The organism is Dyadobacter sediminis (assembly GCF_005860765.1).
Lineage (GTDB): Bacteria > Bacteroidota > Bacteroidia > Cytophagales > Spirosomataceae > Dyadobacter > Dyadobacter sediminis.
Window position 1 is genome coordinate 288,358 of the sequence record NZ_VCEI01000011.1, and the last position, 57,671, is coordinate 346,028.

At 45.3% G+C, this 57,671-nt stretch carries 47 protein-coding genes, 1 other RNA gene and 2 pseudogenes (2 of these 50 only partly in view); 25 read left to right on the forward strand and 25 right to left on the reverse strand.

Going from position 1 to position 57,671, the window contains the following annotated elements; genetic code table 11:
• The 3 genes from FEM55_RS02205 to FEM55_RS02215 form a co-directional block, all read right to left on the reverse strand.
• Nucleotides 1-773, reverse strand: the 5' portion of a protein-coding gene (locus FEM55_RS02205; protein ID WP_138279679.1) for an SMP-30/gluconolactonase/LRE family protein. 238 nt of this gene lie to the left of the window's left edge; the window shows 773 of its 1,011 coding nt (coding positions 1-773); its start codon is at nucleotides 771-773; its stop codon lies beyond the left edge, outside the window.
• Between the two features lie 73 nt (nucleotides 774-846).
• Nucleotides 847-2,364 (reverse strand): alpha-amylase family glycosyl hydrolase, encoded by a 1,518-nt coding sequence (locus FEM55_RS02210; RefSeq protein ID WP_138279680.1) that lies wholly within the window; start codon nucleotides 2,362-2,364, stop codon nucleotides 847-849.
• 36 nt (nucleotides 2,365-2,400) lie between these two features.
• Nucleotides 2,401-2,976, reverse strand: a complete 576-nt coding sequence (locus FEM55_RS02215; RefSeq protein ID WP_138279681.1) for a Maf family nucleotide pyrophosphatase — start codon at nucleotides 2,974-2,976, stop codon at nucleotides 2,401-2,403.
• 175 nt (nucleotides 2,977-3,151) lie between these two features.
• On the opposite strand from FEM55_RS02215, the gene FEM55_RS02220 reads away from it, so the two are divergent.
• A complete protein-coding gene (locus FEM55_RS02220; protein ID WP_138280612.1) occupies nucleotides 3,152-3,613 on the forward strand; it encodes a MarR family winged helix-turn-helix transcriptional regulator in 462 nt (153 codons plus the stop codon).
• A 49-nt stretch (nucleotides 3,614-3,662) separates the two neighbouring features.
• Nucleotides 3,663-4,274, forward strand: a complete 612-nt coding sequence (locus FEM55_RS02225) for a YceI family protein (protein WP_138279682.1) — start codon at nucleotides 3,663-3,665, stop codon at nucleotides 4,272-4,274.
• Between the two features lie 83 nt (nucleotides 4,275-4,357).
• On the opposite strand, the gene FEM55_RS02230 is transcribed toward FEM55_RS02225, so the two are convergent.
• On the reverse strand, nucleotides 4,358-4,807 hold the full coding sequence (locus tag FEM55_RS02230; RefSeq protein WP_138279683.1) for a type I restriction enzyme HsdR N-terminal domain-containing protein: 450 nt from the start codon (nucleotides 4,805-4,807) through the stop codon (nucleotides 4,358-4,360).
• Nucleotides 4,808-4,857: 50 nt separating this feature from the next.
• Here FEM55_RS02230 and FEM55_RS02235 point away from each other — a divergent pair, with 50 nt between their 5' ends.
• From FEM55_RS02235 to FEM55_RS02250, 4 genes are all read left to right on the forward strand, one after another.
• Nucleotides 4,858-5,631 carry an AMP nucleosidase gene (locus tag FEM55_RS02235; protein WP_138280613.1) on the forward strand — a complete coding sequence of 258 codons (774 nt, stop codon included), beginning with the start codon at nucleotides 4,858-4,860 and terminating at the stop codon, nucleotides 5,629-5,631.
• 8 nt (nucleotides 5,632-5,639) lie between these two features.
• A complete protein-coding gene (locus FEM55_RS02240; protein WP_138279684.1) occupies nucleotides 5,640-6,011 on the forward strand; it encodes a globin domain-containing protein in 372 nt (123 codons plus the stop codon).
• Nucleotides 6,012-6,124: 113 nt separating this feature from the next.
• A complete protein-coding gene (locus FEM55_RS02245) occupies nucleotides 6,125-7,561 on the forward strand; it encodes a CCA tRNA nucleotidyltransferase (RefSeq protein WP_138279685.1) in 1,437 nt (478 codons plus the stop codon).
• Between the two features lie 72 nt (nucleotides 7,562-7,633).
• A complete protein-coding gene (locus FEM55_RS02250; RefSeq protein ID WP_138279686.1) occupies nucleotides 7,634-7,837 on the forward strand; it encodes a hypothetical protein in 204 nt (67 codons plus the stop codon).
• Here FEM55_RS02250 and FEM55_RS02255 read toward each other — a convergent pair.
• Nucleotides 7,834-9,114 carry a DUF2851 family protein gene (locus tag FEM55_RS02255; protein ID WP_138279687.1) on the reverse strand — a complete coding sequence of 427 codons (1,281 nt, stop codon included), beginning with the start codon at nucleotides 9,112-9,114 and terminating at the stop codon, nucleotides 7,834-7,836. The two genes, FEM55_RS02250 and FEM55_RS02255, sit on opposite strands and share 4 nt — an antisense overlap.
• Nucleotides 9,115-9,248: 134 nt before the next feature.
• Between FEM55_RS02255 and mtgA the strand changes: the two genes are divergently transcribed.
• The gene (gene mtgA / locus FEM55_RS02260) at nucleotides 9,249-9,935 is read left to right on the forward strand and encodes a monofunctional biosynthetic peptidoglycan transglycosylase (protein WP_138279688.1); all 687 of its coding nucleotides are present in this window, start codon (nucleotides 9,249-9,251) and stop codon (nucleotides 9,933-9,935) included.
• Nucleotides 9,936-9,988: 53 nt separating this feature from the next.
• On the opposite strand, the gene FEM55_RS02265 is transcribed toward mtgA, so the two are convergent.
• Both FEM55_RS02265 and FEM55_RS02270 read right to left on the reverse strand, forming a co-directional pair.
• Nucleotides 9,989-10,666, reverse strand: coding sequence for a DUF4369 domain-containing protein (locus FEM55_RS02265; protein ID WP_138279689.1), 678 nt, complete (start codon nucleotides 10,664-10,666; stop codon nucleotides 9,989-9,991).
• Nucleotides 10,667-10,734: 68 nt separating this feature from the next.
• Nucleotides 10,735-11,577, reverse strand: coding sequence for an endonuclease/exonuclease/phosphatase family protein (locus FEM55_RS02270; protein ID WP_138279690.1), 843 nt, complete (start codon nucleotides 11,575-11,577; stop codon nucleotides 10,735-10,737).
• 359 nt (nucleotides 11,578-11,936) lie between these two features.
• On the opposite strand from FEM55_RS02270, the gene FEM55_RS02275 reads away from it, so the two are divergent.
• From FEM55_RS02275 to FEM55_RS02290, 4 genes are all read left to right on the forward strand, one after another.
• Nucleotides 11,937-12,641 carry an NUDIX hydrolase gene (locus FEM55_RS02275; protein ID WP_138279691.1) on the forward strand — a complete coding sequence of 235 codons (705 nt, stop codon included), beginning with the start codon at nucleotides 11,937-11,939 and terminating at the stop codon, nucleotides 12,639-12,641.
• A 271-nt stretch (nucleotides 12,642-12,912) separates the two neighbouring features.
• Complete coding sequence (locus FEM55_RS02280; protein ID WP_138279692.1) at nucleotides 12,913-14,607, forward strand: ribulokinase; 1,695 nt, start codon at nucleotides 12,913-12,915, stop codon at nucleotides 14,605-14,607.
• Nucleotides 14,608-14,619: 12 nt separating this feature from the next.
• The gene (gene araA, locus FEM55_RS02285; protein WP_138279693.1) at nucleotides 14,620-16,110 is read left to right on the forward strand and encodes an L-arabinose isomerase; all 1,491 of its coding nucleotides are present in this window, start codon (nucleotides 14,620-14,622) and stop codon (nucleotides 16,108-16,110) included.
• An 11-nt stretch (nucleotides 16,111-16,121) separates the two neighbouring features.
• Complete coding sequence (locus FEM55_RS02290; RefSeq protein WP_138279694.1) at nucleotides 16,122-16,826, forward strand: L-ribulose-5-phosphate 4-epimerase; 705 nt, start codon at nucleotides 16,122-16,124, stop codon at nucleotides 16,824-16,826.
• On the opposite strand, the gene FEM55_RS24825 is transcribed toward FEM55_RS02290, so the two are convergent.
• The 6 genes from FEM55_RS24825 to FEM55_RS02320 all read right to left on the reverse strand — a co-directional run bounded on the left by FEM55_RS24825 (nucleotide 16,827) and on the right by FEM55_RS02320 (nucleotide 24,254).
• On the reverse strand, nucleotides 16,827-16,976 hold the full coding sequence (locus tag FEM55_RS24825; RefSeq protein WP_171036436.1) for a hypothetical protein: 150 nt from the start codon (nucleotides 16,974-16,976) through the stop codon (nucleotides 16,827-16,829).
• Nucleotides 16,977-17,608: 632 nt separating this feature from the next.
• A complete protein-coding gene (locus FEM55_RS02300; protein WP_138279696.1) occupies nucleotides 17,609-18,001 on the reverse strand; it encodes a response regulator in 393 nt (130 codons plus the stop codon).
• A complete protein-coding gene (locus FEM55_RS02305; RefSeq protein ID WP_138279697.1) occupies nucleotides 17,998-19,098 on the reverse strand; it encodes a sensor histidine kinase in 1,101 nt (366 codons plus the stop codon). Before FEM55_RS02305 ends, FEM55_RS02300 begins: the two co-directional genes overlap by 4 nt.
• Nucleotides 19,088-21,232, reverse strand: coding sequence for a sensor histidine kinase (locus FEM55_RS02310; RefSeq protein ID WP_229209056.1), 2,145 nt, complete (start codon nucleotides 21,230-21,232; stop codon nucleotides 19,088-19,090). The genes FEM55_RS02305 and FEM55_RS02310 overlap by 11 nt, the downstream gene beginning before the upstream one ends.
• 26 nt (nucleotides 21,233-21,258) lie before the next feature.
• On the reverse strand, nucleotides 21,259-21,960 hold the full coding sequence (locus tag FEM55_RS02315; RefSeq protein ID WP_138279699.1) for a hypothetical protein: 702 nt from the start codon (nucleotides 21,958-21,960) through the stop codon (nucleotides 21,259-21,261).
• Nucleotides 21,960-24,254, reverse strand: coding sequence for an Rv1355c family protein (locus tag FEM55_RS02320; RefSeq protein WP_138279700.1), 2,295 nt, complete (start codon nucleotides 24,252-24,254; stop codon nucleotides 21,960-21,962). Before FEM55_RS02320 ends, FEM55_RS02315 begins: the two co-directional genes overlap by 1 nt.
• A 383-nt stretch (nucleotides 24,255-24,637) precedes the next feature.
• Between FEM55_RS02320 and FEM55_RS02325 the strand changes: the two genes are divergently transcribed.
• A complete protein-coding gene (locus FEM55_RS02325; protein ID WP_138279701.1) occupies nucleotides 24,638-25,105 on the forward strand; it encodes a response regulator in 468 nt (155 codons plus the stop codon).
• A 21-nt stretch (nucleotides 25,106-25,126) separates the two neighbouring features.
• On the opposite strand, the gene FEM55_RS24830 is transcribed toward FEM55_RS02325, so the two are convergent.
• The gene (locus tag FEM55_RS24830; RefSeq protein ID WP_171036437.1) at nucleotides 25,127-25,297 is read right to left on the reverse strand and encodes a hypothetical protein; all 171 of its coding nucleotides are present in this window, start codon (nucleotides 25,295-25,297) and stop codon (nucleotides 25,127-25,129) included.
• A 183-nt stretch (nucleotides 25,298-25,480) separates the two neighbouring features.
• Between FEM55_RS24830 and FEM55_RS24835 the strand changes: the two genes are divergently transcribed.
• From FEM55_RS24835 to FEM55_RS02340, 4 genes are all read left to right on the forward strand, one after another.
• Complete coding sequence (locus FEM55_RS24835) at nucleotides 25,481-25,657, forward strand: hypothetical protein (RefSeq protein WP_171036438.1); 177 nt, start codon at nucleotides 25,481-25,483, stop codon at nucleotides 25,655-25,657.
• Nucleotides 25,658-25,863: 206 nt separating this feature from the next.
• Nucleotides 25,864-26,292: an SRPBCC family protein gene (locus FEM55_RS02330; RefSeq protein ID WP_138279702.1), complete on the forward strand. Its 429-nt coding sequence runs from the start codon at nucleotides 25,864-25,866 to the stop codon at nucleotides 26,290-26,292.
• Between the two features lie 42 nt (nucleotides 26,293-26,334).
• Nucleotides 26,335-26,646: a MerR family transcriptional regulator gene (locus tag FEM55_RS02335; RefSeq protein WP_138279703.1), complete on the forward strand. Its 312-nt coding sequence runs from the start codon at nucleotides 26,335-26,337 to the stop codon at nucleotides 26,644-26,646.
• 43 nt (nucleotides 26,647-26,689) lie between these two features.
• Nucleotides 26,690-27,916: a M20/M25/M40 family metallo-hydrolase gene (locus FEM55_RS02340; protein ID WP_138279704.1), complete on the forward strand. Its 1,227-nt coding sequence runs from the start codon at nucleotides 26,690-26,692 to the stop codon at nucleotides 27,914-27,916.
• Between the two features lie 6 nt (nucleotides 27,917-27,922).
• Here the strand turns inward: FEM55_RS02340 and FEM55_RS02345 are convergent, their stop codons facing one another.
• Nucleotides 27,923-28,432, reverse strand: coding sequence for a metallophosphoesterase family protein (locus FEM55_RS02345; protein ID WP_138279705.1), 510 nt, complete (start codon nucleotides 28,430-28,432; stop codon nucleotides 27,923-27,925).
• 272 nt (nucleotides 28,433-28,704) lie between these two features.
• Between FEM55_RS02345 and FEM55_RS02350 the strand changes: the two genes are divergently transcribed.
• From FEM55_RS02350 to FEM55_RS02370, 5 genes are all read left to right on the forward strand, one after another.
• The gene (locus tag FEM55_RS02350) at nucleotides 28,705-31,506 is read left to right on the forward strand and encodes a TonB-dependent receptor domain-containing protein (protein WP_308420183.1); all 2,802 of its coding nucleotides are present in this window, start codon (nucleotides 28,705-28,707) and stop codon (nucleotides 31,504-31,506) included.
• Between the two features lie 19 nt (nucleotides 31,507-31,525).
• The gene (locus FEM55_RS02355; RefSeq protein ID WP_138279706.1) at nucleotides 31,526-32,275 is read left to right on the forward strand and encodes a GLPGLI family protein; all 750 of its coding nucleotides are present in this window, start codon (nucleotides 31,526-31,528) and stop codon (nucleotides 32,273-32,275) included.
• A gap of 184 nt (nucleotides 32,276-32,459) precedes the next feature.
• Nucleotides 32,460-33,347, forward strand: coding sequence for an OmpA family protein (locus FEM55_RS02360; RefSeq protein ID WP_138279707.1), 888 nt, complete (start codon nucleotides 32,460-32,462; stop codon nucleotides 33,345-33,347).
• 93 nt (nucleotides 33,348-33,440) lie between these two features.
• Nucleotides 33,441-34,394 carry a threonine ammonia-lyase gene (locus tag FEM55_RS02365; protein WP_138279708.1) on the forward strand — a complete coding sequence of 318 codons (954 nt, stop codon included), beginning with the start codon at nucleotides 33,441-33,443 and terminating at the stop codon, nucleotides 34,392-34,394.
• Nucleotides 34,395-34,536: 142 nt separating this feature from the next.
• On the forward strand, nucleotides 34,537-35,013 hold the full coding sequence (locus tag FEM55_RS02370) for a hypothetical protein (protein ID WP_138279709.1): 477 nt from the start codon (nucleotides 34,537-34,539) through the stop codon (nucleotides 35,011-35,013).
• Nucleotides 35,014-35,142: 129 nt separating this feature from the next.
• Here FEM55_RS02370 and FEM55_RS24840 read toward each other — a convergent pair whose 3' ends face one another.
• The 5 genes from FEM55_RS24840 to lpxK all read right to left on the reverse strand — a co-directional run bounded on the left by FEM55_RS24840 (nucleotide 35,143) and on the right by lpxK (nucleotide 41,957).
• A complete protein-coding gene (locus FEM55_RS24840; protein ID WP_171036439.1) occupies nucleotides 35,143-35,286 on the reverse strand; it encodes a hypothetical protein in 144 nt (47 codons plus the stop codon).
• A gap of 79 nt (nucleotides 35,287-35,365) precedes the next feature.
• Nucleotides 35,366-38,272 carry a PD-(D/E)XK nuclease family protein gene (locus FEM55_RS02375; protein ID WP_138279710.1) on the reverse strand — a complete coding sequence of 969 codons (2,907 nt, stop codon included), beginning with the start codon at nucleotides 38,270-38,272 and terminating at the stop codon, nucleotides 35,366-35,368.
• Between the two features lie 18 nt (nucleotides 38,273-38,290).
• Nucleotides 38,291-38,890, reverse strand: coding sequence for a MiaE family protein (locus tag FEM55_RS02380; protein WP_138279711.1), 600 nt, complete (start codon nucleotides 38,888-38,890; stop codon nucleotides 38,291-38,293).
• Between the two features lie 18 nt (nucleotides 38,891-38,908).
• Nucleotides 38,909-40,894, reverse strand: a complete 1,986-nt coding sequence (locus FEM55_RS02385; protein WP_138279712.1) for a putative porin — start codon at nucleotides 40,892-40,894, stop codon at nucleotides 38,909-38,911.
• Nucleotides 40,895-40,904: 10 nt separating this feature from the next.
• Entirely contained in the window at nucleotides 40,905-41,957 is a 1,053-nt protein-coding gene (lpxK, locus tag FEM55_RS02390; protein ID WP_138279713.1) for a tetraacyldisaccharide 4'-kinase, read from the reverse strand.
• Nucleotides 41,958-42,025: 68 nt separating this feature from the next.
• Here lpxK and FEM55_RS02395 point away from each other — a divergent pair, with 68 nt between their 5' ends.
• Nucleotides 42,026-43,111, forward strand: coding sequence for an o-succinylbenzoate synthase (locus FEM55_RS02395; RefSeq protein ID WP_138279714.1), 1,086 nt, complete (start codon nucleotides 42,026-42,028; stop codon nucleotides 43,109-43,111).
• A 36-nt stretch (nucleotides 43,112-43,147) separates the two neighbouring features.
• Here FEM55_RS02395 and hemF read toward each other — a convergent pair whose 3' ends face one another.
• Nucleotides 43,148-44,068, reverse strand: coding sequence for an oxygen-dependent coproporphyrinogen oxidase (gene hemF / locus FEM55_RS02400; protein WP_138279715.1), 921 nt, complete (start codon nucleotides 44,066-44,068; stop codon nucleotides 43,148-43,150).
• Between the two features lie 500 nt (nucleotides 44,069-44,568).
• Here hemF and ssrA point away from each other — a divergent pair.
• Nucleotides 44,569-44,940, forward strand: a transfer-messenger RNA (tmRNA) gene (ssrA, locus tag FEM55_RS02405).
• 251 nt (nucleotides 44,941-45,191) lie between these two features.
• A pseudogene (locus FEM55_RS25495) lies at nucleotides 45,192-45,302 on the forward strand (hypothetical protein); the annotation flags it as partial.
• Nucleotides 45,303-45,380: 78 nt separating this feature from the next.
• On the opposite strand, the pseudogene FEM55_RS02410 reads toward FEM55_RS25495, so the two are convergent.
• Both FEM55_RS02410 and FEM55_RS02415 read right to left on the reverse strand, forming a co-directional pair.
• Nucleotides 45,381-46,290 (reverse strand): annotated as a pseudogene (locus tag FEM55_RS02410) (integrase core domain-containing protein).
• 237 nt (nucleotides 46,291-46,527) lie between these two features.
• A complete protein-coding gene (locus tag FEM55_RS02415; protein WP_138279716.1) occupies nucleotides 46,528-49,077 on the reverse strand; it encodes a TonB-dependent receptor in 2,550 nt (849 codons plus the stop codon).
• Nucleotides 49,078-49,528: 451 nt separating this feature from the next.
• Here FEM55_RS02415 and FEM55_RS02420 point away from each other — a divergent pair, with 451 nt between their 5' ends.
• A complete protein-coding gene (locus tag FEM55_RS02420) occupies nucleotides 49,529-52,777 on the forward strand; it encodes a CBM96 family carbohydrate-binding protein (RefSeq protein ID WP_138279717.1) in 3,249 nt (1,082 codons plus the stop codon).
• 125 nt (nucleotides 52,778-52,902) lie between these two features.
• On the opposite strand, the gene FEM55_RS02425 is transcribed toward FEM55_RS02420, so the two are convergent.
• Together FEM55_RS02425 and FEM55_RS02430 are read right to left on the reverse strand one after the other, a co-directional pair.
• Entirely contained in the window at nucleotides 52,903-53,643 is a 741-nt protein-coding gene (locus tag FEM55_RS02425; protein WP_138279718.1) for a hypothetical protein, read from the reverse strand.
• A gap of 394 nt (nucleotides 53,644-54,037) precedes the next feature.
• A protein-coding gene (locus FEM55_RS02430; RefSeq protein ID WP_138279719.1) for an ELWxxDGT repeat protein crosses the window boundary here: on the reverse strand, nucleotides 54,038-57,671 show its 3' portion. 221 nt of this gene lie beyond the right edge of the window; only the last 3,634 of its 3,855 coding nucleotides appear in the window; its start codon lies beyond the right edge, outside the window; the stop codon is at nucleotides 54,038-54,040.

Sequence of the window (57,671 nt, forward strand, 5' to 3'; positions counted from 1 at the left end):
CTCAAAGATGTGGCGTCATACAGAATTTTCCCTTTGCCCGCATTCCCTTTTTCATCAACCGGATACGCCATCCATATTGCTTTTTCCGGGTCGGACTGTGCGATATACAACGTTTTGCCATCGGGCGAAAATGCAATGCCGTTTGGCCTGCTCAGATCGGAAATCTGCTGCGTAATATTTCCGTCGGGATCCATGCGGTAAACACCAAACTGCGGAATTTCACGCGTAGGATCGTCCTGTTTTTTATTCATGCCATAAGGCGGATCGGTGAAGTAAAAACTGCCATTGGCATGTTGTACAATATCGTTCGGACTGTTGAATCTCTTACCCTGAAAATGATCAGCAAGCGTCACTTTTCCGCCTGCGTTCAGCGGCATGGCCGAAATTCTGCGGTCACCGTGTTCGCAGGAAACAAGACGCCCTTTGTTATCAATGATCAGACCGTTGCTGCCGGGTTCATCGCTGTAATAGCCGCGTCCGGTATAGCCTGAAGGTTCAAGAAAAACGGAAAGTCCCTTTTTTTCATCCCATTTGAATACCTTGTTTTCGGGTACGTCCGAAAAAAGCAGAAAACTGCTGTCTTTCACCCAGACCGGCCCTTCGCACCATTGAAAACCCGAGGCAATTACTTCCACGTTCGAATCTTTCGGAAGCAGTTTTTTAAATGCCGGATCTTCATAAATAATCTTGCCCATAGTCGGATAGGATTTCTGGGCAGAAACCGAAAACACAAGCGTGAAAGTAAGGCAGATTAAAGAAATTGCTGATTTCATCGGTTTGTAAAGGTTAAGAAGGAATTTTTGATTAAAGCCGCAAAGACTCTATAACTTACTGCCGACAGCCGTACTATCCTTGTGTTTTCGGAAACAAGGAAAGAACCAGACTTGAAAAAGGAGCCAGCTGCATGGTGCTGAGCTTTCCGGAATGAACAGGATCCGTTGAAAACACCACATTCAGAAAAGCCGCTTTTTCATTGGGAAGCATGAGTTTTTTAGCCGAACTGCACAAGTTATGAATAATCAGAAGTGACTTGTCAGCATGCGGGCGGAAATACGCCAGCAGCTGATCATCGTGCAGGCATACGCGATGCAGGTTTGGAGCCAGGATCTGGGCGAGTGCAGGTTCCGTTTTCCGCAGTCGGATCAGTTCACGATAATGGCTGAAAACCGATTCGGGATCAACGGACTGGACGGAAAGCGGAGCCACGGTGCGGGAAGTTGTAAATGTGGCATCAATCCATTTTGTGTTTTCATTTTCTGCATCATCGTCGGTCCACAGAAAAGGCTCGCGGATATACGGGTCCGGCTTGGTGCCCAGCATCCCGATTTCTTCCCCATAATAAATGTAAGGCTGCCCGGGCAGCGTAAGCAGGATACTGGCTGCCAGTTTTATCTTGTTTTTATTGTTGCCGACAACGCTGCCGATACGGTCCTGATCGTGATTGGTCAGCATAATGGCATCGATGAACAGTGGATTGTATTTGGCAAAAAGTGCATAGCTTTCCAGAAGTTGTTCGATCAGCAGCTCGTCCCTTTCCTGAATTACGATCCGCTGCAGCATAAAACTCAAATCGAAATGAAAAGTAGCGTCCAGATATTTATAGTAAGGAGCAACTTCTTCATTTTCAGCCCAGACCTCGGCTACGGTAAAAGCATCGGCCTTCGCGTTCCGAACGATGCCGGAGAAAAATTTCCAGAAATCAAGAGTCTGTTCCTTTTCCCATTCCGGATAAATATGCCGCGCTGCATCCAGCCTGAAACCGTCCACACCGATTTCCATCAGCCAGAAGCGTACAATTTTTTCGATTTCGCAGCGCAGTTGTTCCGAATGATAATTGAGATCAGGCATGCCTTTAAAGAACAACCCATAATACTTTTCAGGGTCCTGCGGATTTTCATGCCATGGATAAACAACCTGCGAATCGTCCGATGTTTCCCTTTCGGAAATGCCGAGTGCTTCAATTTGCGCGGGCGTCATCCACCAGTAAAACGGGCGAAAGGCATTTTCCGGACTTTTGCGTGCTTCTGTAAACCAGGGATGCAATGTACTGGTATGGTTTACGATCAAATCGAGGTAAATGTGCATGCCTCTTGCATGGGCTTCGGCGAGCAGCCTCCTGAAATCGTCCATGGTACCAAATTCCGGCTCAATGCCGTAGTAATCAACGACGTCGTACTTGTGGTAAGTCGGCGATGGGTGAATCGGTGTAAGCCACAGGGCTTCAATGCCCAGTCCGGCCAGATAATCCAGTTTGGAAGTAATCCCGTTCAGGTCGCCGATGCCATCGCCGTTGGAATCGCAAAAGGAACGAACAAAGATTTCATAACAGATCCTGGGGATGTATTTGGAATGATCTGCATTCATGAGTAGTGTGGGAATATGTATAAGCGTACAAGTGTGCTACTGGAAATAAGGTTTCAGCAACCGGTAAACAACATGGACCGGAAGCCCCATAATCGTGTAAAAAGAACCTTCAATCTTTTCAATACCCGTCATACCGATCCATTCCTGAATGCCATATGCGCCGGCTTTGTCAAACGGCTTGTAATTTTCAATATAATAACTTATTTCGGAATCGTCCAGCTTTCTGAAATAAACCTTTGCAGCATCCGATACTGTCTGAATCTCACCATCCGTAAGCATACTGATTGCCGTCACTACGGTATGACTTCTGCCGGAGAGCAGCCGGAGCATCCGCCCGGCGTCAACTGCATCGGAAGGTTTTCCAAGGATCTGATTGTCAGCAATTACAACGGTATCTGCCGTAAGTACAATGGATTCAGACCGTAACCCCCGGAACATTTTCGATTTTTCATGCGAAATATGGGCTGCCACTTCTGCTGCAGGCAAATCTGCCGGAAAACATTCATCGGTCGGCAGTACTTCTACTGAAAAGTGAAAACCGGCGTCTGCAAGCAACTGTTTCCTTCGCGGTGAATTCGAGGCAAGAACAAGCGGTTTTTGTAAAGCAATCATGATGGCAAAGGAAGTCGGGATAGTTAAGAGTCGAAATTTAAAGGCAAACCACTTCTGCAAACAAGGATTTTACGGATCATTCAACATTTTTTTGGCATTACCGGAACTATTAACAAATAAATAGATGTTTATACATTAAATGTATCTACATATTTAATACATTTGACAAATGATTATGTCCATTGAAACCGATATAAAGCAAAAAAAATTTCGGAGCCCGTACCAACGGCTGGCGCTGAACCTTGTTTATACAAGCAACTGGCTGGGATACAAGCAGCTTGAAATTTTTAAGGATTACGATATTACGTCGCAGCAATATAATGTGCTCCGAATTCTGCGTGGCCAGAAATCCGTTCCGATCAAAGTAAGTGAAATAACCGAACGGATGCTGGATAAAAATTCCAATACTTCCAGGCTCGTGGACAAACTGCTTGTTAAAAACCTTGCAGAACGAAAATCCTGCCCGAATGACCGTCGTGCGGTGGATGTGGTGATTACGAAAGAAGGCCTGGATCTGCTGGAAAAACTCGATCCGTTTGTGGAAGAATGGGAAAACCGGTTCAGCATCATTTCCCCGGATGATGCCGAGCGCTTCAGTGCATTGCTGGACAAGCTCAGAGAATCAGACAATCAGTAAACTCAATTATACAATTAATAATCAAGTCCATTTAAAAATGAAAAGTACAATGAAATCAGTTAAGTTTTTCGTAGCCTCTTTAGCAGTTGCATTGTTTGTATCCGGTTCTGTTTCAGCGGAAGACAACGGCAAAAAAGTAACCAATCTGAAAGTAAATCCTTCCAAAAGCGAACTGACGTGGACTGGTAAAAAAGTAACCGGCGAACATACGGGTACAATTGCCCTGAAAGATGGAACCATCGTGCTGGACGGCGCCAAACTGACCGGCGGAAAGTTCACGGCGGATCTGACAAGCATAACATGTACGGACCTTACAGATAAGGAATACAATGGTAAATTGATTGGTCACCTGAAATCGGACGATTTTTTCTCGGTTGAAAAACACCCGACTGCAACATTTGTAGTAACGAAGGCGACTCCGAAAGCAACGGGCGTTTACGACGTAACGGGCGATCTGACGATCAAGGGAATTACCAAACCGGTTTCTTTCCCGGTCACTGTTAAGAATACGCCTTCAGGTGCGGAAGCAACAGGCAAACTGGTTGTGGACCGTTCCAAATATGACATTAAATACAATTCCAAGTCGTTTTTTGAAAACCTTGGTGACAAAATGATCCATGATGATTTTACAATTGACGTAAAGCTGGTTGCGTCCAAATAACATGCATTTATTTGAAACGGCTGACCGGATCAGTTTTGGTTAAAGTCAATGCCTGCCTGTTTTTCAGGCAGGCATTCTTGTTTTCAGGGGTTGTGTTCGCGGTAGCGGGGAAAATCGTCCAAGTAATGAATTTCTCCGTTTACTATATGGAAACAATAATGATTTAGTCCGTTTGTAACGGCAAGAAAGCGGGGCTTCAGCGTAAAATTGTACCGGCCGATCTGCGCAAGAACGGTTTCATTGATCGGAACAAACGGAGCTTTGCATTCCACGAGCAGAAAAGGAAGGGAGTCGCCCGACAAGATGACAATATCCGTGCGTTTGGCAAGAGCGTTATACTTCAGTCCGGTTTCTACGGCAAAAAGCGATTTCGGGTAACCGTAATGTGTGATCAGTAAATGAATAAAATGCTGCCTTACCCATTCTTCCGGTGTAAGCGAAACGAATTTCCGGCGTATGATATCGAAAATAGATGGTTTCCCGTTAACCTGCTTAACTTTGTAAGCAAAGGAGGGAAGATTTAAAGGTTCCATACGCGAAGATACGCATCCCGGCAAAGGCCGCCAATTAACAAGAACGAATGATGACTACCAAAGAGCAAATTGTAGAAAACTGGCTTCCGCGTTATACTGGAACAGCTGTGGAAGATTTTGGAAGTTATATCCTGCTGACCAATTTTGTCAACTATGTAACGATGTTTGCAGAAAAGTTCGGCGTGGAGGTGAAAGGGCAGGGCAGAGCGATGCAAACGGCTACTGCAAAGGATATTACGATTATCAACTTCGGAATGGGCAGCCCGATGGCGGCTACGGTTATGGATCTTTTATCTGCCATCAACCCGAAAGCGGTATTGTTTCTGGGTAAATGCGGCGGCTTGAAAAAGACGCAGGTTGGTGACCTGATTCTACCCATTGCAGCTATCCGCGGCGAAGGAACCAGCGACGACTATATGCCGGCAGAAATTCCTGCATTGCCTTCATTCCGTCTTCAGAGCACGGTTTCCGCCAGCATTGCCAAGCATAAAATGGATTACTGGACCGGAACGGTTTACACCACCAACAGAAGAATCTGGGAACATGACGACAGTTTCAAGGAATATCTGAGAGAAATCCGCGCAATGGCCATTGATATGGAAACGGCAACTATTTTTATTGTCGGTTTTGCAAATTCCATTCCGCATGGCGCCTTGCTGCTGGTTTCTGACAATCCGCTGGTTCCGGAAGGTGTGAAAACGGAAGAAAGCGACAAGAAAGTAACGACAAACTATGTCAAGATGCATCTGGAAATTGGTATTGAGGCATTGACTGAACTGGCCCGCTCGGGCGCGTCGGTCAAACACCTGCGGTTTGAAAACTGATTGGAAAAATGAATGAACTTACCTTATATGAACGCATCGGGGGCGATGCAGCCTTGCGGCAACTGACGGATAAATTTTATGATCTGGTTTTTGCCCATGAACTTATTTCCAGGCTTTTCAGGAGCGATAAGGAACTGATCAAGGAAAAACAGCGCCTGTTTCTGACGCAGTTTCTGGGCGGACCGCAGCTTTACTCCGATGTTTACGGACATCCGATGATGCGCGCGCGTCATATGCCGCACACCATAACCGAAGACGATGCAGTTGCGTGGCTGCAATGCATGTCGGAGGCCGTCGGACAATTGCCGATCAGCAATGAACTGAAAGACGAATTGTTTGACCGCTTTCCGAGAACCGCTTTTTTTATGGTCAACACCTGAACGGCCAATTCGAACATAAAAATACAGATCAGCAGTCCACATTCATAGTTCAAAACAAGCAAGATTTTAGAGTACGGGATTTCCGGACAGCGAGAATTATTTACCTTTGCCGCATGAATTTCAAAGAGCAGTTAACCCGATTTCCGATCCTTGAAACCGTTGCCAAAGCTGCGGCTGAACTTGGCGTGGAAGCATATATCATCGGCGGATTTGTACGGGACCTTATACTTAGCCGTGCCAGCAAGGACATTGACGTTGTGTCGGTCGGAAACGGAATCGAGCTTGCGGAGCGGGTCGCAGCCCGGCTTGGACCGGATGTTTTTGTGAGTATCTACAAAAATTTCGGAACGGCGCAAATCAGGCAGTGCGATCTGGAAATTGAGTTTGTGGGCGCAAGAAAAGAATCTTACCGCACCGATTCCCGCAAGCCAGCAGTGGAAGACGGAACGCTGAGCGACGATCAGAACCGGCGTGATTTTACGATCAATGCCATGGGCATCAGTCTGAATAAAGACACATTCGGTGAACTTGTCGATCCGTTTGAAGGCGTCCGTGATCTGAAACGCAAGATCATCCGTACACCGCTGGAACCGGAAATTACATTTTCCGACGATCCGTTGCGAATGATGCGCGCGATCCGTTTTGCAAGCCAGCTTAACTTCGACATTGAACCGGATACATTCGACGCCATTATCAAAATGAAGGAACGGATCGGTATTGTTTCTGCGGAACGCATATCGGACGAGCTGAACAAGATCATTCTTTCGCCAACACCTTCGTACGGTTTCAAACTGCTTTATCATGCCGGGATTCTGGCCATTATGTTTCCTGAAATGATTGAGTTGCTGGGCGTGGAAACGATTGACGGGAAAGGGCATAAAGACAATTTTTACCATACGCTGCAGGTGCTTGACAATGTAGCACAGCATACGGACGATCTCTGGCTTCGCTGGGCCGCTATTCTGCATGATATTGCCAAGCCCGCTACCAAAAAGTTTGATAAAAAAGTGGGCTGGTCATTTCACAATCACGAAGAAGTAGGTGCAAGAATGGTACCGGTCATTTTCCGGCGCATGAAACTGCCTTTGAACGAAAAAATGCGGTTTGTCAAAAAACTCGTTCGCCTGCATCTGCGCCCGATTGTGTTGTCAAAGGAAGAAATTACCGATTCGGCCATGCGGCGTCTGCTTGTGGAAGCGGGCGAAGACATCGAAGCTTTGATGAAACTGTGCCGGGCCGATATTACTTCCAAGAATCCCGATAAGGTCAAACGTTTTCTGCACAATTTTGATCTGGTCGAACAAAAACTGAAAGATCTGGAAGAGCGTGACAAACTGCGTAATTTCCAGCCGGTAATAACCGGCGAAATCATCATGGAAACATTCGGACTGAAGCCTGCCAAGGAAGTAGGCATCATCAAGGAAATCGTACGCGAAGCCATACTGGAAGGCATCATTCCGAATGAATATGAACCCGCATTTGCTTACATGGTGCATGAAGGCGAGAAACTGGGCCTTTCCGTACAATCCACAGGTACGACTTTTGAATAGTCTGGCAACAACATAACAGCTGTACCAAACCGATCATCCAGCAGATAAAAAATACTCCTCAAATTGAATTAAATGGAAAATAATACCCAATTCAAACGCTTTTTCGGCTCACTTCTTACCTTACTCGGCATTTCCGTATTGCTGTTTGCATGCGTGGCCTTTTTATCGGACAAACCCGTACTCGGACTTACCGTTTCCAAATGGGAATCCGTCGTTCCGTTTCTGGTAGGCACCGTATTTCTGCTGACTGGCGTTAACCTCGTAAGCAGAAGTTAAACACCGCGTACCAGTGCCGCCCCGACTGAACACGCCAGGCATTTGCGGTTTGTACAATAATGATTGTACCATTCGACCAGCGCCTGTGAGTCGGCGGCGGAAGTCACGCACATTCCGACTTTGTTCCATTCACGCGTTATGCGATTGTTTTCAGCAGGCATTTCAGTCAGAAGGTGCACGATCCTTTCCATCAGTTCCGGTTTTTGCCGTTGCCGGGAATAGGCGGCAAGCAGCGGAACAGCGGCATTCATGATCAGTAAATTAATCGCATCTTTTCCCATAAACGGCACTTTGGAAGCCGCTTTTTTATCAAATATATAGTGCTCCCGCCAGTATGCGGATTGTTCAAGCCGAAACACGGATTGCAATTCGGTATACGTTTTTGCTGAAATCAGTTGCGAAAACAAACTGCCTTTTCTTGTAAATAACTGCGCAAACTGAGCCAGTCGTACGGTCGGAAATCCAGCAGGCCGCAGCTTTGCGAACTTCCATTCATGAGGAGGCATTATTTTATCCGACAGATTGTATTTGGCGCTTAAAAACCGGAATTCTGTCTTTAATTCTTTTACATACTGATTTTCGGAATTTTCAGGAAGCAACCCCGCGCATCCGAAAAGCAACGCTTCGGTGTGCAGAATATCCATGTTTGATTTCCGGATAATTTTACAGGTTATTTTTTTAATCAAACCTGAAAAAGCGGCATCATTGAGCTTGAAGCCAAAATGCCGGGCAATCCATTGGTAAGCTGTTTCTTCCCAGTCTTGCCGGTTTTCTGCAAGCAATTCATAAACCTCTTCGGACTTTTTATGTAGCCGTTCTGCCAGAACACTGTCGAGCATGGCCGTTTTGATAATGGCACTTACATCCGGAAACAGGCTTGCGCATGGAATCGGATCGGCATCCTGCTGAAGACGCATGTATCTTTCCAGAACAGATGGTCGGACAAGACCATTCAGTTTTAAAGTAGGAAGCAAAGTGCCATCCTGACGGATAACAGGCTCGTCATTTTCCCAGACTACATGCAGCACAACACTTTCGTAAGCCGCATTTTTTTCATGAGAATGCTTGTACCAGTCCGACGAACGCACATGAATCTCAATATTCCCGATCCACTGGATACCGTCAATCAGGACGCATGCTTCTGAAAAATCCGGTCCCGCATTCCTGTTTTTATTACCGGTACGAATAACAGAAAGCCGCATCTTTTCATCCGTTTCAAGACCTGCCGAATGGAAATATTGGAATCGCCATATAAAACTCAGGATATCTTCATTCATAAATTTAGAAAATGTAATTTGTAGAAATATTTACCAACAATGCTCTTTGTTTTCTTTGTCTAAACCTGATTAGTTTCTGTTATTTGTACGCAGGTTTTATCGTTTGGTTTCTGAATTAGAAGTAAAAAAGTTTTATGCTCTTCCGTTTGCAATTTATTGCGCTTAGAATTCTCATTCTTTTTTTTGGTATTTCAATTGTTTGGGTATTGATTCTTAAATTCTTGCCGGTATGGATTACACCGTATATGTTGTCCTGTAAATTCAATGCGTTCAAAGAGGATGAAGACACGGAAATTCATCAGGACTGGGAACCGTACGAAAACATTTCCAAAGAAGTTGCGCTGGCAGTTGTAGCGTCGGAAGACCAGAATTTTCCAAAACACTGGGGCTTTGATTTTGACCAGATCTATAACGCCGTTACCGAAAAAAGAAAACGGGCACGCGGAGCCAGTACGATATCGCAGCAAGTAGCAAAAAATGTATTTTTATGGCACGGAAGAAGCCTGATCAGAAAAGGACTTGAAGCATATTTTACGATTCTGATCGAAGTTATCTGGGATAAGGAACGCATTCTGGAAGTATACCTGAATGTGGCTGAAATGGGTAAAATGACTTTCGGAGTGGAAGCAGCTTCATTGCGTTACTATAAAAAATCAGCTAAGAAATTGTCCAGATATGAAGCGGCAAGAATCGCTGCGGTTTTACCAAATCCAATCCGTTTTTCTATTAAAAATCCGTCCTCTTACGTGAACAAACGAACAGGACAGATTGTACGGCAAATGCGGGCACTCGGCGGACAAAAATACATTGCAGATCTGTAATGATCAGCAGTTATAAACCCGTTTACAATTTGGCTTATAAAATTGATGTTCAATTATTTACTTCCTGCAAAGGCCTTGTTTCTCTGTTTAAGATAGCGGTAAGTACGGTGATGGAAAAGCGAGCTGTCCAGCTTTCCAAAAACTTCATTATTCCGTAATGCATACCAGTTTGTTTTCAGTAAATACAGGCTAACATAGGAGCGGGGATGCTCCTGAATAAACAGCAGGGTTTTTATATTTAAATTCTCTTTTTCAATTTCCTGTAGATTTCTCCAGTAATTGATACTGTCCGGCAAATTACTTTTGCGTGCAAGCGATTCCATTTTTACAAAATCATTCACTTTTTGTTCGGAAGGAAGCAGGATGTTTTTATGAAAATATTCCCATTCCATATTGCTTTCGGAGCCGGAAGTAACGGATCTGGAAATATCGTTGGTATCCAGCAGAATACGCATTCCCGATTCAAAGAAAAAAGACAAAGATCCTTTCATTCCGGAAACCTGCAATTGATATAAATCAGGCAGCAAATTCGGGTCCATTTGCAGGTTTATGCTATCGGCGCTGAGCTTAATGGAATGCACAACGGCTGCAAAACCTTTTTCACGGGTAAGGATGATTGCCTTTCTGCCTTTCATTACCGTTGCACCATCGATTTTAATACGGACATGCTGTGCAAATGCCGGCGGGAAAATTAACAGAAAAACAAAAATAATCTTTAAATTCTTGATCATTCCGGACAGGTTCAGCGCAGCTTTTCTAACGATTCAAATGGCAGAGATGTAATTATGAATTCAGGATCTTATTTAATTACTGCTTTTATCAGAACCGGTTGATGGTCGGACGGATAACGCTGTTCTTTGGCATCGGTCAGAACGCCGTATTTAAGCACTTCAATATTTTTACTTACGAATATGTAATCGATTCTTTTATCCATCAAGGCATCAAATTTAAAGCTGTTGAATGTGCCTTCGGGACCATAGGGAGCCTGTTTGGTTACATCGTGCGAATCGTTCAAAATGGTTTTTATGGAATTGATTTGTTCCGTTTCCGGAGTTGAGTTAAAATCGCCGGTCAGAATGACAGTTGACTTTCCTGCAATTTCATTGATTTTCTTTACCATCAAAATGCCTGATTGTTTGCGCGCTTCAACGCCCTGGTGGTCAAAATGAACATTAAAGAAGAAAAATTCCTTTTTGGAAATAACATCCTGGAATTTTCCCCACGAACAAATCCGGTTACAGCAGGTTGCATCCCAGCCTTTGCCCGGTTTTTCCGGCGTTTCGCTCAGCCAGAAATCGCCGGATTTCAGCAGTCTGAACCGGTCTTTTTTATAAAATATAGCGGAATGTTCGCCGCCTTCCCTGCCGTCATCGCGGCCTTTTCCGATGTATGTAAAATCAGTCATTTCAGCTACATCTTTCAACTGTCCGACCAATGCTTCCTGCACACCGAAAATCTCGAATTCATGGAACCGGATGAGCCCTTTGACATTTTCTTTCCGGTTTGGCCAGGCATTTACGCCGTCATTTGGTGTATTGTAGCGCAAATTGTAAGATGCAATGTTCATGGAAACCGGTTTTTGCGCGTAGGAAATCCGGCTCAGGATCAGCAGTAATGAGAAGCAAAGGACGATTTTTTTCATTGTAAAAAGTTTATTGAAAACAGATTGTTGTTCGGGAGCTTAAATATCGGCAATTAGTTCTGAAATGGAAGCATTCAGGAGAGGCCGGTGCATGCAGTATTTTGCACGTGTGGGATTTTTTTGTGAAAGCCTCGTCTACACCCCGAATGCAACTAATTTAGAAAATCCAGATAGAATTTTAGGTACATACATGAATTTATTGAGATTATTTATTACTTATGCTGCTACTTGCCAAGTAGTCTGATTGCTTTTTTTACTTTCTTGGTATGAAAATATGTTACCTTAAGGAAATCCTGCGTCAAAGTAATAATTGAGGTTACATTTGCAAAATCAGACTGCACTGCTTTAACGCTGTTTACATGACTATTTACCCGCAAGCATCGCGTATACTTGTTGCTATTGACTGCATTATCTTCGGTTTTGACGGAAAGGACATCAAATTATTGCTGGTCAAGCGGAACTTTGAGCCGGAAAGCGGAAAATGGTCATTAATGGGCGGTTTCCTCAAGCTGGATGAAGATCTCACGGATGGTGCGTCAAGGATTTTATATAATCTGACGGGATTAAAGAATATTTATATCGAACAGCTTGAAACATTCGGGAAAGTGGGCAGGGATTCCGCGGAGCGCACTGTTTCCGTTGTATTTTTTGCCCTGATCCGGATTGATTACCATGATACGGATGCAGTCCGCAATCACAATGCTTACTGGATTTCACTGGAAAACCGGCCCAAACTTATTTTTGATCATGAAGAAATGGTCTGCAGGGCTATTGAACATCTCAAATACAAGGCCGCCTTGCATCCGATCGGGTTTGAACTTTTACCGGATCTCTTTACAATTCCGCAGCTTCAGAAACTGTATGAAGCCATTTACAACATTCCGATTGACCGCAGAAATTTTAGCCGGAAGCTGCTTTCTACCGGTTTGCTGATTGATACCGGCTTCAAAAACAGTAACAGCGCAACGAAAAAAGCTACTTTGTACAAGCTGGATTCCCTGAAATACAAAGAAAAATTCCATTCTTTCTGGAATTTTATGCCGGATTCCATGAAACAGGTATAAGGGTAAAGAACATTTTAATGGTCTGTAAAGACAGGGAAGTATGTCATAAAGTGTGCAGTACGGAACAGAAATGATGCTGTCAAAACTGGTTTCTTAAATTGTGTCAAATAAACACTTTAAACCTATTTATTTATATTTGATAAGTAATTCTTAAAATTTTTATGATCCCGGAAACAATTTCAAATGACGGATCAGTGACATGGACTTTTAATAAAATTTATTTTCAACAGCCACATATACAAATTTGCATTGACCTTATTCCTCACCTTATATGACCGAAGACTACGTAATTGGAATTGATTTTGGTACGGATTCCGTACGGGCACTGATTGTTAATGCACGCACCGGCGCACACGCCGGAACAGCCGTTCAGGAGTATGCAAGATGGAGACAGGGCAAATACTGCGATGCTTCCGTATCGCAGTTCCGCCAGCATCCGTTCGATTATCTGGAAGGACTGGAACAGGCCGTGTTGCATGCGCTGGAAAAATCGCCGGCCGGCGTCCGTGAAAACATCCGCGGTATTTCTGTTGATACCACCGGTTCTACGCCTGTGGCCGTTGACCGGAACGGCACGCCTCTGGCCATGCTGGCCGGAATGGAAGAAAATCCGAATGGCATGTTTGTGCTTTGGAAAGACCATACCGCCAATGCCGAGGCAGAAGAAATCAATTTGCTGGCGCATAACTGGCCGGTGGATTATACAAAATTCGTAGGCGGCATTTACTCATCGGAATGGTTCTGGGCCAAAATGCTGCACATTCTCAGAGTTGATCCGGAAGTACGGGAAAAAGCGTTCTCGTGGATGGAGCATTGCGACTGGATTTCGGCGGAACTGACCGGCGAAACAGATCCTTTGAAACTGAAAAGATCCCGTTGTGCGGCAGGGCACAAAGCATTATGGCACCAGGAATTTGACGGCTTGCCTTCCAATGAATTTTTTAAAGAACTGGATCCGTTGCTCGACGGAGTACGTGAAAGGCTTTTTACAAATACCGAAACATCTGATAAAAAACTGGGTGTCATTTCTGCAAAATGGGCTGAAAAGCTGGGCATTCCGGACGATGTAGTCATTGGAGTAGGGGCTTTTGACGCCCACATGGGCGCGGTCGGCGCTTCCATTGAACCATATTCTTTGTGTAAAGTAATCGGAACTTCTACTTGTGACATGCTGATTGCGCCCCGTGAAGAAGCCGGACACTTGCTGATCAAAGGCATTTGCGGGCAGGTGGACGGGTCCATTGTGCCGGGTATGCTGGGTATGGAAGCCGGCCAATCGGCATTCGGCGATATCTATGCGTGGTTTGCAAAGCTTATTGTGGAGCCGGTCAGGAATTTACTTGGAGACCATGAAGCCAATGAATTATCAAAGAAACTCATTCCATATCTGGCGGAGCAAGCTTCCGAACTTCCTGTAACTGAAAAAGATCTTGTCGCCGTGGACTGGATGAACGGCCGTCGGACCCCTGATGCCAAGCATACCTTGAAAGGAGCTTTGCTGGGCCTGAACCTTGCCAGTGATCATGCCCGGATTTTCAAGGCGCTGGTGGAAGCAACTGCATACGGCTCAAAAAGTATTGTGGAAAGGTTCAGAAGCGAAGGCATCCCGATTCATCAGGTGATTGCAATCGGTGGGGTTGCCAAAAAATCCTCCTTTGTGATGCAGACGCTTGCGGACGTTCTGAATATGCCCATTAAAGTCGCTGCTTCGGAACAGGCGTGCGCACTGGGTGCAGCCATGTTTGCAGCTGTGGCATCGGGTATTTATGAAACTTTGCCCGAAGCGCAGCAAGCCATGAGTTCAGGATTTGATACCGTTTACAATCCAAGGCCGGAACAGGCGGAAATTTACCAGTTACTCTACCAGAAATATCTTCAGTCCGGAGCATTCCTAGAAAACGAATTTCTGAAGAATGCGCAGATTACAGATGAAAACCCTATAACTCCTGCTTTAACTAACTCTTGAAATATCTTTTAAATGCTTGATCTGAAACAATTTGAAGTCTGGTTTGTAACCGGAAGTCAACATTTATACGGTGAAGAAACACTCCGCCAAGTCGATGAACATTCGCTTAAAATCAGTAATTACCTTGACCAGTCTCCGGCAGTTCCGGTAAAAGTGGTGTTCAAGCCTGTTGTAAAAACGCCTGATGAAATCTATAACATCATGCAGGAAGCAAACAGCACGGGCGTATGCATTGGCATTATTGCATGGATGCATACGTTTTCACCATCCAAAATGTGGATACGCGGCCTTCAGATTCTGCAAAAGCCGTTGCTGCATCTGCATACGCAATATAACAGCGACATTCCGTGGGCAGACATTGACATGGATTTTATGAACCTGAACCAGTCGGCGCATGGAGACCGGGAATTCGGGTTTATCATGACCAGAATGCGGCTGAACCGTAAGGTAATCGTGGGGCATTGGCAGCAGCAACACGTGGTGGACAGCGTGGGGCAGTGGACGCGTGTAGCTGCGGCAAGGCACGACATGAAAGGCGCCAGATTTGTCCGGTTCGGCGATAACATGCGTCAGGTTGCTGTTACGGAAGGCGATAAGGTAGCTGCGGAAATGACCTTTGGATTTTCCGTCAATACGCATGCGGTTGGTGATCTGGTTGCGGTCATCCATGCAGTTTCCGATCAGGAAGTCGGTTTATTGACAGAAGAATATGAATCCGTGTACGCACTAGCGCCGGAACTCAGAAAAGGGAACGAAAGGTACCAAGCCTTGTGTGACGCAGCCCGCATCGAACTCGGAATGAAACATTTTCTCGAAGACGGTAATTTCAAGGGTTATACGAATACTTTTGAAGACCTGCATGGCATGAAGCAGCTGCCGGGAATCGGTTCGCAGCGGATGATGGCGGCCGGTTACGGCTATGCCGGCGAAGGCGACTGGAAAACGGCTGCTATGGTCCGTGCGCTGAAAGTAATGGGCAGCGGGCTGGAAGGCGGCAATTCCTTTATGGAAGATTATACTTACCATTTCAATCCGGCCAATAACCTTGTACTGGGCTCGCATATGCTGGAAATCTGTCCGACGATTGCTTCAGGCAAACCGTCTTGTGAAATCCATGCGTTGGGGATCGGAGGAAAGGAAGATCCTGTACGGCTGGTTTTTAACTCCAAAGCCGGTCCGGCCATCAATGTTTCCCTCATTGATATGGGCAACCGTTTCAGGCTTCTGGTGAATGAAGTGGAAGCAGTGGAAATAGCCGAAGAACTTCCGAAACTGCCTGTTGCGCGTGTTCTCTGGAAACCTCAGCCGGACATGCAGACAGCTTGTGCGGCATGGATATACGCAGGCGGTGCACATCATACCGTTTACAGTCAGAACCTCCGTACGGAACACATAGAAGCATTTGCGGAAATGACAGGCGTGGAACTGGTGGTCATTGATAAAAATACAACATTGCGACAGCTCAAAAATGAATTGAGATGGAGTGAAGCCTTTTACAGATAATTTCCGGTTACATGTCAAAATATACTTATCTCAAAGAATTGGTTTACGAGGCCAATATGGAAATCCCCAAAGAAGAACTGGCCATTGTCACGTTCGGCAATGTAAGCGGCGTTGACCGGGATCAAGGCGTGGTAGCCATCAAGCCCAGCGGCATACCTTACAGCAAACTCACCGTTCAGGACATCGTTATTGTTGATCTGGATAATCGGGTGGTGGAAGGGAAAATGCGGCCTTCATCGGATACCAAAACGCATACCTTGCTTTATAAAAACTTTCCTTCAATCGGCGGCGTTTGCCATACGCATTCCACGTACGCCGTTGCATGGGCGCAGGCCATTATGCCGATCCCGAACCTGGGCACCACGCATGCGGATCATCTGACGCCTTCGGTACCGGTAACTGAAGTAATGTCAGATGAAATGATCCGGAGGGATTACGAGCTGGAAACCGGAAACCAGATTCTGGATGTGTTTACCAAAAAAGGACTGAGCCCGGAAGAAGTGGAAATGGTGCTGGTGGCCTGTCACGGGCCTTTTACGTGGGGAAAAGATCCGGGTAAAGCTGTTTACAATTCCATAGTACTGGAAGAAATAGCAAAAATGGCTTTCCTTACTTTACAGATCAATCCGTCCGCACAGGCTATCAAGCAAAGTCTTGTAGACAAGCATTATTTCCGGAAGCACGGCAAGGATGCCTATTACGGGCAGAGCTGCTGATTAGTTTTTCTTTTCGGTCCGCTTGGCGGCGATGTTCCGCATTTGCTGAAGGGCTTCCTGACGCGACATGCGCTTTTCGCTGGCTTTCGCTTCGTTGATCGCATCTTTGGAAAAACGGCCTTTCAGTAAATTAAAAAGTGTAAACAGCATAGGTTCAATAAATCAGTTATATACATCAAACTTAACAAAGATCGGGACATAAAAAAACTACCTTCCTTTCTGCAGCAGAAAGGAAAGGTAGTTTAATGAATTGGTAACGTTGAGTATAGTGTTTAAATAGCAGTCAATTAGCTACATCTCTGCGCAATTTGCTCCCGGGATTGAAATCATCCTGAATCCAGCGTACAAAGTTGTGAGAATTGGTTTTGTAAATTTCAATTGACAAAGGTTTAATACCACTGAACTCAACCTCTTTAACGTATTCTGCGTGAAGCTTTAAAATTTCGGACAGGGTCTTGCTATCAGTTTTCATCAATCATTGAGTATTTTAATGTATATACAGGGATTCTGCGACACCAACAAAGACATACCTGAACAATAAAATCCTGAAAATTTATAATAATAATTATAAATATAAGTAAAATAATTTAATAAATACTGGTTTTTTGCCCTTTTTAGAGATTAAATAATTGCAATATTTTTCTAAATTGTTACATTTTAGGGCAAACTGTGTATACATTATAATGAATAGGCCTTGTTTTATAATTTATATACGTAAAGTTACATTTGCCTGTAAAGCATGTTTCGGCCGCTTCCATATGCCATTTTATGTTAAATGGGGCTTAATTTATGGAAAGCTTCATTTTAAGGCTTGCGATGTCTAAAGGCTTGGGAAGCAGATCAATAATATGTGAACTGGCCCTGGCCTTTTCGATATCGCGTGAATCAATTGTGGAGGAAAGCATGAAAATCCGGATCTTTTCCTTCAGAAAGTCAGGTGCCGCATCATATGCTTCTATGAACTCAAAGCCGTTCATATCCGGCATTTGGAGATCCAGCAATATAACCGTTTCCGGCAGAGCAGTGGCCTCGTCCAGCAGGTATTTCAAGGCGTCCCGCGCAGAATTGAATGTCCGCACAGCATTTGAAATGCCGCTTTTCAGAAGAAACTTCTCATAGATCAACAGATCGAATGCGCTGTCATCAATCAATAAAAAGTTGAACAGTGCGCTCATGACGGTTTGTTTTGTATGGAAGGAATATTGATCTCGAATCTGCTCCCTTGTCCCGGCTGCGATTGTACATGGATTTCTCCGCCCAGTTTGCTGATGGCTTCATGCACAATGTACAATCCGATTCCCGAGCCGCTGTTTGTGGCACCCGCACGGTAAAACATTTTAAAAATCTTGTCCTGGTCTGCCTCCTTGATCCCGAAGCCATTGTCTTCTATAACAATCTTGGCATGCGAAGTAGTGCATTTTACCGACAGACGTACAAAAGGCTGTGGCTTGGCCGGATCCTGAAACTTTATGGCATTGTTGATCAGATTGTTAAAGATAATCCGCAGTTTCATAACATCCGACATAAATACGCCGGACTGGTCTATTTCGGTAGTAAAATGTAGATTTCCGTACTCGGGCAAATATTTGATCGTCGCCAGAACTTCGGTAATCAGTTCTTCAAAACTAATGCTCGTTACAACCGGCACGCCTCTTGCATTTTTGTAATAATCAATGATATTGATAATAAAGGTATCCAGTTTCTTGACCGACTGCCGAATCAGCTCCAGGTATTCATTCTGGGATTTTACGTCATCTTCTATCAGCGCGAGGTTCACAATGCCGAGTACGGACATCAGAGGCGCCCGCAGGTCATGTGAAGCGCTGTAAACGAATTTGTCCAGTTCTTCATTGGCCTTCTGAAGCTCCATGTTGCGTTGTTTCAGGTCTTCCCGCGTTTTGTAGATATCATAGGCGTGGGTGATGGCATTTTCCACATATTTGTAATCCCACGGCTTGTCTATAAACCTGAAAACCTCTCCTTTGTTAATTGCGTCAATGGCTGCGCCTATGTCCGTATGCCCGGTGATCAGAATCCGGATCGGCTTGGGATAGCGCGTCCTTATCTTCTCAAAAAACTGTACGCCTGTCATGATCGGCATGCGCTGATCGGCCAGAATGATACAGAAATCCTTGGTTTCCAGAATTTGCTCGGCTTCCACTACGGAAGGCGTAATGGTGATATCATACTGCTTGCGAAAAGAAGCTTTGAAGGAATGCAGATTGTGCTCCTCGTCGTCAATGTAAAGTATTGAAATGGATTTATTGCTCATTGAATTCTTGGATTGGGCGCATTTTACGTTTGACAGGAAGTGTAATCAGGAACTCGGTCCCTTTTCCAACTTCGGTATTTACCTGAATGTTTCCCTGATGAACTTCGATAATTTTGAATACAATTGAAAGGCCCAGACCTGTACCGTCGCCAACCTGTTTGGTAGTAAAAAAAGGTTCGAATATTTTGGCGCGGACTTCGGGTTTCATGCCGGGGCCATTGTCACGCAGGGAAATTGCGATGTGTTCAGGATCCATCAGCCACGATTTTACCCAGATGGTCGGTTTACTGTTTTCATGTTTTTCTTTTAAAAGGGCATATATGGAGTTGGTCAGTATATTCATAAAAACCTGATTGATCTTACCTGCATAGCATTCGATGCTCGGGATATTTCCAAGGTCTTTGACCAGCTCAATTGAATTTCCCATCTGGTAATTCAGGATAATCAGCGTGGATTCAATTCCTTCGTTGATGTTGGCAAGATTAAGGTCCGCTTCGTCCACTCTCGAAAAGATTTTAAGCCCTTTTACAATTTCGACCGTTCGGCTCGCACCGTCTTCCATTCCTTTCAGAAGCGTACCCAGTTCCGTTTTGATGTAGTCCAGATCCAGTTCTTCTTTCAGCTGCTCAATTTCGTTGATTTTGTTTTGCAGGCTTTCTATGGAATCCACCTGTCTGATGTCGTCGTACGAGTCCAGGATTTCCAGTACATCGTCAATGTCGCGCCGCAACGGCCTGATATTTGAGCTCACAAAATTGATCGGATTGTTGATCTCGTGCGCAATGCCTGCCGTCAGCTGACCGAGCGATGCCATTTTTTCGGAATCGATCAGCTGGGTCTGTGTATCTTTCAGCTGTGTGAGTGCCGTATTGAGTTCTCTGTTGGCAAATTGCAGTTCCGCTGTCCGCTCGTTAACGCTTTTTTCGAGAAAGGCATTTTGTTCCAGGATGATTTTCTCGTTTTCCATGGATACACGCAGTGCCTGTGCCTGCGATTCTTCCCGTTCCCTTTTAAATATATTGATTTTGTCGGCCAGTGCAATGGAAAGCAATACAACTTCCATAATGGAACCAAGCTGCATGGTGTAAGTGGTCAGCGCATTGTACGGCAGAATATTGATGTTCCGCAACACCAGCAGAAACAGTCCGAGCAAAAAGAGGGTCCATGCAGTAAGGAACAGTTTGGCCGGACGGTAATTTTCTTTGGAAAGCTTGAAGCCCACGATGAACAATCCAACGGCACCGACCACGCCGGCAATGTCAACGGCTCTGTAACTGAGCAGTTCGAAGCCGGCCAGGTTCAGCAATCCTGTCGATGAATACAATGCAATGATTACATTGATGATGATGATCCCGAACGGCCATTTTTCCCTTAACTGGAGAAAATTCTTTACGAAGAGCATGGCGAATATTCCCGCGAAGCCCGAAAACCAGACCGTTGCTACCGCATTGAACTGAGGTGAATTCGGCCAAATGTACTTGAAAGCATAGCCTGAAAGCGCCGTTTGCGCTAGTCCGACAGAGAGAACGTAAAGCACATAGAACAGGTAACTTTTGTCGCTGGTGGAGAAATAGATGAAAAGGTTGTACAAAACCATCACGATGATGATACCGGTAAAAATACCGTTGATGGTTTCGGACAGCTGCGATGATTCCAGAAAATTTTCCTGATTCCGGAGAATCATTGGCAAAATAACCTGATTGGAACCTTTAACGCGCAGATAGTAGCATTTTTGATGATCCGGTTCGATTTCCAGCCTGAAAATCAGGTTCTGATGCTTGACTTTTCGTACATTGAAATTGTCATACTCATGATATCTGATAGATTGGGTTTTCTTCCCGTTCAATTCCAGCAGCTCGCAGTCGCGGATCATCGGGTGAGCCAGTTCAAGGTACAGGTCCGAATTGGATGTTTTGTTGGCAAGCGTAAACCTGATCCAGAAAATGGATTGGCTTAGTCCCATATTCGGCGTGTTGTCCGTGCTTTGCCTGAAATCCTTTTCTTTGACAACCTGGTTGAAAGTCATTTTGCCGGACTTATCCTCAAATATTTCAAGGTACTTACCGATTATGATGTTACCGCCAGTAAAATTTACGGTATCTCCAAAGACGGCGTAACCCTTGGAAATGAACATCAAAACGAATAGGTATCGGGCCAGTTTCATAAAACTCCAATCTTCATATCAAGTTCATAATGCAATGCTATTTCGCCTTTCGGACCTTTTTCCAGCGCAAACTGAACAGGATTTTCTCTTAAATCAAGTATTCTCTCTTTTTCTTCTGCATTTGCAAACGGCAGTTGTTTCAGGTCGTTCACAATAATGGCTGTTGCAATAAGTCCTTCTTTGGGGTAATAAAATGCGCCATTCTCGCCCAGATCCCGGATGATTTCGAATCCGATTCGGAGGCACTGCCGCAAGGTAGGAGGCGAACAGAGTGCAAGCAGATAATCTACACCAATCTGTGAAGTGATGGCTACTCCGATTCTACCCAGAAAAATGCTTCCGATTCCATATCCCGCGACTTCCTTGCTGTTAAAAAGACCACAAAATTCCGCAAGCTTGTAATTTTCAATGTTCTGTATGTACGGATATATCCTTGTGTCTTTTTTTGCAATTGCGCCTTCCATGGGTAATTTCATTGTTTCATTGCGTATCTGGATTCTGCCGCCGCCAAAAATTTTTTCTCCATCCTCGGATTCTACGATAATTACATACGTATTCGGATCGTAAAGCCAGTCAAGATTGGCAGACGTCACTTGTTTCACACCGAATGCTTCCAATACTTTCCGGTGTTCATCCACGTACCTCTTACTGGTTTCAACATCGTCAGGTGCCTTATATGCTCGGATTTTGGCTACCATTAAATTGTGTTGTTTACCATAAACAAGATTTCATCTAATGGATGTGGGGCTGTCTGGAGTAAAGGTTTTTCTTCTTTTGAAACTTTCAGGATTAATAGATCGCCTGACTGCTCACCGGGTTCCATGACTGCGTGAAACCGGTCCTGCAACTCACGCAATTTTTTCTTTTCGGCATCGCTGAGGCCATCTCCGGATTCCATTCTTGCAAAGAGGAACAGAGGTGACAGCAAAGGCTGAAGGGTCAGGCCCAGTTCTTCGGCGCGGAGCCACAACCGCTGCGCCGCAATCCCTCCTGAAAAAAAAGGCTGATCCGCAGCCTTCGGTAATCTTACAACAGCAATGCACGGCGCAGTGCCGACGGCATGCTGCACACTTTCAACCAGCATGTTGCCACCTCCGATTGTTTTTACTGCATGGGCTACTTTCCTGTCACGCATGATGGCCAGTGCTGCAAGCTGTGCGGGACTGTTTCCAAATGAAATGAAACTGTTCCGGCCAAAAGTAGTCACCTGCTCCGCTGCGTCATCCGTGTTCCTTTCAAAAAAATCATAATGGCCATTGTCGTTCAGCATCATAATGAGGTTGCATTCGCCAATTATTCTGCCGAGTCTGTCCATTTTGTCTCTGTCTGTAATGAACTGCAATCCTGTATCGCTGACACTTTCTACGGCATGCTTCAGCGACTGGTATGCACTGCTATCCGGCCGGAAAAGCATATCCTGCCCGGAGTCCGTAAATGTCGTTATCTCAAATTCCTCCGGTTCTGTGCTTGCACGGATCTGTTCCGGCATCTGCGGAGTGTCATTTTTGGCAGTAAAGCGGACAACGGCAAGTAAATCCGGATTGTCCGCCAACGGCGCAAACCGGGTTTCTGTTCGGTAACCCAACTTCATGCATTCCATGATTACATTCTCATAGGCAGCGCCGAGTGCAAGATGAGCCGCCATGTTGTTATAGTTTGCAAAAGAGTAGGAGCGGAACGTATCGTGAAACAAGTGAAGCCGCCCGTTCCGGAAAAGCCATTTCCATGGATAATGATTGCCCAGCGACTGCAAGCCCGTTCCGGCTTCTGCAATCTGCCTGATATCGGCTTCGGAAGGCGTTATTTGATGAGGATGCTCAGGCAGCTTATCTGCCGTTTCAATGGCGGCCGCCAAATCAAATTTCTTGTTCGGATTACTATAAACGGCTGATGTACTGGCAGGAAGTTTATTGGATACAATCTCTTCCAGATCTACATAATACCTACCCGAATCTGTAAACTGGCTCAGAAGTATTCTCCGGCACACGTCTGTTACCACTCCGCCGCCCAGAGTTACAGCACTTGCAAGCTGAGGCCATGTGCTGATACTTTGGCCTACTTCCAGAAGTGATGCCCGCCCGCGGTGCGAACTTTTCATCGCATCAATTATTTTCATGACCAGCGGCACCCGGTCGCCGGGGCTTATATTTTTAAGCTTTTCACGCGGAATGCCGTTCAGTAATCCGTGCAGGATCGGCCTTTCCTCAAGCAGGTCAAATCTTTCCACATCCAGCATTCCGCGGTCACTGGTTTCCATTACGACGGGAATGGAAAGGCTTTTGGCAATTTCCCGGGCATAAATCTTTATTTCCAGATCATCGCATTCATCCACCAGAATGTCCAGCTTGCCGTGATCGGTCATAAATCCCATTATATTTTGATGCGTGATGCCTTCGGGATAACATTCAATTTCAAGGAACGGATCAATTTCAGCAATTTCCCGTGCGGTGATGATGCACTTGTTGATGCCGATATTATGGATTCCCGTTCTGATCCGGTTCAGGTTACTCAGTTCAAGCGTGTCAAAATCTGCCAGCCTCAGTGATCCGCAAATCCTTTCCGTTGCCATGGTCATGGCTACTGCATGCCCGACAGAAAGACCGATGATGCCGATTTTGCGCCGGGCTAGTTCAGTTTGTTCCTGCGGGGCAATTTTGTAATGATTCCGCGTCGTTCTCAGTTCTATAAATTCCTCTTTGTCCAGAATATGCAACAACCGGTTCGACCACGGGTAATAGATCCAGCATCCTTCCAGGTCGGTATCCTTTTCACCGGACCAATCCGCATATATGCTTTCAATTTCAGTTTCAGACAAACGTTTTCTGGGATTTCTGATTTTGATTAGCTCTTTTTTCTGGGAGCTGAACAGGTCCAGGATGGTTTTTTCGCGGTAATCTTCCATCAAAGACCTGAATTTCCGCTGATCCGCATAAAGTTCTCTGGATATAAAAACCGGTTTGTATATGCTACTGACTTGTGGGTTATGATACATGCTTAAATTATTCTGAATCAATTCTAGGAGTTATTTTCTCTTAAATTTAACTAATCATCAATGTAATTGATATTCGTTCAAAATATATCCTACTTGTATTGGCATTTTAAATTTAAGATTTTATATCTTATCGATGTTTTAATTAATACACAAATTGGTAAAATTATTTCTGTAAAACTATCATTGATTACTTCGTAGTCAAAATAAATAATTAATATGCATAAAATTAATGTCATTCATACTCGTTTGTCGGTGTTTACACTACAAGTATGTAAATAGTAATTACAATAATAATACCATTATCGAATTTATAGTATAAAAATAACATGATTGCTTTAAATCTTTTTTAGACTTGCAGCAATTGGATTCATGAAATCTGAGGAATGGAAAGTAAACAGAAAATCAGTGTTCTTTATGTAGATGACGAGATTAACAACCTCAACTCGTTTAAAGCCGCATTCAGGCGGGATTTTAATATTCTCATTGCAACCTCCGGAAGAGAAGGACTTGAACTTTTGAAACACAATGAAGTACATGTAATTATTACGGATCAAAGAATGCCGGAAATGACCGGGGTCGATTTTTTGATAGAAGTTTTAAAAACTTATTCCGATCCGATGCGAATCCTTTTGACAGGATATACGGATATAACTGCGGTAATTGATGCAGTAAATAAAGGACATATATATTACTATCTGAACAAACCCTGGGACGAGCAGCAGCTAAGGATAATCATCAAGAATGCCTATGAAATTTTTCACCTGAGAGAAGAGAATAAGGAGCTGATTGAAAAATTGATCGATGCAAATGCACAGCTCGAATTTCTGCTCAGACAGAATCTTTTATCCTGATCAGTTAGGGCCGGCAAATTGCTAACGTTTGTTTCTGTTGAAAAACAGCTGTGTTTTTCCAATCAGTGCCGGTTTGAAGCCTTTGACGAGGTAAACAAGAATCGAAAAAGTGGATGTTATCAGAACAGCCATCAACAGGATAGCGGCAAACAGTAAATTTCCAACGGCTTTTAAGAAGATGATCACGTCCATTTTGTTAAAGTTTAAGTGTGGATTGATGTTTTTCTTCTAGCTGGTTAAAAATCGTACCAGCCTGGTTTGCTTGTTTATTTTCCGCGCTGCAGAGGTCATCTCACTGGTATTCTTTTTGTAGAACTGAAATAACATTGGATGATCAATGTGAAATCCAGATACAAAATTTAACGTAATGATTTTATGAAAAAGATACTTGCAATCGGGATCGTGTCCGGCGTTGTGGTTTATTTTGCACTTTCTACATACACCAGACAAGTCGAAAAAAGTCTGAGAAGATTGAAAAATCGCAATTCGGATTCCGGCAAAAATGAAACGGAAGGTTATTTTTATCATCAGACACAGGCACTTCCCGAATAACTTGTTAAGCAACAGTTTTGTGGATCTTGACAAGTTTTGATCTCAGGATAAAATTTATATGTGCAAATGCCGGGTTTCCGGCATTTTTGTTTTTTACTGGTCTGTCTTGTCGCTTTGAAACATGCCGTTCACAAGGTAGCGGCATGGTTTTTAACCGGATGAAAGCAAGCAAGACTAAAAGATTTCCAATCGATTTTTATCCTATAATGGCCTCACAACTGACAGTAAAAAACAGCATTGAAATCAATGCGCCGGTTTCAAAAATTTGGGAAGTTCTGATTGCACCGAAATACATCCGTCAATGGGATGAACTGCCGCAGGATTTTGAGGACTTTTACCTGGAAAAAGGCCGTACAATCGACTGGACGGGCGCTTCCAGATTAATTGTCACCGACTGCGAGCCCTATGAACTGCTCAGGCTGAGCCTTTACGTTCTGAAATGGGAATTGCCGCCTTCCAGCTACAACATCGCGTATACATACAGCCTTGGCGAAAATGAAAATGCCAGTTTGCTAACAATCGAAGTCGGTGATTTCAGCATTTTATCCGATGGTGATAACTATTTTGAAAAAGCAGAGGAATTTGCCCGGAAAGCATTGCAAAAAATCAAAAATCTGTCAGAAAACAGACTTTGAGTGACGGGGTGATTATATTTGTATGAATCACTTTTGACCCTTATGGAACCTAATACCAAACTATATTACGATACCAATGAAGTGGCGGAAATGGTGGGCTGCGAACCCTCCGCACTTCGGTTCTGGGAAAAGAAGTTTCCTCAGTTGAATCCGAAAAGAGACGCCAGAAACCGCAGACGCTATACAGAAAGGGACATTGAGATTATCCGGAAGATCATGCATCAGAAGGATAAACAGGGACGCACGATCAAAGGTGCCAGAGAGCAGCTCAGAAAAAAGGAAGAAGCGCAGCTGCTCATCCAAAGGCTTATGCGCGTACGTAATTTTCTGGTCGATATCCGTGAAAGGCTGTAATGCATTCCAATTTCCGTAAAGCAGATTTCTAACCTTGTTCTTGATGAAATACACCTATCTTTTTCTGAGTTTGCTGACGGTTTCTATTTCATCGGAAGCACAGGACTTTAATCCGGCAGCAATCCGGAAGCATATTGAATTTCTTGCGTCCGACGATCTGGAAGGGCGCGGAACGGCGACTATGGGGGAAATCAGGGCGGCCAATTATATTGCCGATATTTTCAAAAATGCCGGTCTGAAGCCCGGAGGTACAGATCAAAGCTATTTTCAGCCTTTTCAGGTTTCGTTTGCGATTGACGGAAATCCGCATTTGCTGACAGCCAGAAATGTGGTTGGGTATCTGGACAATGGCGCAAAGAAGACCATGGTTATTGGTGCGCATTACGATCATCTTGGAAAAGGGTTTCAGGGAAGTTCACTTACGCCGGACAGCAAAAATAAAATTCACAACGGCGCCGACGACAATGCTTCGGGAACGACTGGTTTACTGGAACTCGCAGCACATTTTTCAGGAAACAAATTTATTGAGAAGCACAATATCCTTTTCATTGCCTTTTCAGGAGAAGAACTGGGCCTGCTCGGTTCCAAATACTTTACCGAAAATCCGACGATTCCATTGGATCAGATTTCCTGCATGATCAATATGGATATGATCGGGAGGTTGAGCGATGAAAAAGGACTGATTATTTCCGGCTGGGGTACCAGTCGGGCTTGGGGCAAACTGATTCCGGACCTTGCCAAAAAGCAGCATCTTCGCTTTACCGTCGATTCTTCCGGCGTGGGTGCTTCGGACCATACTTCGTTCTACCTTAAGAATATTCCGGTCGTCCAGTTTTTTACAGGCGGCCACAGTGATTACCACAAAATCAGCGACGACGTTGCAAAGATCAATTTTCAGGGTGAAGCCTCCATTTTAAACTTGATTGCCGGACTGGTTGAAAAGCTGGATAACGAACCGGCAGAAGCAGAATTCCTAACAGCAGAAAACCCGCATTCCGGAAGTACATCAACTGATTTTAAAGTTACACTCGGCATTATGCCCGATTACAGTTATTCGGGAAAAGGGCTGCGGATTGACGCCGTAACCAAAGCGCGTCCTGCCGACAAAGCCGGTATGCTGACCGGCGACATCATCATCAGGCTGGCGGGAAAGGAAATCGGCAACATTTACGATTATATGGATGTACTGGGAAGCCATGAAGCCGGCGACCGGGTGGAAGCTGAGCTCCGCCGCGGTACTGAAACCAGAAAAGTGCAGGTTACTTTCTGAAATACTTTATTGAATGGCACCGCGCTTGCCCAGTTCAATTACTTCCATCTGACTGATGATGCCTTCATGCAGATTGAAACGGAGCAGCGTACGGATCTTGTGAAAACCTTCTCTTCCGGCTGCACCCGGATTCATATACAGCATATTGTTCAGTGGCTTGTCCCGGATGACGCGGAGTATATGTGAATGCCCGCACACAAAAATATCCGGCGTAAGCGCTTTCAGTGAAGGCATCACCTGCGGATTGTAGCGAGGCGGTGCACCGCCGATGTGCGTCATCCAGATTCTGAAACCTTCCAGCTCAAAATGAAGGTTTTCGGCTGTTCTGGTACGAACTTCCTTGTCATCAATGTTTCCAAAAACAATCCGGGCTGGCTTAAAAGCTTCAAGCTGTTCAATAATCCGAATTGAGCCAATATCGCCTGCATGCCATACTTCATCGCAATTGGCAAAATGTTCAAAAATACGTTCATCCAGGTAACCGTGTGTGTCTGATAAGAGTCCGATGGATTTCATTAATATGCTGATAACAGGTTTGTCGCAGGCCGGTTTAGCGGGTTTGTTTACCGCAAAGTAAATTAAATTTCTTTTTTACAAAATTAAAGTAACTTATATATACTTTGGAGTGCACTTTCAAGTTACACTTCTTGGGAACCGAAAAGTAAATATATATACATTTAATTATACTTTTTTCTTGTAAAAAGTCAATAAGGTGCAACAGTTCCCGTATCGTTGTGTGTAAGTAGTCTAGTAAATCCATTTTCTATTCACCTAACCATCCGCCTTCTTTGAAAAAAATCCTGCTTCTGCTCAGTTTATTCCTTCATGTCATGTTTGCCCAGGCGCAAACCGGAGGACGCTTTACGATAAAAGGTGCCGTTACCGACACAACCGGCGCAGCTTTGCCGGCGGCAACCATTATGCTGCTTTTGCCCGCAGATTCGTCCCTTACGAATTTTGGAAGATCGAACAAGGAAGGAGCTTTCGAACTGAAAAACCTGAAACGCATTCCTTATCTGCTGAAAGTTTCGTACGTCGGGTACGTTCCGTTTCAGACCGAAGTAGTTCCTGCGGACGGCGAAGTAACTGATCTTGGCAAGCTGAAGATGAAAGTACTTCAGAAAGAACTGTACGAGGTAGTGATCAAAACAGCGCGGGCCCCGCTGAGCATCCGGGGTGATACGGTTGAATTCGATGCAAGGGCATTTAAAGTGCCGCCGGGTTCCACGGTGGAAGATCTGCTTCGCAAGCTTCCCGGCATGCAGGTGGATGCGGACGGAAACATCAAGGCGCATGGCGAGGAAGTCAAACGTGTAACCGTTGACGGTAAAAGGTTCTTTGGCGAAGATCCCAAAATGGCCACCAAAAACCTTCCGGCGGAAGCGATCAATAAAGTTCAGGTATTCAACGGCAAGTCGGAGCAATCCAAAGTAACGGGTGTTGACGATGGGAAAAGGGAAAAAACAGTTAATCTGGAATTGAAAGACAGTCATAAAAAAGGGGGCTTCGGAAAAGCCGTTGCAGGCGTCGGAACCGATTCAAGACTGGAAGGAAAAGTCAGTTACAATCGTTTTGACGACAAGCAGCAGTTTTCATTGCTGGGATTTGGCAATAATACAAACCAGTCGGGAATAGCCCGCAATGATTACCAGGACTTTAAAGGAAGCCAGTCTTTTAACTGGGGCGACGACGGTGATTTCGGGTTCAACAGCGGCCGCTACTATGGGGGCGATGACATTACGATCCAGCCAAGCTGGGGCGGAGGCGGCTCGGAAGGTTTTACCAAAAACTGGGCGGGCGGGGCCAATTACAACTACGATACCAAAAAAACCAAGGTAAGCACAAGCTATTTTTACAATCAGACCAATTCCATCATGGATGTGCGTTCCAGCACGGAAAACTTTCTGACCAATGATTCTTACAGTACGCTCGACAATAACAAAACGCTTGGTTTTACAGGAAATCATAGACCAAGTTTCCGGTTTGAAAAGGCGATTGATTCACTGAACACCATTATTTTGATCAGCAATTCCCGGATCAACCGTGGCGACGGAAGTTATGAAAGTTTTCAGCAGTCGTTCCGGAACGAAGGCATTTTATCCAACCAGTCCACCGTGAACAATAGCAGCGTGTACAATTCGCTGGCTATGGCGAACCTGTTCATGTATCGTCATAAATTCAAGAAAAAAGGCAAGAACTTTGCTGTGAGTGCGGGTTACAACATCAATAATTCGGAAGAAGACAAAAGGCTGAGTTCGATTAACCGTTTTCTGCAGGATTCCACGCTCAACAGCGAAATCAATCAGCGCAACGAGACGGAAAGTACAAGAGGAAATTTCAAAGGGAGCCTTTCTTATGTCGAGCCCCTGTCCAAAAGTATTTTCTGGGAATCGTTCTACAACTTCAACATGCGCAGGGATAAAGTGGACCGCAATGTATTTGACATTGAAGGAAACCTGCAGGAAACCAATCCGTTTCTCACCCGTTATTACGCCAATGATTTTACCTACAACCGGCTGGGTACTTCATTCCGCTATTCCAGCAAAGGACTGAATCTATCGGTCGGGCTTGCAGGTCTGGAATTCAAGCTGAAAGGGAAATTTGTAAGGGATGAAGCCGAGGCCGATTTTACAAGAGTGAACCGCACTTATTTCAGCTGGGTCCCGAATGTGAACCTGAATTATGATCTGAAAAATAACCGCTACCTGTACCTGAATTATGGCTTGGAAGTACGCGAACCTTCGATTACGGATTTGCAGCCGATCGTGGATAACAGCAACCCGTTATACATTGTGGAAGGAAACCCGGACCTGATTCCTGCTTCCATGCACAATATTTACGGCGGGTACCAGATGTTCAATCCGGCGAGCTTCACCAATTTATACGTGAACATGTTTTACAGTTATAACATCAATCAGGTGGTTTATAACCGGACAATCAATCTTGAAAACCTGATCACCACCACCAAACCCATGAACATAACGGGCGGGAGCAACGTTGGCGGCTACATCGGATTCGGATTTCCGATCAAGAAAACGAAAAGCAATCTGAACCTGAATACCGGAATCAATCTGAGCAACAACATTACTTATATCAATAATGTTGAAAATGAAACCCGGACAAACAACTTTAATTTCGGGGCACGTCTGGACCTTACGCCAAGCGATGTATTTACGCTGTATACGAATGCCAACTGGAACCTGAACTATTCGAAATATTCTATCAATACCAACCAGAACCAGCAAATTTTCAATTCCAATTACGGTGCGGACATGAACTGGAAAACAGTAAAAGATATTTACCTGAATGCACGCTTCAATTACATGACCTATAAAAATGACCAGTTCGGATTCAATCAGAAACAGCCGATCCTGAATCTTGCCGTGTACAAAGTGGTGCTGAAAAGCAAAAAGGGTGAAATACGGCTGACTGCCTACGATGTGTTCAAGAAAAACCTGGGCATTACGCAGAACGTGAACCAGAATTACTATACGGAACGCCGCGTGGCTACTTTATCAAGATATTTTATGCTGAGTTTTACGTATAACATGCGGGGCATATCGGCCTCGGTCAGACGCAGTAATTTTTAAATCAATCCAATCCATCGCTATGAAATTATTTGTAATGCTGCTGCTGACTGTTAGTTCCTTTTTCCCGGTATCTGCACAGCAACTGGAAGGAGAAATCAGCTATGAGCAGGTTTATCACTGGACACAGGTTTATTCCAGATTGAGCTTTATCAGTCAGGAAGAAAAGGACCGAATGAAGCTGACTTGGGGAAATGACGACGAATCCAAGCACGATATGGTGCTGTATTTCAACGAAAAGCAGAGTTATTATACTTACCCGAAAACCGAAGATGTAAGCGGCGGCTATTCCGGAAGGAACCGCGAGTACAAAATTTACCGCGATTTCGAAAACGGCAAACGTAACGATGTAATTGAAATGCTCGGCAAAACCTACATTGTGGAAGATACGCTGCAAGAAATCAACTGGAAAGTCATGAACAAGATCAAGGAAGTGGCCGGGCATATGTGCATGATGGCCATTGCAGAAGATACCATAAAAAAACAGAAAATAACGGCCTGGTTTGCAGACGATATTCCGGTTTCCGCCGGTCCCGAGCTTTATTCAGGACTGCCGGGTGTGATTTTGGAACTGGACATCAATGACGGTGACATCGTAACAACTGCAAAGGAAATCAAGCTCAAACCCCTTACCGAGGACATAAACCTGCCCAAAAAGCAAAAGGGAAAAAAGATCAACACAGCAAAGTATGAGGAAATGATGATCATGCACATCCGGGACAGCATCAAGGCGCACCGTAATCCGTTTGGCTGGGGCGGGCTTCCGTATTAATAAAGGCTGTATTTGCAATTTTATACGAAAAAAAAGGATTGTCAGCCGCGATCTTTGCTTTTTTTATACCTTTGCGACTTCAAACAAGTCCATACCCGAACAGGTTTGGGCTTGATATTTTAGTATATCAGTGTAATTGTACCATTATCCATTTTTAAGTCTAATTTTTAATAACCCTTTCACTATGAAAAAAACGCTTTTAGCGGTTGCAATGCTTTTTGTACTCGGTTCATGCGCAAGTAAAAAGAAGTTGCTTACAGCCCAAAAACAAGCTAATGAAATCCAGATCCAGCTGGACAAAGCAAGAGCGGACCTGAACGATTGCGACAGCAGAACTGCCGGTTTGAACAATGATCTGAAAGCCAAAAATGATGAGCTTGCCAGTAAAAATGCCAAATTGAAAGAACTTGAAGATCAGGTTGAGTTCCTTAAGAAAAACAACAATAACCTTCTGGACCGTATGTCTGACCTTTCGGTAATCAGCAAGGAAGGTTCGGAGAGCATCAAGAAATCACTTGCCATGATGGATGCACAAGGCGTTCAGATCCGCGATCTTAACCAAAGCATACAGCGCAAGGATTCCCTGAACATGGCTTTGGTACTGAACCTGAAACGTTCATTGCAGGATGTCAGTGACGAAGACGTACAGATCGAAGTTAAGAAAGGAGTGGTGTATGTTTCGCTTTCCGACAAAATGCTTTTCCGTTCGGGAAGTTCTGTAATCAATACGCAGGCTGAAACCGTTCTTGGAAAAGTTGCCAAAATCCTGAACGATTACAAGGAAATCGAAATCCTGATTGAAGGACATACGGACAATGTACCGATTGCTACAGAAAAATTCTCGGATAACTGGGATCTGAGCGTATTGCGTGCTACATCTGTTGCACGTACGTTACAGAAAAAATATGGCGTTGAGCCGGTGCGTATGATCGCGGGCGGCCGTGGTGAATATCTACCCAAAGTGGCGAACGATTCTCCGGCAAACCGAAGCCTGAACCGTCGTACTGAAATCATCATTACACCGAAACTGGATCAGTTTTTCAATCTTTATACGCCTAATGCCGGCAAGTAAAGAGTCCTGCTGATATTTTATAAAAGCCCGTCTGAACAAGGCGGGCTTTTGTGTTTTGATACTTTTGTGCATTTTGCAGAAAATCCCCTGAATATGTCCGAAACCGTTCCAGACCAATCAACCATTGAAGCAGCCCACAAGCTGATCGCACCATTTGTTCATCGCACTCCGGTTTTAAGTTCCGGCTTTCTGAATGAGCTTTGCGGTGCAGAGCTTTATTTCAAATGTGAGAACATGCAGAAAATCGGTGCGTTCAAGGCGCGCGGTGCGCTCCATGCAGTGCTTTCCTTGTCGCCCGAACAACTCAAAAACGGCATAGCAACGCATTCATCTGGCAATCATGCGCAGGCCATTGCATTTGCGGCAAAGCGAGTAGGGGCGAAGGCGTACATTGTAATGCCCGACAATTCACCGACTGTCAAAATCCGTGCTGTGGAAGGTTACGGTGCTGAAATCACTTTTTGCAAAAATACACCTGAAGAACGCGAGCGGACCGTCCAGCAAATTGTTCATGAAACCGGTGCCGCGTTCATCCATCCGTTCAACAACTACGAAGTCATTGCCGGGCAAGCGACCGTCGCGAAGGAACTGTTTGAAGATGTTGATGCGAAACTGGACGTTATTATTGCGCCGGTGGGTGGCGGCGGACTTTTGAGCGGAACGGCACTTGCCGCGCATTATTTTTCCCCGGAAACGAAAGTGTATGCCGGCGAGCCCGAAGGCGCCGCCGATGCAGTTTTGTCATTCCGAAGCGATAAGATTGAAAAGGCGCCGTATGTCAAAACCATTGCGGACGGATTGCTGACATATCTGGGCGATAAAACTTTTCCGCTGATCAAACAGCATGTTACGGACATTTTTACCGTTTCTGATGTAGAGATTATTAACGCCATGCAGTACTTGTGGGAAAGGATGAAACTGGTTGTAGAGCCGTCCGGAGCCGTTTCGCTGGCAGCGGTAATCAGGAATAAAGAACAGTTTGCGGGTAAAAAAATCGGGATTATCATTTCGGGTGGAAATGTGGACCTTGGCAAACTTCCTTTTTGAAATATAAGGAAATGGCAAGTAGATTAACGTCTGTTGCAATTTTTCAGTGAAAGTTGTAGGTATACGGGCAGTAATATCCGTTATTGGAAATAATTATTATTGTATTTTATTATTATATTTTACCATTTACTAATGCTTCAATATGAAAAAGCTGATTTTTCTTAGTCTAGTCGTTTTTATGGGTTCCTGCAAGGATAACAAGGAAGAGGTGACACCAGAAAGTGATTATACGTCGGAATTCATAGGTAATTACTGGACAAACACGATTGATGGGCCCGCTTCAACGCGGCAGGAATGGGAAGTTTCGAGTCCGGCTAAAAATCAGCTGAGGATTATCTACTCCAAGAATATTGAGGTAAAAGCAGCAGGAACAACCCTGACGCTTGTTCAGAATTACAACCTAGTGAATGTGCAAACGACTGCATACGATTCCTTTACAATCAACGAAGTCGTGGATGTAGAGCAAAGTAACGGAAAGCCGTTAAAGCAGAAAGTAGAAGGCGTCAGTACCAAAGTCATCAATGCCAGCGGCATTCCGCAGATCAACATCACGCTGAAACTGACTGATTCCGAAACCGGCGCATCCTCCGAAGAATATCTCGAATTCAAAAAGAAATAAGTAAATACCTTAATCCGACCGAAACAGGGGATTGTGATAAATGCATTTCACAGACAGCCAGCAGCCACTCGAAAGCATAAAAAAAGCGACTGATTTTTCAGTCGCTTTTTTTATGAATTAGCTGGAATTCTACTGAACGGAAGAACTCGCAAATACATTTTCAAGATTGTCAAAGAGCGTAACGAAAGGAAAAACAATACCCATGACCAGACAAGTTATCACGAAAGTCACGATCCATAAGGTAAAAAGGGTTAGTTTAGCTAGAATGATCATGTTGTAAGTTTTTTTTTACAAAATAGCAATTTTTCCTTATTAGCTAGCAAAGTGTATACTTATTTTTAGAAAAATTAGATCATCTTCCACATATGCCCGCAAAGTCACAAAACTTGCAGGTTCCAAGATCGTCGGTTTTACGAAAAGGTACATTCGGGTCCAGCATGACGTTCAGGATGTCTTTCAGTATGGTTTCAGACTTCTCAATGAAATGCTGAGGTGCCAGCCCTTCTGTCAGTTCCAGCGGATTGGAAATCAGGTTCTTCGGATCTCGGAACGAATAAAAACCGGATTTGACGGCATAATCTCCAAAGTTGTAGACTGTTTCGCGCAGGCTAAGGCCCTGTTCATCGCGCATTTTCCTGTACATCAGATATTCGTACATCCAGAGCTGCCGGACATAGCCCATTTTGCGGTCCGGATCTTTCCGGATCACTTCTTCGCGCTTCAACGGGTCAGTCAGTTTCTGTCTGCCCGTCAGCTCCACGCTTCCTGTCTTATAGTCCATCACGTACAGTATACCTTCTGCACTTTGCTCGATGCGGTCTATTTTCCCGCCGATTCTGACCGGAGTATCGATACCCTGAAGGAAAAGATTGATGTTGACGTTCAGCGGCTGTTCGGCTGCCAGGATTTTTCTTCTCGGAACCTGCGCCATCTGGTTTTTTAAAAACGCAAGGATCTGATGTTCACCGATCTGGAAATAAATCCGGTTCAGCCCAAGATCCGTCACATAGCCTTTAAAAAGCCGGTCGAATTCATCTTTCATGACCCCTTTGATTTCTTCTTCCAACGGATCTTTTTCCAGCAGGAAAAATTCCTGATCCAGCCGTTCCAGTGACGCATGCAGCCACGTCCCGATCTTGTCCATGCCCAGTTCTTCTTCCACTTCTTCCTTTTCCCGAACGCCGACAATATGCTTCAGGTAAAATTGCATGGAACAGCGGATGAATTCATTCAGGTGCGTCGGGTACAATCCTTTGTTCGCAAGATATTCCCGGATGATCGCCAGCAATGCGTTGTCTTTCCTGACAACTTCCTCGAGTTCCCGCTGCTGACTGCTTTCCAGTACAACCACTTTGTTCTCGATTTGTATCAACGGATTATACTGCGTCAGTTCGTATTCGACCTGCTGGATAAAGCGGCTTTTTTCACCTCCGCCGGGCGCATCGCTGGTACTTGTATAAAGAATATGCACTTCACTGGCGCGCTGCAGCAGTCTGTAAAAATGATAGGACATAACTGCTTCCTGATGCTGGTGCGTTGGCAAACCTACGGTCTGTGCTGCATCGTACGGGATTAACGAATTCTGCCTTTTTGCCTGCGGAAGCATGCCTTCATTCAGTGAAAGAATGATAATCCGTTCAAAATCAAGAGCCCGGGTTTCTAGCATTCCCATAATCTGAAGATTGCTTACAGGCTCTCCGCTGAACGGGATTTTCGTCTGCCGGATCAGTTCAAACATGAAAGAACGCAAAGTCCTTAATGTAATCAGCTCCGTTTTTTCCTCAATTGTCTGCTCAAACTGTTTCAGCAAAGTGTAAAAAAGGTACAGATATTCGGTTTCCAGCGCATTTTTGTAGTCTTTATAGACATCGCGGAGCAACTCGATCAGCTGATAAAATGTGCTGATAACCTGCCTGGAATTGTTTTTCTGCCAGTTTGTAAATAAAATCTCGAACAACGGATGGTTTTCACTCAGATCCATCAGTTCTTCCGAACTCAGAAAAACCTGGTTTTCCCTGGTAATGGCCCAGAGCGTCTTCTGGATAATCGTAGGCCCGGTACTTGCCGGCAGCAGCATCACGTGTTCATAATGCCGGATAAACGGATGGTTCAGAACCTTGTTGATGGATTTGTGACCAAATTTCGGTATCCGGATCATCTTGCCGCTTTTTCCGCGGAACTCAACGGCATTCTGCTGCAATTCAAAAATACTGTCGACCAATGTATAAAGCAGCGAATTACGCATGGAAAGTCCCATCGTCACATTCAGATCCACAACCGTTTCATCCAGCGAGTAAAGCATTGGAAGCAGCAGGTTTTCATCTGCCAGCACGATTGCCGTAGGAACCGGATTTTCCGGATCGTCCCATGCTTTCATCTGCTGGTAAAGCTGTCCGGCAACTTTAGTCTGTAAAGTGGCATTCGGAACGCCGTAAACCGTAATGTTTTTCTGCGAACTCAGCAAATGATCCGTTGTCCAGTTCCATTCACCAAATAAACGGCTTTTCTGATAGTCACGCAGGCTTTTTCCTGCTTCAACACCCGGGTTCACAGTCATATAATACTGATCCGAATCCCAGAAAACCTCCGCTTTGCCGACTTTTACCAGCGAACTTACGATGCTTCTTTCCGATTCTGTAAATGCATTGAAACCTGCAAAATACAGCTTGTCAAATTCCGGTCTTTCCAGCAGCAGCGTGTTGACGTCTTCGGCAAGTTCACGGTAAGCCATGCCGCGGTAGGCTTTTCCTTTTTCCAGTAAGCGGTTGCGGAAGGAATGATAAACGAGTTTTATATTTTCAAAAAGCGAGAAATACTGTTTGGAACCGCCTTCGCTCTGCAAGGTTTTTCCTTCCGGCAAAGTGGCCTGCCAGCGCGCAATAGCATTCGCTTCGGATAAATAATCAAACAGATAATCGGCTTTGACAAGATACTGGTCAATTCGGTCGAGGTCATTCAGCAATACCGAAGCCCAGCCCATGAAACGGTCGAACTGCACCTCGGGATCAATTTCCCTGAAAGTTTCGTACAGGTCAAAAAGCAGGTGGACAGGATCTTCGATTTCCAGCGTACAGATGCTCTCCACGAAATCATCAACCGCCTGGATATGCGGGCTGATGGCGGCTTCACTGGTTTCTTTGGCCAGTTCCTGCATTAAAAAAAACGCTGCTCTGCGCGTAGGCACAACGATGCTGACCCTTTCCAGCGATTGATGGTTGTCCAGAATACGTCTTGCAACGAGATTAAGAAAGGATTGCATTCTTTAATAGATAGTTTGTTAATGGATCCGGTCACCTCTCGGTGTCATGGATTTTATAATGGCTGCTTCGGCATGAAGCAGCTCTTTCCAGCGTTTTCTCACCTCCGCAACCGGTATGTAATGTTCAGCCAGTTCAATAAACGTGCGGTAATGGCCCGCTTCTGAAATCATCAGTTCGCGGTAAAATTTCTTTAGACCTTCATCTTCCAGTGATTCCGAAAGCAGCTTGAAACGTTCGCAGCTTCGGGCTTCGATCAGGCCGCAAATCAGTAGCTTGTCCAGAAATGCAGCTTCATAATCGCCTTTGTTCCGGACCAGTTTCAGCAGTTCACCGACATATACATCCTTTCGCTGGCGTCCGAGCGGGATATTTCTTTTTTTCAGTTCTTTTAAAACGCGCTGAAAATGGCCCCATTCTTCCGCTACAATCGGTGTAAGCACTTCCACCATTTTTGCTTTTTCGGGATAATGAACAATGAGCGTTATGCAGCTGGAAGCTGCTTTCTGCTCACAATAAGCATGATCGATCAGTATATCGCCGATCTGCATGGCTGCGATATTGGTCCAACGCGGATCAGTAGGCAATTCCAGACCTAATGTGGTGAGAGGCACTTGCATGACTTTGGAAATAAGCAGTTAATCAAACATCGGCCAGTTGACGCCGAAAGAAAATGCACGCGCAAGTCCGAGATAATTCGGCGTAACGTAATATCCTTTCGGAAACACCCCGAACTGACCGCCCTGATTCAGATAAGACATTTTGAAAAACAGTCGCACACGCTTGATCCGCACATTGGCAAAACCGTCAATGACTACGTTCTGTTCCAGCCGTGTTTCGTTCTGCAGATGGAATTGCTGTGTTACAGGCATGTAGGCATCAGCAAAATAGGCAGAACGGTATCGTGCAGCAAGTCCGAGCTGAATGAACAGTACTTTGGCATATGTAAAATCAAACGTGACTTCTCCGCTTGCAAAATAAGTCGGGATGCGCAGCACATCGCTGTTGTCGTTCAGCGTGAGATAACCCATGGTGGTGAAGTTCCATCTTTTTAAATGAATGCCGGAATTAAAACCAACCCGCAGTAACCTGAAACCGGAATTCAGCTGCTTCGGCACCGCCGAAGTATCATAGTAAATATAATCATTAACCTGATGAATCTGAATTTCGGGAACGAAGTTGATCTTGCTGGTTTTCAGAGGCAGCGAAGCATAAACCGTCTGTACTTTTGTCGGGTCCAAATTGGTTCTCCACGCAAAATGATTGCCGAAATAACGCTGTACAAGCAGATCCGGCGCAGTTTGTATGCTCTGGAAACCTGCCTTTCCCCACCGCGTGTTTAATTCGCCTTTCAGCCGGTATTCTACATTTTTCGCCAGATTGAGCTCTGCTTCTGCCGTGAGATACTGCAGGGAATCTTTCAGATAATAACCCGCCCATGCACCGATAATGTTATCAAATCTTAATCCTGTCCGGTAAGTCGCAGTCGGTTTTCCGATTTCATTCGCAAGCTGACTGGCCGCACGCATGCCGTACAACCGCTGCCGTACGTAAGCACGATAATTGAAGCCGGAATAATATCCTTTGATACCGACTTTGTTATCGACCAGTTTGTAATAAATATCCTGCCTTGTGCTGTCGGAAGTAAACCTTGATACCGGATAAACCAGCTTTTCAACCCCGCGTGAAATGTCCAGATCCGTAAAGCGGTTGATCACACTTTGATAATCGGCCTGCTGAAAGAGCTGGAACCCGTTTGCAAGCCTGTACTGCTGGTAAATGTGAAAAACATGGCGTCTTTCCCAGGAATTGGCATCATCGCTCGTCCGGGCTGCGCCGTCGTAGGAAAAATCCTCAACAATCCCGTCTGCACCGACATTTGGAATGACGCCGCCCTGTTCGCGCACTTTTTGATTCATATGGCGGTAATGCGCAAGGATAAGGTACTTTTTGTCTTTGGAAAAAAAACTGGTATGCAAAAGCAGCGTCCAGTTCTGTCCCAGAAAAGCACCTGAATTCAGCGTATTGACAAACCCGTACTGTTTATTGGAAGTAAGCCGCTGTACACGCAGGCCGAAATTGAAACGGGAATGCACGTTCTGCGTATAGGCAAAACTGCCGAGTGAAGTTTTTTTACCACCCGAAATAAAATTCAGTTCGGTATGCTGCGATCGCGTATCCACGTACTGGACTTCATCCTGTTTGATGGCATAAGCATCATAAGCGCGGAAGCCAAGCTGCGTACCGATGTCTTCCCGGGGCTGAAAAAACAGGTTCCGTGTAGCCGTAACCGTATTGCCGAGATCCACCAGTTTTCCCCATGAACGGTCCAGCGGTGTCCAGCGGTGAAAATTGGTGAGACTGGTATCCACGCGGTAGCGTACTGAATCCCGGTTATTCAGAATGTCGTTTTCATAGAAATGAAGCGTTGTCGCAGGTCCGTAAATATTTTTGGTACTGTCGTCCAGAATGGCGCCGCCTTGTCCGCCGCCACCACCGGAACCGCCGCCACCGCCACCGGGCATCTGCATTCCGCCGGGTAATCTAACCTGTGCACTTGCATGAGGTGTAAAAAGGAAAAAGCTGCATACAACACAGGTTAACAGATATAAAGCAATTCTCATAGAGGCATTATCATTCAGCCGTTTCAATTAATCCGGCGGTCTTTTGTGTAATCCATTGGTTAAACAGAGCCGTATCATTTCCGAAATTAACCGTAACAGGAATGTAGGCAAAGCGCGACGCTTGTCCAGACCGTTCCGCCAACGGCTTTAATTTCACCATATCCTTTTCAGTCGTAACCACAAAAGTATCGTTTTTTAAGTACTTAATAATCTCTTCCACATCGTTTGAACCGTAATGATAATGGTCGGGAAAAACCACTTGATCTATAACGTTGAAATGGCTGTCAAGATATGCACGGAACGGTTCGGGATTAGCAATTCCCGCAACCATTTTAACTTTCTTTAACGCCACTTTCCCGCCGGTGTAGTTCAACGGCGCTGCATAATCGGTAAAGGCAAAGAAAACGGGATTGTCGGGCTTTCCGTAAACTTGGATTTTGCTTCGGATAAATGCTTTTTCATCTTCAGAGAGGGCAGGAGGGCATTTTGTCACAATAATGGCGTCGGCCCTTTTTGCGCCGCTTCTTCCTTCCCGGAGTCTTCCGGCGGGAAAAGGCAGATCTTCATAAAAAGGCCGGTTGTAATCACACAATAGCAAGTTGACATCGCGGATAATACGCTGATGCTGAAAGGCGTCATCAAGCAAAAGCAATTTGGTTTCCGGAAATTGTTCCGCGATCCGGGCGGCTCCAACTAGCCGGTCTTCGCACACGGCCACCACGATTTCAGGATAAAACTTGGTAAAATACTGCATGGGTTCGTCGCCGATTTCAGAAGCATTGCTGCTTGCCGAAGCCAACCTGAAACCCTTTGTTTTGCGGCCGTAACCCCGGCTCAGGATTGCAGTCGGGATTTGGGATGAAAGCATTTTTGCAAGGTACTCGACAAGAGGCGTTTTGCCCGTACCGCCCACAGTCAGATTGCCCACGGAAATAACGAACTGAGGTGCTTTTTCAGAAGAAAAAACAGTGTAGCGATAACCAATATTCCGCAGCCAGGTAATAAATCCGTAAACCCCGGAAAAAGGTGTTAAGGCAGTTTTAATCCAAATTTGTTCTTTCATACCTGATGCATAATTACGTAATTTTTATCTAATATTGTGCCCCTGAAAAAAAACTGATTCCTCAAACCATGTCGTTAAAAATAGTGTATAAGCCGCATTTGCTTCAATTTCGCAGAGAAGCGGGCACTTCCAGAGGTGTACTTACACAAAAAACATCGTGGATTCTGAGGATTACAGATCAGGAAAAACCCGGCGTGGCCGGTTATGGTGAATGCGGGCCGCTTCCCGGTTTAAGCGTGGACGATCTGCCTGATTTCGAGTTGCAGCTTGCATCCGTTTGCAGCCTGTTCAATGAACTGGATCTTGATGTTTATCCATTCAATCTGCACATTATACTTGATCAGCTTGTCCCGGAGCATTTGCCTTCTGTCCGTTGCGGAATCGAAATGGCCTTGCTCGATATCATGAACGAAGGACAGCTTAAACTGTTTAAAAACGCTTTTTCAGACGGACAAAGCGGCATATTGATGAACGGACTGATCTGGATGGGTTCACACGATTATATGGCTGAACAAGTAGAGGAAAAGCTAGCCCGGGGATTTACAACGCTGAAAATGAAAGTAGGCGCCATTGAATTTGAAAAGGAATGCCGCATACTGGAATCCATACGCAAAAGATTTGACAAGCAGCGTATAACGTTGAGAGTAGATGCAAACGGCGCCTTTGATGAAGGGGATGTAAATGATCGTCTCCGGACTTTGTCCGGATTTGACCTGCATTCCATTGAACAGCCTGTAAAAGCCGGCCAGCATGAACTGATGGGCGAGTTATGCCGGACGTCGCCCGTGCCGGTTGCGCTGGACGAAGAACTGATCGGCATTTTCAATTACCGGGACAAATTTTCCCTGCTTAAAAAATTGATGCCGCCCTTTATTATTCTGAAACCAACGCTGTTGGGTGGTTTTCAGCAAACGAAGGAATGGATAGAAATTGCCAACCGGCTGGAAATTGACTGGTGGATAACATCGGCGCTGGAATCCAACATCGGCCTGAATGCCATTGCGCAGTTTACCGCTTCTTTCCAGAACGCACTTCCGCAGGGTTTGGGAACCGGCCAGCTTTATACCAACAATTTCCCATCCCCGCTGAGCGTCAGAAGCGGCCATTTACATTACGACAAAAACATGGACTGGAAATTGCCTGTATTCGATTAAATTAATAGTCCGGTTAATTGCTGAATGGGTTGAAAATCAGCTGTTTGTCCAGTCAACATCCTTGCGAAGCCAGTTCAGCGTTTTCTGTTCCTCAGAACCATCTTCCGGTTCAAAGCTGTATTCCCAGTTGGCCTGAGGCGGCAGGCTCATCAAAATCGATTCCGTTCTTCCGTTGGTTTCCAGGCCGAATTTCGTGCCGCGGTCCCAGACCAGGTTGAATTCTACATAGCGGCCGCGTCTCAGAAACTGCCATTGTTTTTCCTTTTCAGTAAAAGCATCATTTCGATGCAGTGCCATGAAGTGCGTATAAACAGGAGCAAAGCTGTTTCCGATTTCCATGACAAAATCAAAAAGTGCTTCTTTCGAAAGTCCCTGACCTTTTCCGGGAACGTCCGGTTTGAGATAATCAAAAAATATACCGCCGATTCCGCGGGTTTCATTTCGGTGCGGAATGTAAAAATAGTCGTCTGCCCAGTTTTTAAAATCGGGGTAAAATTCCGGATGATGTTTGTCGCAAACATTTCTAAGATGATTGTGAAAATAGCGGGCGTCATTTTCAACGACATAGTGCGGTGTAAGATCGATTCCTCCACCGAACCAGCAGATTCCGTTATTCAGCTCGAAGTAGCGGACATTCATATGGATAATCGGGACTCGCGGGTTGTGCGGATGCATGACGATGGAAACACCGGTTGCAGCAAAGTGGAAATCATCCTTTTCGCCCAGGTTCATTTGTTGTCTGAGCCTCGGATGCACTTCCCCGCGTACGCTTGAAAAATTTACGCCGCCCTTTTCAATAACGCTTCCTTTCTGAATCAATCGGGTCCTGCCGCCGCCGCCGGAATGATGCGCCCATAAATCTTCCCGGAATTGCCCTGTTCCGTCTTCAGTTTCAATGGCCTTGCAAATCTGATCCTGTAAATTCCTGAACTTCAGTTCGATATCTTCAACCTTCATTTTAGCTGTAATTGTGAAAGCCTAAATTTACTATAATTCCAGTTCAGGCGATGCATTTCGGGTTGAGGCATTGGAGAAGTATTGACGGAAGTATGGGTCGGGGCACCATGCTGCTGACAATTAACGGCATCCAATACGATTGGCTGAAGCCAAACCAAATGTTAAATTCAGATGAAATAAATAGCAGATTTTTAAAAGTTCAATCATCAAGATTGCACCGAAATCGAAAATGACATGTACATCAAGATTTTAGTATGGATTTTAGGATCAGGTTGCTTTTGGAAGTTTTAAGTCGTGAGTAAGTTACTCCGGTATAATGCGTTGGATTATTTTAGATCATGTAAGTTTCTCAGATTCAAACAGGTAATTTGAAGAAAACGACCTTTTGGCGATTTTCTCGGAATAAAGAGAACTTTACTTCATCGAAAATTGTAAATTTACATGCAGATGAATTTGCAACGCAGGTAAATTACTGTTTGCAAATGAAATTGTATCAAATTGGGGGTGACTGGAATTGACAGCGGGCTGAGGTTCTGTGTGTAAGCATGTCGGGAGTTGAGAGTACCTCCCGGAAATAATATTCTCAAACAATAAATGGCGAAAATACTTACGCCATGGCTGCTTAATCCGGAGGATTAACCAAATGCCATCATCTCTCCATCCTACGTGCTGCCGGGTGGGTCCAGAGGTGTCGAAATGCAGCGCTGGTTGAACTATTGATGCGTAAATTCAACGAGACACCAGTATCTAAGGCCATGACGCGGGTCCGCCGTGTACCTTGTCAGGCTCGAAAATCTAATCACGGATAAGCATGTAGAAGGCGCAGGGTTTCCCTGTTCTGGACCGGGGTTCGACTCCCCGCATCTCCACAAGATCCCGTACTATGGCGTTGAAGCAGAGCTAACTACTCTGCTTTTGCCTTTTTAGGCCATTACCGTTAAATAAGTCTCACCATTTCTGAAGACCACCATATTAGTAACTAGTTTAGGCTGGTAGTCTTTTTTGACTCAATCACAACCTAACTCGTTAAAATATGTTTATTTCTTCAGTGAACCACTCCATCAGAATGCGGATCAGATTCGTAATCCGGAAAGTAAGAACCAATTGAGCAGGCGTATGTCCGCTCAATTGTAGAATCACCATCGACGGCCAAAAAGCTACTGAGTTTGCGACGGGCGCAGCAGTAGACCCCAAAAAATGGGACAGTAAATTTCAAAAAGTAAAGGGGGCATGAGGGTCTCCCAAATTTTGGACAATCAAAGCTGGAAAATCAGGCTTTTATTTTCTTCTTATTTTTACCCGCAATCCTACCTCATCCGGGACCGTCCGCGGCTGCGGTTAGATTTCCAAGCGAGCTGTGTGGCCTGAAGCTGTCATACTCTTGTCGCCAATTTTCAATTTTCGTCTGTGCATCTTCCAAGGATAAAAACCAGTGTACATTCAAACACTCATCCGCGCGGCGGCCGCCCTGAAGGTGCCGTTAAAAGATTCTATGAACGGGTTATCCGTAGGCTTTCCAGGCCTGGAAAAATCAAGTGTGACACTGTTATCATAGCCTGTCAAGCCGCTGTGAAGCAACTCTACTACGCTTAGGGCGCTTGCTGCGCAGATTCAATCGCGCGGCGACCGTCCCTCCTCGCAATACACGCGGTATACCCGTTTATGGTTGTCACGCCATCCTTCACGCCTAAGCAAAACATGGATTCTTTGGTAACCATATCGAATCCGAACCTGTGCAATTTCCCGGATTCGACGACGAATAGCAGTATCATCACGTCGGTGCGGTTTATAATACGGCACCGGCCGCCCGGCAACAAGATCTTTGTAAGCAAACAACTGAACATGCACGCTTGGTAGCAACCCGGTAGTTCTTCATTAAGCTAGCGGCCAGCACCCGCTTCTGGGCCGGCCCGCCAGGCGGCCCTGTTAGAGCTTTTTTTTGAGTACATCCTGCAACATTTGCTTGTCCAAACTTAGCCGCGGTGGCGGGCCACTCGGCCACAAGCTGTTTCAATTTTTGGTTTTCCTCCGCCCGGCGGCCCGGTTCGAGTTGCCGGAGTTTTCTTAGCTCAGGTACACCTAAGCCGGCATACTTTTTGCGGTCCGCCGCCGCGGTTCCAATTATAGTAGGTCGCCTCGCTGACTCCCATTTTACGGCAGACCTCTGAAACAGGTACTCCGGTGTCCGCCTGCCGAAGCGCAAAAATGATGGCACCGGCCACCCGGCTGCGCTTCCGTGAATTTTGTTGTTTTCATAAGCGATTTTTCTGAAGGTTAAGTTTTCAAAATCGCCTGATTTTCTCTAATTATCAATTGTCCAGTTTTGCGGGGGGGGGGCAAAATCAAATTATTCAACTTAGCCGATGGTCTCAATTTTGGGGAGTATTACAGATTTCGATCTGCAAGGTAAAATCCAAATCCTTGCACATTTCCATGGCCCTTGTTCATGCTTATACGGTTCAGTTCTTAATCCCGTAAATGATGCTTACATAATACATTCCACCGGTTGCCGGCCCGCCTAAAAAGGAGTTGTAATAATGGTTCAGAGCATTGGTGGCGCCAACTTTGATTATTAATTTAGTTACAGGAACATGGTAATTCAATTGCGCATCCAGGCTGCAATAAGAAGGAACCTGCCCACTGACCAGAAAAGTTTGGGACAGGTATTTTGATTGCCAACGGTAGCCCAGGGTTGCATCCATGTTTTTTGCCAGATTCGTTTTTGAGACCGAGATATTGTAAATCCATTTTGGCGTATTAAAGCCATCTTCCAGCCCATCTTGGTTTTCGGTGTTCCGCAGTTTTGAAAAAGTGGTGTTGGCCGAAACAATCCAGTCTTTTTTTGATTTGTAGTTTAACCCTGCGCTGAACCCGAAATTGTTGATAATGGATTGCGAATTGGTATACATCCGGTAAGGCGATTGTGTGGTACGGGTATACAAGTCGGCTGGAATGGTTGCTTCATTGGTTGAATTAGGCACATTCATATTGGCCTGGGCGATGAAATTACTAAACCGGCTCAGATACGCATCAGCATTGACATAGAGACTGTTAGTAAAGAAAAGTCCTTTATAGCCAGCTTCCCAGGTCCTGGCATGTTCGGGTTTAAGATAGGTATAGGGATTTTTCCGGAGTAAGCCTTTATACTTTTCAATGGCCGCAGCTTGTGTCAGACCAGCCTGATTAATGTCTGCAAGGACGGCCGTTTGAAATGCGGTGATGGAAGTAGCCAGCCAGGCATTCTCAAAAATTCCATTTGACATGACTGGTAGTCCTCCAACCCTTTTTATACCACCGCTGTTGACATTGCTGTAAGCTTCAAATATGCTTGGAAAGCGGTAGCCGCTCTGAAAAGACGCACGAACGTTGTGGTTATGAACCGGGCTGTATACCGCAGAAAACCGCGGGTTGAATGTCGCACTGAAATAATCATTCTTGTCGGCCCGCAGGATGGCGCCCAGTTTCAACTTGCTTTTGAACAAACCCTTGCTTACAGAAATAAAACCGCCGGTCTTGCTGTAATTGATATTTTTTCCTTCCTGGCCCGGCTCGGGATTAATGAAATAATTGCCATCGGGAACGATGATGTATGTCCGGTGGTCGGCGCCTGTAAGCAAGTCAAGGTCATAGTTGGTTTTCAAAGATTGCAGATAGTTTTCAGTCAGGTTTACTTGCAGCTCACCATGTACAAGGCTGGCTTTGACGCGCAGTGCGGCACCCACGTCCCAGTTGTTTATATCCTGTAATTTTGCCAATTGCTCTTTAAATGCCGGAGTGCCCGGCTGATAGCGGCCTGCATCGGCAACCGTCCTGGCTTGCCTGAGGGCATCTGCTACGGTGGCTCCTGCCAATACGGACTGATTGAAGCCGCTGGTAAAATCGGTATACCATACATTGTCAAGCTTATAGCTTCTATCCATGTTTTCAGCCATGGAGCGCAGATTGTATGATCTGCCTGTATTTTCAGAATTTATATACAGCTTTGCCTGAACAGATTTTGAATGATACTGCAGGGCATGTTGCTGCAAACGGTAATCCTGCAGCCGGAAACGGTTGGCACGCTGATAGACATTGTCCAGCTCGCTAAAATGATAGGAGTAGGTGAGCATGGCATCCTGGGCTACTTTATAGTAAATCGCCGCGTCCGTCTTTACATTTTGAAGATTGTATTGGACCACGTCCATTTCCTGATAACCTGTGCGGGCAACTACATAATTGCGGCCTGCTAATGATATCGTTCTGCGGTTCGAACTTTCATTACCGTAACCGTTTACCGGATCTTGCGCCGGATTGTCAGCACCGAACAGATTGGTGCTGCGGTTTGCGCTTCCGTTTAATTCGGTTTGGTCAGAGGCAATCCAGTCGTACCCTTTTGTGAAAGCGGCATTTACCTTAAATGCCCATTGAGTAGAAACCACTTTGGCAAATCGCAGGGTTGTTTCTGAAAAGGGTTTTACATTACTGTATGGGTCGTTAAGGTGATTAATGGCTGTTTTCTGCTGAATGGAAAGACCTTCGGATGTAAAAGGGTTTTTGGTGAAAAAATTGGCAAGGCCGTTTACCGTGTTCATGCCGTACAATGCCGAAGCGGTACCGGGCAGGATCTCAATATTGTCTATATCCAGATCAGTAGGCCCGAGTGCATTTCCAATTGCTCCTCCAATATGCGGAGACTGCATGTCCATTCCGTCCACCAGCTGAGCAAACCGTACATTCGTTGTATTGAAAAATCCCCTGGCATTCAAAACTCTGAAACCAAGCGAAGGAGTAATCATATGGATTCCCTGCGCATTTTCAAGCGCATCAAAAAATGAAAGGGCAGGGGACAGGGCAATGGCTTGACGGTTTATCTTCTGGACGCTTACCGGAGAAACAAGAATACTCTCAGTAAGTCGTGACGCAGTGACTACAACTTCCTGTAATGATTTTATTTTGAGTGTATCAGTTTGTGCCTGTGCCTGTGCTAAAAATACAGAAGCAATGAAAATGCAGGTAATGTTTTTTCTCATATGGTATCAATCGATATAGCTTTCCGGATACAACGATAAGAAAAAAATGAACAGGATACTTACAAGCAGCATTCCAGTTGTCATGAATGCTACATGGATGCAATACTCATTACAAAGACAGCTTTAAGCAGCAGAAAGCGAACAGAAAAGCATAAACACAATTTATCCAAAACAGTTGTTAAAAACTCGGGCTGTTTTATGGTATGAGGATGGAGCAGGGTCCATGCAACTACATTTTGACACAGTAGACCCTATGTAAGCGTATTATCTGTAAAAAGGGCATTTAAAAATAAAATTTCTTTTAAGCCTTTTAATAACTCATTCTAATCTTTAAGGTTTGTTTGTAGTATTTGCCTCATATTAGTAAACTGAAAGGTACAATTGTAAGTAAATGATTGTAGCTTAACCGTTATTATGTACAATATATTGTATATCTAACTCAGTCTGCTTTATGAAATCATCTTTCCCTGAAAAAATACGTTTTCGGAATAATTATGGAAGTAACCGCTTTTATATCATAAACAAGTGCAATCTTCTGTTTTCCATTGAGCTGTTCTTACTTGCCGCATCCGGTTTGATTGCACAGCCAGCCATTGAGTGGGACAAAACCTATGAACCCGTTTCTTACTTCATGCCCAGTGTTGTAGTCTCTACGCAGGACGGCGGCATCATTGTTGGCCGCTCACTTAATTCAACGGCTTCGAATTACAGCGTAGGCAAGTACAATGCAGCCGGAGATAAAGAATGGGATAAAATCTTTGGCGGAGAAAGACGCGACGTGCTTAGCGCAATAATCCAGACAACGGATGGAGGTTATTTACTTGGAGGCACTTCCGGTTCTAATAAAAGCCAGGATAAATCAGAAAACAGTTATTCGGGCGCTGATTACTGGATTATCAAGATTTCGGCCGATGGCAGCAAGCAATGGGACAAAACGTTTGGCGGCAGCGACATTGATAATTTAAGTACACTGAAGCAGACTGCAGATGGCGGTTATATCCTTGGCGGCAGTTCCATTTCACCCAGGGATGGCACCAAATCGGAGGTTAATAAAGGAAATTACGATTACTGGATTGTCAAGATTACTTCAAACGGAACGAAGCAATGGGATAAAACCATTGGCGGATCGGGTGGTGAAAATCTGGTTTATGTTGACCAGACCGCGGCCGGAAATTACATTCTGGGCGGATATTCCAATTCTAATAAAAGCGGCGATAAAACATCAGGCAATCCCGGATTTGTTGACTACTGGATCGTACAATTGTCCAAAGATGGTTTGAAGCAGTGGGACAAGAGCTTCGGCGGCAATGCACAGGATTTCCTGGTGTCCATGGACCGCACTTCCGACGGCGGCTACATTCTGGGCGGCAATTCAAGTTCCACAAACGCCATGGATAAATCCGAACCCAACAGAGGCCTTCGTGATTTCTGGGTAGTGAAAATCAACGCGAACGGTGAAAAGCAATGGGACAAAACCATAGGAGGGGAAAAAGAGGATCATTTAAAATCCATCAAACAAACCGCTGACGGTGGCTACCTGATCGGTGGTGACTCGCAATCAGGCAAAAGTGGCAACAAGACAGAAGCCCGGAAAGGAGAAAGTGATTACTGGATTGTAAAGTTAAATCCGGCGGGAACCATTGCCTGGAACAAGACCATTGGCGGCGCTGCGAATTCTTCCAGTAAACTGCTTGCTGCCATTCCAGAACGGGACGGAGGATATCTGCTATGCGGAAATACCACGAGTGTAGATGCTGGCAATGATAAAACGGCATTCTCGTCAGGAGGCGGTTTATGGGTGGTGAAGCTGGTTTCTGAAACCAATTCCAAAGCCCTGGCATTTTCTTCCGGAACACTTGACTTTGTGAACAGCGGAAGTTTTACAACACCAGCCCAGTCCGTAACCCTTTCGGCCAATTCAGGAACGCCTGTTGTAAACCTTAAAAAAACCAGAGCCGCCTGGCTGACACTTCCCGCGCCTGCACGTGGTGCCTTGCCTTTTTCGGTAAGTCCTGCCGGTCTTTCCCCAAACAGCTATTCAACCGTTGTAACGGCAACAGCGCCGGGTTATGCACGTGCATTGTTAATGGTCCATTTTACGGTAAATGATATTACTACGGCCCCGGTTCTGGAGCCGATAGGCAATCGTAAACTGACACTGGGCGATACACTTGCATTTACTGCAAAGGCATCTTCTGCAAGTGGACAAACGAAACTGTTTTCACTGGTTGGCGCTCCGCAAGGTGCAACCATTGGAGCATCCAGCGGTGTTTTCAGCTGGGCTCCTCAGGTTTCCGGCATTTACCAGTTTGTGGTTAAAGTAAGTATTGCCGGTTTGCCGCAATTGTCCGATGAAGAAACCATTATTGTGGACGTACCGAATCCCTCCGGAATCGCTACCATCCGGATCAATGCAGGCGGAGGGGCTTACACGACTGCGGACGGGCGTGTATTTGAAGCAGACAAGTATTATGATGGTGTTGATCGCACCAGTGCAATTGCTGATCGGAATATTCTGAACACCGACGATGATGAGTTGTACCGTTCAGGCCGCAGTTCGGATTATTTTGATTACAACGTTCCGGTTACAAACGGCGTCGTCAAGGTTACACTTCATTTTGCAGAAATATACTGGGGTGTATACCCCGGCCGTCCGGACGAAAAGAACAGGCGCCTGTTCCATGTCACTGCGGAAGGATTGGCAAAGCTGAATAATTACAGTATCATCGACCGTGCAGGTGGAGCTTTAAGGGCCGTACAGGAAACCTTTGAAGTGGAAGTAACGGACGGTATTCTGAATCTTGCTTTCAGACCCACCGCTGAAATGCGCGACAAACCACGGGTCTCGGCTATTGAGGTGGAATTCCTTGGATCTGTATCAACGGTAACCTTGTCGCCCGTAGCGGATGGATACGTAAGTTACGGTACCAATGCCAATACAAATTATGGAAATGAAACCGAGCTGAATGTGAAAAATACGAACGTTCCGGAGCTTCGGCGGGTATCGTTTCTCAAATTCTCGCTGGCGGATTTCAGCGATATTTCCAGTGCAAAGTTTCGCATATACGGATACAATTATCAAGCGGACACAAGGGTCGGTTTGAACCTGATAGGTCTGGATAATGACAACTGGACAGAAGCAGGCATCACGGCGAACAATGCACCAGGCGGTGTCATAAATACATTGGGAACTTTGAGCGTGACCAGAAAGCCCGAATACTTTGAAATAGGCATTACTGAATTCGCCAAGGCTCAGTTTGCCCGTGACAAAATGCTGACCTTGCGAATAGATGAAGCATTTGGCGGCAAAAGGATCCTGTTCAACAGCAGGGAAAATGCCGTAAACAAGCCAGAGCTGATCATCAATACGGCCGGGCCCGTAGGGTCAGCTGCAAGGCTGGCTGCGGAAGAAGTGATCATGACAACTGTTGAAACCAGTTCTGAAAATTCAGTTATTTACCCGAATCCGGTGCATACGCAGTTTATACTGCAGATAGGGAATCAGCATCAGAAAGAAGTATCTCTCAAGCTTTACGATGAAGCGGGAAGAGCACATCCGATCCAAACACCCGAAATGCTGCATGCCGGAACCAGGGCCGAAATCAGCATTGCTGATCTTTCACTGGACGAAGGAATTTATCATTTGAAAGTACAGTCGGTTTCAAAGTCGGAAATGCTGAAAGTGATGGTGATCAAATAAAACAGCTTATTAATTTCAACAGCACCTGGTGAAATTCCGGTGCTGTTGGAACTTTGATTACAGACTTGTTTATTTATTTTATTTTCAGGAAATGGACAATTCGCTCTTCCATACAACAGATTAAATTACTCCTGATAATGGTACTGATATTCTATGCCATTGCCTTCATTGCAGGCCAGCGGCCATCCAGCGTCGTTGTAAGTAAATTTTCGTTCCCATTGTATTTGCCCGCGTGAGTCAAGGGAGCGCACGACATTGTTTGGGCATGTGAATGGATTTGGCAAACCATAAGAATCGAGTCCTCGCATGGGATTCGGATGGTTGTCGTACTCATAACGCACGAGTCCCAAGGTGTCAGTCTCTGAATTTCGTTGTTCAATCATGTTGCCGTTGCTGTCGAATAACACATAGATCATCCTGCCTGACTTTCCTGCATGGTCAGTCACATGAATGGCTGCTTTCAAGCCAGCATACGAAAAAGTGGCAATCATGTTCTCGCTTGTTACTTTGCTATACCGGTCCTGGTTATTCAGTTCAAGCGTATAATTCTGAAAATCGAAAGGCAGATCCGGATCACACAATGCGCCGCTCCATGACGAGAGAAGTCCACGGGTACCCGATCGTATTAAGATGATTTGCTCACCCGTGTAGCCATATTCGACCACCGAGTAAGGCGTTTCACAATTGCTATATGCCAGTACGCGCGAAACCCGTCCGTTGCGGTATTCCAGATTAGTTTGAAGTTTGCCTAGTGCAGTTATTTTGAAAAACGCACCGGCTGGAATCTGGGGATCAAGTTCCTTTTTGCAGCCTGTAAGCAGCAGCATTGACGTCAGTATGGCTAAGGTTACGGTGCGTTTTGTCATAGTCAGATCTTAAAACATGATATCTCAGGTTCATGACGTTAATACCTTGCAAATAGTTGTAACACCAATGCAGTAAATACCAGATCACGAAGCAATAGATTACTGAGATTCAAGCTCGGTAGAAAGTTGATTTTGTAACCCCATTGAGCTGTCAGAAAATTCGGTGGTTTAAGCAACGTATAACTATTATTACCAAAGGAAATTGAAATGCTGCTTAGCAGGCATATAATGGCGTTTTTAGTTTTTTAACTTAGCTGAATAAGAGATTATAGTGTAATTTGATAGTAATGGGATTACATAAACTTTTGAATTTGCTCAGCTTAGAATAAGAAAGCCGTCCATAATTCCATATGAACGGCTTTCCTTTTGATAGTTTGAAATCATTGCAATCTGGTCATTCCGTCACCAGAACTTTGATCACCTCAGTTGCAGCTTCGGACTTGATTTTCAAAAGGTAAATTCCAGAGTTCAACGAAAGACCTGAAATATCCACCTCTGCTTTCTGGCCAGCAATTGCTTTTTGGGTTGTTACAACTTGATAGCTCTGTCCTGAATTGTTCAACAGATCAAGTGAAATGTCTTGGCTATGCTTGCTGGATATTGCAACTGTAAACTGCTTTCCAACCGGATTCGGGTAAACCGATGAGGACTCCGGTTCTGCTTCCGAGCTTAGGCTGATTTCTTCATTGCTTAACCTTGTATTGCTATTCACAACAGGCGAAGTCTGAACGATCAGCTGAGGAGGGAAGGAGCTGCTCTCCTTGCTGTTAAAAACAACTCTTGTATTCCGGTTATTCGGATCAGCCAACAGCAGACTCACCAGGGTTTCACCGGATTGCTGCTGGGTTTTTACATAACTGGTCACATCAATCTCGTAATATTTGTAAGCATCATTGACGGCGGCATAGCCCAGTGAAGCCGTGGATGCAGCCGGAGCATTATTTTTGACAATGCCGCTCTCGGTCCAGCTGTCATTGTCTATCCCGTATGCATGCACAGAAATGCTTTTGCTGTTTTCATGGTTATGCCCATAAATACGTAGCTTGGCAGATGTAACAGCCGCAGCTGCCGGAAGCTGGAACCGCAGGTATGATGAACGTCTTGCTGACAAATCACTGGCGTTGTTCTTGATGTCCAGCATGGTTACATCCCCAAAATTTACATAATTATAAGTGCCGTCCCGAACGTAAGAATCAGCAACAGGCTTCAAAGCATAGTTTGTCCTGATTACCTCAATGGCTGAAACCCTGGGCAGGTCCGCTGCACCGGTCAGAAAGTCGATGTTGAGCATACCGTCGGTAACATCAACCGTAACGATATGCGCAGCCGGACGCATGGCCCCGCCGGCAGCGACAAAGATATCATAATTGGTAAGTATGCGGCTTCCTTCCATGTTTACATGAAAGCGTCTGCTGCCTGCCCCGCCTTTTTTGCCCGGAGCGCCGAAGTACGTTTCTGCGAAGTGAAGATATACATCTACCTTCCCGTTGGCAACCGGAATGTTGTAGCTGAATGAGGGCGAGCAGCGGGCTGTACGGTACAATACATCGTTGGTTGTATTCAGAATATCGCCACTTGCAATCGAGCTGGTACGGTCAATGCCTGCATAATACTGATCGGCGATGAAAAGCTTTTTGGTGGCAGTCGTAAAAGCGGGCCCGCCTGCATTAATGCGGATGGTACTGGCCACAGGCACTGTTGCATCCTGGTATTGGAACAGCTCGGCGCCGTACAAGCCGTTGTCAGCCGATATCAGCAGCTGGTTGTTCAGGACTCCGAGTTCATAGAATACCGTCGAGCCGTTCGGAGTCAAGTCGTAGGCCAGGCTGGTTGTCTGGGTTGCAAGATCCGTTTTCCAGATTTCACGGCCGCTTGTTCCGTCGGAGGTAACGTAATACAGGGTGTTGCCGATGGCAGTCAAATGCTCAAAATATCCTTCGCTTCTCATGGAACCGAAGTTGGTGACCTTTTGCGTACCTGCTGTGGTACCGTTGCTTTTCCATATTTCTCTTTCTCCATCATGTGCAAAGTAAAAAACACCGTTGACCGCGATCATATTACCGGGACCAATCTCTTCTTCCCCGGTGAAAGATCGGATTGTAGCTACGGAGTAAGTGCCCTGTGCTGTACCGTCGGATCTCCATAAATTCTCCTCAAAAACATCCTCCCGATCAGACTGGTCTCTGGACCTGAAAAACAACAGGTCGTTCACTGCTACAAGTTTCGTAAAGAAAAAAGTAGCGTCGAGTTCCTTGATGACCGTTGTCTCTTGCGTAGTTCCATTCGTTTTAACCAGATAAAAATGACTACGAAGATTTTCATAACCAGTAGCGATGTAATAAATGAAATTACCAGCCACAGTAAGTGTTTTGTACACGGAAGAGCCTGCGTCAACTGGCATATCTTTTACAAGCGTGGTACCTTCCGGTGTACCGTTGCTTTTCCAAAGGCCGATGTTGTTGATGTTGTCATATGCGCCAAAGTACACGTGCCCGTTGAAGGCAACAGGTGAAAAGGTATCTGTCAGCGGGAAAGTTCTGATCAGCTGTGTTCCGGCCGAACTGCCGTCACTTTTCCATAGCTGCATACTGCCGCTGGTGTCATGCACCCCAAAAAACAATGTGCCGTTCACATTGATCAGTCCCTGCAGCTCATAGGATTTGGGGAAGTCCTTTAACTTAATGGTCGTGGCCGCAGTTCCACCCGTTTTCCATAAGCCATGCACCTGTGAGCCGCTGCCGGTAACAAAAAAAGCTGTTCCGTTTACATGGGTGATCTGCTCGGGATTCGAGCCGTTTACCCCGCTTTGTATGTCACTGACCAGCACCGTTCCTGCCGTGCTGCCATTGGTTTTCCAGAGCTCACGGCCATTAATGCCGTCATCGGCAGAAAAGTAGGAAACACCGTTAATCTGGGTGAAGCCAAGCGGCATGGATCCGGATTTGGCAAAGTTGGTAACTGCACTGGTACCGCTGGTAACCATGGTGCTTTTGAAAAGCTCGGAGCCCGATTCCGGATTGCCATTAAAGTACAAAGTGCCATTGACATTGATCAGCCGGGAAGCAGGCATGTCGGCCAGAATTGTGGTGCCATTGGGACTGCCGTCACTCTGCCACAGCTTTTCACCGTTGCCATCATTGGCAGTAAAGGCAGCCTTGTTGCCAACAGCAGCCAGCTCTTGGATGTCAGATCCCATGCTGCCCGGCCGGATATCTTTAATCAGCATCGTTGTTGCGGCCGTACCGCCGCTTTTCCAAAGCTCCTCACCATGCGTGCCGTCATCCGCCATAAAGTAGAGCTCTCCATTTACCGGCCTCATACGGGAAGCATCCGATGAACCTGCGCCCGGGTTGATGTCCTTTACAAGCCCGGTGCCGGCTGTACTGCCATCTGTTTTCCAAAGCTCAGTTCCGGTGAGCTCATCGGATGTAAGAAAGTACAGGCTGCTTCCCACAGGGGTCGGGTTTACAAAGCCTCCTGGAAGTACTTTGACCAAAGTCGCCGCAGACGTTTCGCTTGCCTTTAACAATCCAATGTTCCCATTAATAGAACCTGCGAAGTAAACTTCATTGCCCAATGGCATGAGCGGCAAAGCGTAGCCAGAGGTTAAATTATCCTCAATGGCCATAGTACCTGCTTGCGTGCCATTTGACTTGTAAATCTTTGAGGAATTCGTGTTACTGCTGATAAAAAACAACCGGCCGTTGGCATTGACCATTTGTTGAATCCATTCATCAGACGAATTATAGCGTTTGAGCAATACCGTTCCCTGTGCTGTGCCATCGGTTTTCATCAATCCGGAAACACCGGGAAAGTATAAGGTGCCATTAATATTGGTAAGTACCGATAGCAATGAGCCGGAGGATTTGTAATTTATTTTTCCTATGGAAAAGGTCCCTGCGGGTGTACCATCGCTTCTCCAGAGATAGGCGGCTGATTCGTTATCCGGGAAGGCAACCAGATAAGCCAAACCATTTGAGCTGACCAGGCGCTGAATATCGCCAAATCCTGTAAACTCTTTAATCAGG

Coding starts and splice junctions, on each gene's coding strand:
- FEM55_RS02210 (WP_138279680.1), bottom strand. CDS start 2,364: ATGAATGCAGATCATTCCAAATACATCCCCAGGATCTGTTATGAAATC.
- FEM55_RS02215 (WP_138279681.1), bottom strand. CDS start 2,976: ATGATTGCTTTACAAAAACCGCTTGTTCTTGCCTCGAATTCACCGCGA.
- FEM55_RS02220 (WP_138280612.1), top strand. CDS start 3,152: ATGTCCATTGAAACCGATATAAAGCAAAAAAAATTTCGGAGCCCGTAC.
- FEM55_RS02225 (WP_138279682.1), top strand. CDS start 3,663: ATGAAATCAGTTAAGTTTTTCGTAGCCTCTTTAGCAGTTGCATTGTTT.
- FEM55_RS02230 (WP_138279683.1), bottom strand. CDS start 4,807: ATGGAACCTTTAAATCTTCCCTCCTTTGCTTACAAAGTTAAGCAGGTT.
- FEM55_RS02235 (WP_138280613.1), top strand. CDS start 4,858: ATGACTACCAAAGAGCAAATTGTAGAAAACTGGCTTCCGCGTTATACT.
- FEM55_RS02240 (WP_138279684.1), top strand. CDS start 5,640: ATGAATGAACTTACCTTATATGAACGCATCGGGGGCGATGCAGCCTTG.
- FEM55_RS02245 (WP_138279685.1), top strand. CDS start 6,125: ATGAATTTCAAAGAGCAGTTAACCCGATTTCCGATCCTTGAAACCGTT.
- FEM55_RS02250 (WP_138279686.1), top strand. CDS start 7,634: ATGGAAAATAATACCCAATTCAAACGCTTTTTCGGCTCACTTCTTACC.
- FEM55_RS02255 (WP_138279687.1), bottom strand. CDS start 9,114: ATGAATGAAGATATCCTGAGTTTTATATGGCGATTCCAATATTTCCAT.
- mtgA (WP_138279688.1), top strand. CDS start 9,249: ATGCTCTTCCGTTTGCAATTTATTGCGCTTAGAATTCTCATTCTTTTT.
- FEM55_RS02265 (WP_138279689.1), bottom strand. CDS start 10,666: ATGATCAAGAATTTAAAGATTATTTTTGTTTTTCTGTTAATTTTCCCG.
- FEM55_RS02270 (WP_138279690.1), bottom strand. CDS start 11,577: ATGAAAAAAATCGTCCTTTGCTTCTCATTACTGCTGATCCTGAGCCGG.
- FEM55_RS02275 (WP_138279691.1), top strand. CDS start 11,937: ATGACTATTTACCCGCAAGCATCGCGTATACTTGTTGCTATTGACTGC.
- FEM55_RS02280 (WP_138279692.1), top strand. CDS start 12,913: ATGACCGAAGACTACGTAATTGGAATTGATTTTGGTACGGATTCCGTA.
- araA (WP_138279693.1), top strand. CDS start 14,620: ATGCTTGATCTGAAACAATTTGAAGTCTGGTTTGTAACCGGAAGTCAA.
- FEM55_RS02290 (WP_138279694.1), top strand. CDS start 16,122: ATGTCAAAATATACTTATCTCAAAGAATTGGTTTACGAGGCCAATATG.
- FEM55_RS24825 (WP_171036436.1), bottom strand. CDS start 16,976: ATGCTGTTTACACTTTTTAATTTACTGAAAGGCCGTTTTTCCAAAGAT.
- FEM55_RS02300 (WP_138279696.1), bottom strand. CDS start 18,001: ATGAGCGCACTGTTCAACTTTTTATTGATTGATGACAGCGCATTCGAT.
- FEM55_RS02305 (WP_138279697.1), bottom strand. CDS start 19,098: ATGAGCAATAAATCCATTTCAATACTTTACATTGACGACGAGGAGCAC.
- FEM55_RS02310 (WP_229209056.1), bottom strand. CDS start 21,232: ATGTTCATTTCCAAGGGTTACGCCGTCTTTGGAGATACCGTAAATTTT.
- FEM55_RS02315 (WP_138279699.1), bottom strand. CDS start 21,960: ATGGTAGCCAAAATCCGAGCATATAAGGCACCTGACGATGTTGAAACC.
- FEM55_RS02320 (WP_138279700.1), bottom strand. CDS start 24,254: ATGTATCATAACCCACAAGTCAGTAGCATATACAAACCGGTTTTTATA.
- FEM55_RS02325 (WP_138279701.1), top strand. CDS start 24,638: ATGGAAAGTAAACAGAAAATCAGTGTTCTTTATGTAGATGACGAGATT.
- FEM55_RS24830 (WP_171036437.1), bottom strand. CDS start 25,297: ATGGACGTGATCATCTTCTTAAAAGCCGTTGGAAATTTACTGTTTGCC.
- FEM55_RS24835 (WP_171036438.1), top strand. CDS start 25,481: ATGAAAAAGATACTTGCAATCGGGATCGTGTCCGGCGTTGTGGTTTAT.
- FEM55_RS02330 (WP_138279702.1), top strand. CDS start 25,864: ATGGCCTCACAACTGACAGTAAAAAACAGCATTGAAATCAATGCGCCG.
- FEM55_RS02335 (WP_138279703.1), top strand. CDS start 26,335: ATGGAACCTAATACCAAACTATATTACGATACCAATGAAGTGGCGGAA.
- FEM55_RS02340 (WP_138279704.1), top strand. CDS start 26,690: ATGAAATACACCTATCTTTTTCTGAGTTTGCTGACGGTTTCTATTTCA.
- FEM55_RS02345 (WP_138279705.1), bottom strand. CDS start 28,432: ATGAAATCCATCGGACTCTTATCAGACACACACGGTTACCTGGATGAA.
- FEM55_RS02355 (WP_138279706.1), top strand. CDS start 31,526: ATGAAATTATTTGTAATGCTGCTGCTGACTGTTAGTTCCTTTTTCCCG.
- FEM55_RS02360 (WP_138279707.1), top strand. CDS start 32,460: ATGAAAAAAACGCTTTTAGCGGTTGCAATGCTTTTTGTACTCGGTTCA.
- FEM55_RS02365 (WP_138279708.1), top strand. CDS start 33,441: ATGTCCGAAACCGTTCCAGACCAATCAACCATTGAAGCAGCCCACAAG.
- FEM55_RS02370 (WP_138279709.1), top strand. CDS start 34,537: ATGAAAAAGCTGATTTTTCTTAGTCTAGTCGTTTTTATGGGTTCCTGC.
- FEM55_RS24840 (WP_171036439.1), bottom strand. CDS start 35,286: ATGATCATTCTAGCTAAACTAACCCTTTTTACCTTATGGATCGTGACT.
- FEM55_RS02375 (WP_138279710.1), bottom strand. CDS start 38,272: ATGCAATCCTTTCTTAATCTCGTTGCAAGACGTATTCTGGACAACCAT.
- FEM55_RS02380 (WP_138279711.1), bottom strand. CDS start 38,890: ATGCAAGTGCCTCTCACCACATTAGGTCTGGAATTGCCTACTGATCCG.
- FEM55_RS02385 (WP_138279712.1), bottom strand. CDS start 40,894: ATGAGAATTGCTTTATATCTGTTAACCTGTGTTGTATGCAGCTTTTTC.
- lpxK (WP_138279713.1), bottom strand. CDS start 41,957: ATGAAAGAACAAATTTGGATTAAAACTGCCTTAACACCTTTTTCCGGG.
- FEM55_RS02395 (WP_138279714.1), top strand. CDS start 42,026: ATGTCGTTAAAAATAGTGTATAAGCCGCATTTGCTTCAATTTCGCAGA.
- hemF (WP_138279715.1), bottom strand. CDS start 44,068: ATGAAGGTTGAAGATATCGAACTGAAGTTCAGGAATTTACAGGATCAG.
- FEM55_RS02415 (WP_138279716.1), bottom strand. CDS start 49,077: ATGAGAAAAAACATTACCTGCATTTTCATTGCTTCTGTATTTTTAGCA.
- FEM55_RS02420 (WP_138279717.1), top strand. CDS start 49,529: ATGAAATCATCTTTCCCTGAAAAAATACGTTTTCGGAATAATTATGGA.
- FEM55_RS02425 (WP_138279718.1), bottom strand. CDS start 53,643: ATGACAAAACGCACCGTAACCTTAGCCATACTGACGTCAATGCTGCTG.